The organism is Pseudomonas sp. RA_5y_Pfl1_P24 (assembly GCF_963970945.1).
Classification (GTDB): domain Bacteria; phylum Pseudomonadota; class Gammaproteobacteria; order Pseudomonadales; family Pseudomonadaceae; genus Aquipseudomonas; species Aquipseudomonas tritici.
Genome location: NZ_CAXAOJ010000009.1, coordinates 54149 through 110928, shown reverse-complemented (window position 1 = coordinate 110928; position 56780 = coordinate 54149). Strand labels below are relative to the sequence as shown.

49 protein-coding genes and 2 pseudogenes (2 of these 51 running past the window's edge) are annotated in these 56780 nt (G+C 62.5%); 35 read left to right on the top strand and 16 right to left on the bottom strand.

What is annotated here, in order from left to right; translation table 11 throughout:
* The 5 genes from AACY30_RS17020 to araH all read left to right on the top strand — a co-directional run.
* On the top strand, nt 1-471 hold the 3' portion of the coding sequence (locus tag AACY30_RS17020; protein ID WP_339540781.1) for an aldehyde dehydrogenase (NADP(+)). It extends 1110 nt beyond the left edge of the window; 471 of the gene's 1581 nt are visible here — the last part of the coding sequence; the start codon falls outside the window, past its left edge; the stop codon is at nt 469-471.
* A 25-nt stretch (nt 472-496) separates the two neighbouring features.
* Nucleotides 497-1360: an SMP-30/gluconolactonase/LRE family protein gene (locus tag AACY30_RS17015; RefSeq protein WP_339468763.1), complete on the top strand. Its 864-nt coding sequence runs from the start codon at nt 497-499 to the stop codon at nt 1358-1360.
* 37 nt (nt 1361-1397) lie between these two features.
* On the top strand, nt 1398-2402 hold the full coding sequence (locus tag AACY30_RS17010; RefSeq protein WP_339419328.1) for a substrate-binding domain-containing protein: 1005 nt from the start codon (nt 1398-1400) through the stop codon (nt 2400-2402).
* Nucleotides 2403-2465: 63 nt separating this feature from the next.
* Nucleotides 2466-3998, top strand: coding sequence for an L-arabinose ABC transporter ATP-binding protein AraG (araG, locus tag AACY30_RS17005; protein ID WP_339468762.1), 1533 nt, complete (start codon nt 2466-2468; stop codon nt 3996-3998).
* Nucleotides 3999-4007: 9 nt separating this feature from the next.
* Entirely contained in the window at nt 4008-4976 is a 969-nt protein-coding gene (gene araH, locus AACY30_RS17000) for an L-arabinose ABC transporter permease AraH (protein ID WP_339419704.1), read from the top strand.
* Between the two features lie 55 nt (nt 4977-5031).
* Here the strand turns inward: araH and AACY30_RS16995 are convergent, their stop codons facing one another.
* A complete protein-coding gene (locus tag AACY30_RS16995; protein WP_339468760.1) occupies nt 5032-6180 on the bottom strand; it encodes an aldose epimerase family protein in 1149 nt (382 codons plus the stop codon).
* A gap of 136 nt (nt 6181-6316) precedes the next feature.
* Between AACY30_RS16995 and AACY30_RS16990 the strand changes: the two genes are divergently transcribed.
* Nucleotides 6317-7084 (top strand): SDR family NAD(P)-dependent oxidoreductase, encoded by a 768-nt coding sequence (locus AACY30_RS16990; RefSeq protein ID WP_339468759.1) that lies wholly within the window; start codon nt 6317-6319, stop codon nt 7082-7084.
* Between the two features lie 64 nt (nt 7085-7148).
* On the opposite strand, the gene AACY30_RS16985 is transcribed toward AACY30_RS16990, so the two are convergent.
* Nucleotides 7149-7745, bottom strand: a complete 597-nt coding sequence (locus tag AACY30_RS16985; RefSeq protein ID WP_339540780.1) for a glutathione S-transferase family protein — start codon at nt 7743-7745, stop codon at nt 7149-7151.
* An 80-nt stretch (nt 7746-7825) separates the two neighbouring features.
* On the bottom strand, nt 7826-8824 hold the full coding sequence (locus AACY30_RS16980) for an AraC family transcriptional regulator (protein WP_339540859.1): 999 nt from the start codon (nt 8822-8824) through the stop codon (nt 7826-7828).
* 65 nt (nt 8825-8889) lie between these two features.
* On the opposite strand from AACY30_RS16980, the gene AACY30_RS16975 reads away from it, so the two are divergent.
* Entirely contained in the window at nt 8890-10113 is a 1224-nt protein-coding gene (locus AACY30_RS16975) for an MFS transporter (RefSeq protein ID WP_339540779.1), read from the top strand.
* A gap of 103 nt (nt 10114-10216) precedes the next feature.
* The gene (gene yghU, locus AACY30_RS16970; RefSeq protein ID WP_339468755.1) at nt 10217-11050 is read left to right on the top strand and encodes a glutathione-dependent disulfide-bond oxidoreductase; all 834 of its coding nucleotides are present in this window, start codon (nt 10217-10219) and stop codon (nt 11048-11050) included.
* Nucleotides 11051-11311: 261 nt separating this feature from the next.
* Here the strand turns inward: yghU and rtcR are convergent, their stop codons facing one another.
* The gene (rtcR, locus tag AACY30_RS16965; RefSeq protein ID WP_339540778.1) at nt 11312-12892 is read right to left on the bottom strand and encodes an RNA repair transcriptional activator RtcR; all 1581 of its coding nucleotides are present in this window, start codon (nt 12890-12892) and stop codon (nt 11312-11314) included.
* Nucleotides 12893-13104: 212 nt separating this feature from the next.
* Here rtcR and AACY30_RS16960 point away from each other — a divergent pair, with 212 nt between their 5' ends.
* Genes AACY30_RS16960 through rtcA form a run of 3 tightly spaced genes read left to right on the top strand, consistent with a single transcriptional unit; the run spans nt 13105 to nt 16167 of the window.
* Nucleotides 13105-14331, top strand: a complete 1227-nt coding sequence (locus tag AACY30_RS16960) for an RtcB family protein (protein WP_339468753.1) — start codon at nt 13105-13107, stop codon at nt 14329-14331.
* A 13-nt stretch (nt 14332-14344) separates the two neighbouring features.
* Nucleotides 14345-15133, top strand: coding sequence for a nucleotidyltransferase domain-containing protein (locus AACY30_RS16955; protein ID WP_339540777.1), 789 nt, complete (start codon nt 14345-14347; stop codon nt 15131-15133).
* 8 nt (nt 15134-15141) lie between these two features.
* Nucleotides 15142-16167 carry an RNA 3'-terminal phosphate cyclase gene (gene rtcA, locus AACY30_RS16950; RefSeq protein WP_339540776.1) on the top strand — a complete coding sequence of 342 codons (1026 nt, stop codon included), beginning with the start codon at nt 15142-15144 and terminating at the stop codon, nt 16165-16167.
* Here the strand turns inward: rtcA and AACY30_RS16945 are convergent.
* A complete protein-coding gene (locus AACY30_RS16945) occupies nt 16164-17207 on the bottom strand; it encodes a LacI family DNA-binding transcriptional regulator (RefSeq protein ID WP_339540775.1) in 1044 nt (347 codons plus the stop codon). The genes rtcA and AACY30_RS16945 overlap by 4 nt on opposite strands.
* A gap of 162 nt (nt 17208-17369) precedes the next feature.
* Here AACY30_RS16945 and AACY30_RS16940 point away from each other — a divergent pair, with 162 nt between their 5' ends.
* Genes AACY30_RS16940 through AACY30_RS16925 form a run of 4 tightly spaced genes read left to right on the top strand, consistent with a single transcriptional unit; the run spans nt 17370 to nt 20841 of the window.
* The gene (locus AACY30_RS16940; protein ID WP_339468747.1) at nt 17370-18464 is read left to right on the top strand and encodes a fatty acid desaturase family protein; all 1095 of its coding nucleotides are present in this window, start codon (nt 17370-17372) and stop codon (nt 18462-18464) included.
* 28 nt (nt 18465-18492) lie between these two features.
* On the top strand, nt 18493-18813 hold the full coding sequence (locus AACY30_RS16935) for a MocE family 2Fe-2S type ferredoxin (RefSeq protein WP_339540774.1): 321 nt from the start codon (nt 18493-18495) through the stop codon (nt 18811-18813).
* A gap of 2 nt (nt 18814-18815) precedes the next feature.
* Complete coding sequence (locus tag AACY30_RS16930; protein ID WP_339468746.1) at nt 18816-20015, top strand: NAD(P)/FAD-dependent oxidoreductase; 1200 nt, start codon at nt 18816-18818, stop codon at nt 20013-20015.
* 1 nt (nt 20016) lies between these two features.
* Complete coding sequence (locus AACY30_RS16925) at nt 20017-20841, top strand: sugar phosphate isomerase/epimerase family protein (protein ID WP_339540773.1); 825 nt, start codon at nt 20017-20019, stop codon at nt 20839-20841.
* Between the two features lie 102 nt (nt 20842-20943).
* On the opposite strand, the gene AACY30_RS16920 is transcribed toward AACY30_RS16925, so the two are convergent.
* On the bottom strand, nt 20944-21816 hold the full coding sequence (locus tag AACY30_RS16920) for an undecaprenyl-diphosphate phosphatase (RefSeq protein ID WP_339468744.1): 873 nt from the start codon (nt 21814-21816) through the stop codon (nt 20944-20946).
* A gap of 179 nt (nt 21817-21995) precedes the next feature.
* Here AACY30_RS16920 and AACY30_RS16915 point away from each other — a divergent pair, with 179 nt between their 5' ends.
* Nucleotides 21996-22502 (top strand): GNAT family N-acetyltransferase, encoded by a 507-nt coding sequence (locus AACY30_RS16915; protein WP_339468742.1) that lies wholly within the window; start codon nt 21996-21998, stop codon nt 22500-22502.
* 203 nt (nt 22503-22705) lie between these two features.
* Here the strand turns inward: AACY30_RS16915 and AACY30_RS16910 are convergent, their stop codons facing one another.
* Complete coding sequence (locus AACY30_RS16910) at nt 22706-23641, bottom strand: GlxA family transcriptional regulator (protein WP_339419730.1); 936 nt, start codon at nt 23639-23641, stop codon at nt 22706-22708.
* A 172-nt stretch (nt 23642-23813) separates the two neighbouring features.
* Between AACY30_RS16910 and AACY30_RS16905 the strand changes: the two genes are divergently transcribed.
* From AACY30_RS16905 to AACY30_RS16895, 3 genes are all read left to right on the top strand, one after another.
* Nucleotides 23814-24443, top strand: coding sequence for a TetR/AcrR family transcriptional regulator (locus tag AACY30_RS16905; RefSeq protein ID WP_339540772.1), 630 nt, complete (start codon nt 23814-23816; stop codon nt 24441-24443).
* On the top strand, nt 24440-25117 hold the full coding sequence (locus AACY30_RS16900; RefSeq protein ID WP_339540771.1) for a type 1 glutamine amidotransferase domain-containing protein: 678 nt from the start codon (nt 24440-24442) through the stop codon (nt 25115-25117). Before AACY30_RS16905 ends, AACY30_RS16900 begins: the two co-directional genes overlap by 4 nt.
* An 80-nt stretch (nt 25118-25197) precedes the next feature.
* A complete protein-coding gene (locus AACY30_RS16895; RefSeq protein WP_339540770.1) occupies nt 25198-26322 on the top strand; it encodes an alkene reductase in 1125 nt (374 codons plus the stop codon).
* 148 nt (nt 26323-26470) lie between these two features.
* Here AACY30_RS16895 and AACY30_RS16890 read toward each other — a convergent pair whose 3' ends face one another.
* Together AACY30_RS16890 and AACY30_RS16885 are read right to left on the bottom strand one after the other, a co-directional pair.
* Complete coding sequence (locus AACY30_RS16890; RefSeq protein WP_339540769.1) at nt 26471-27469, bottom strand: NAD(P)H-quinone oxidoreductase; 999 nt, start codon at nt 27467-27469, stop codon at nt 26471-26473.
* Nucleotides 27466-28146: pseudogene (locus AACY30_RS16885) on the bottom strand (YbfB/YjiJ family MFS transporter); the annotation flags it as partial. The gene AACY30_RS16890 and the pseudogene AACY30_RS16885, both read right to left, overlap by 4 nt.
* Between AACY30_RS16885 and AACY30_RS16880 the strand changes: the two are divergent.
* Together AACY30_RS16880 and AACY30_RS16875 are read left to right on the top strand one after the other, a co-directional pair.
* Nucleotides 28145-28378, top strand: a pseudogene (locus AACY30_RS16880) (LysR substrate-binding domain-containing protein); the annotation flags it as partial. The pseudogenes AACY30_RS16885 and AACY30_RS16880 sit on opposite strands and share 2 nt — an antisense overlap.
* A 77-nt stretch (nt 28379-28455) precedes the next feature.
* Nucleotides 28456-28842, top strand: a complete 387-nt coding sequence (locus tag AACY30_RS16875) for a DoxX family protein (protein WP_339419739.1) — start codon at nt 28456-28458, stop codon at nt 28840-28842.
* Between the two features lie 55 nt (nt 28843-28897).
* Here the strand turns inward: AACY30_RS16875 and AACY30_RS16870 are convergent, their stop codons facing one another.
* From AACY30_RS16870 to AACY30_RS16860, 3 genes are all read right to left on the bottom strand, one after another.
* Nucleotides 28898-29716: an alpha/beta fold hydrolase gene (locus AACY30_RS16870; protein ID WP_339419741.1), complete on the bottom strand. Its 819-nt coding sequence runs from the start codon at nt 29714-29716 to the stop codon at nt 28898-28900.
* Between the two features lie 90 nt (nt 29717-29806).
* Nucleotides 29807-31198 (bottom strand): alginate export family protein, encoded by a 1392-nt coding sequence (locus tag AACY30_RS16865; RefSeq protein ID WP_339540768.1) that lies wholly within the window; start codon nt 31196-31198, stop codon nt 29807-29809.
* The gene (locus tag AACY30_RS16860) at nt 31195-32091 is read right to left on the bottom strand and encodes a VOC family protein (protein WP_339540767.1); all 897 of its coding nucleotides are present in this window, start codon (nt 32089-32091) and stop codon (nt 31195-31197) included. The genes AACY30_RS16865 and AACY30_RS16860 overlap by 4 nt, the downstream gene beginning before the upstream one ends.
* A gap of 140 nt (nt 32092-32231) precedes the next feature.
* On the opposite strand from AACY30_RS16860, the gene AACY30_RS16855 reads away from it, so the two are divergent.
* Entirely contained in the window at nt 32232-33299 is a 1068-nt protein-coding gene (locus AACY30_RS16855) for an NAD(P)-dependent alcohol dehydrogenase (protein ID WP_339540766.1), read from the top strand.
* Nucleotides 33300-33761: 462 nt separating this feature from the next.
* Here AACY30_RS16855 and AACY30_RS16850 read toward each other — a convergent pair whose 3' ends face one another.
* On the bottom strand, nt 33762-34061 hold the full coding sequence (locus AACY30_RS16850; RefSeq protein ID WP_339419748.1) for a hypothetical protein: 300 nt from the start codon (nt 34059-34061) through the stop codon (nt 33762-33764).
* 202 nt (nt 34062-34263) lie between these two features.
* Here AACY30_RS16850 and AACY30_RS16845 point away from each other — a divergent pair, with 202 nt between their 5' ends.
* The 3 genes from AACY30_RS16845 to AACY30_RS16835 are packed head-to-tail and all read left to right on the top strand — an operon-like array spanning nt 34264 to nt 36426.
* Entirely contained in the window at nt 34264-34920 is a 657-nt protein-coding gene (locus AACY30_RS16845) for a TonB family protein (RefSeq protein ID WP_339540765.1), read from the top strand.
* Nucleotides 34917-35462, top strand: a complete 546-nt coding sequence (locus AACY30_RS16840) for an RNA polymerase sigma factor (protein WP_339540764.1) — start codon at nt 34917-34919, stop codon at nt 35460-35462. The genes AACY30_RS16845 and AACY30_RS16840 overlap by 4 nt, the downstream gene beginning before the upstream one ends.
* A gap of 37 nt (nt 35463-35499) precedes the next feature.
* Nucleotides 35500-36426 carry a FecR family protein gene (locus AACY30_RS16835; protein ID WP_339540763.1) on the top strand — a complete coding sequence of 309 codons (927 nt, stop codon included), beginning with the start codon at nt 35500-35502 and terminating at the stop codon, nt 36424-36426.
* Here the strand turns inward: AACY30_RS16835 and AACY30_RS16830 are convergent.
* Together AACY30_RS16830 and gspH are read right to left on the bottom strand one after the other, a co-directional pair.
* Nucleotides 36423-37043 (bottom strand): type II secretion system protein GspJ, encoded by a 621-nt coding sequence (locus tag AACY30_RS16830; RefSeq protein ID WP_339540762.1) that lies wholly within the window; start codon nt 37041-37043, stop codon nt 36423-36425. The genes AACY30_RS16835 and AACY30_RS16830 overlap by 4 nt on opposite strands.
* A complete protein-coding gene (gene gspH, locus AACY30_RS16825; protein WP_339468727.1) occupies nt 37040-37492 on the bottom strand; it encodes a type II secretion system minor pseudopilin GspH in 453 nt (150 codons plus the stop codon). The genes AACY30_RS16830 and gspH overlap by 4 nt, the downstream gene beginning before the upstream one ends.
* 93 nt (nt 37493-37585) lie before the next feature.
* Between gspH and AACY30_RS16820 the strand changes: the two genes are divergently transcribed.
* Nucleotides 37586-38017: a type II secretion system protein N gene (locus AACY30_RS16820; RefSeq protein ID WP_065889397.1), complete on the top strand. Its 432-nt coding sequence runs from the start codon at nt 37586-37588 to the stop codon at nt 38015-38017.
* Here the strand turns inward: AACY30_RS16820 and gspI are convergent.
* Nucleotides 38004-38369, bottom strand: a complete 366-nt coding sequence (gspI, locus tag AACY30_RS16815) for a type II secretion system minor pseudopilin GspI (protein ID WP_049708806.1) — start codon at nt 38367-38369, stop codon at nt 38004-38006. The genes AACY30_RS16820 and gspI overlap by 14 nt on opposite strands.
* Before the next feature lie 148 nt (nt 38370-38517).
* Between gspI and gspG the strand changes: the two genes are divergently transcribed.
* From gspG to AACY30_RS16770, 9 genes are all read left to right on the top strand, one after another.
* Nucleotides 38518-38967, top strand: a complete 450-nt coding sequence (gspG, locus tag AACY30_RS16810) for a type II secretion system major pseudopilin GspG (protein WP_339419759.1) — start codon at nt 38518-38520, stop codon at nt 38965-38967.
* Between the two features lie 8 nt (nt 38968-38975).
* Nucleotides 38976-39845 carry a type II secretion system minor pseudopilin GspK gene (gene gspK, locus AACY30_RS16805; RefSeq protein WP_339540761.1) on the top strand — a complete coding sequence of 290 codons (870 nt, stop codon included), beginning with the start codon at nt 38976-38978 and terminating at the stop codon, nt 39843-39845.
* Nucleotides 39842-40900 (top strand): type II secretion system protein GspL, encoded by a 1059-nt coding sequence (gene gspL / locus AACY30_RS16800; protein WP_339540760.1) that lies wholly within the window; start codon nt 39842-39844, stop codon nt 40898-40900. Before gspK ends, gspL begins: the two co-directional genes overlap by 4 nt.
* The gene (gene gspM, locus AACY30_RS16795) at nt 40893-41405 is read left to right on the top strand and encodes a type II secretion system protein GspM (protein ID WP_339468724.1); all 513 of its coding nucleotides are present in this window, start codon (nt 40893-40895) and stop codon (nt 41403-41405) included. Before gspL ends, gspM begins: the two co-directional genes overlap by 8 nt.
* Entirely contained in the window at nt 41402-43708 is a 2307-nt protein-coding gene (gspD, locus tag AACY30_RS16790; RefSeq protein ID WP_339540759.1) for a type II secretion system secretin GspD, read from the top strand. Before gspM ends, gspD begins: the two co-directional genes overlap by 4 nt.
* Nucleotides 43709-44078: 370 nt before the next feature.
* Nucleotides 44079-45497: a type II secretion system ATPase GspE gene (gene gspE / locus AACY30_RS16785; RefSeq protein WP_339540758.1), complete on the top strand. Its 1419-nt coding sequence runs from the start codon at nt 44079-44081 to the stop codon at nt 45495-45497.
* A complete protein-coding gene (gene gspF, locus AACY30_RS16780; protein ID WP_339468722.1) occupies nt 45497-46708 on the top strand; it encodes a type II secretion system inner membrane protein GspF in 1212 nt (403 codons plus the stop codon). The genes gspE and gspF overlap by 1 nt, the downstream gene beginning before the upstream one ends.
* Before the next feature lie 383 nt (nt 46709-47091).
* Nucleotides 47092-48273: a substrate-binding domain-containing protein gene (locus AACY30_RS16775; RefSeq protein ID WP_339419770.1), complete on the top strand. Its 1182-nt coding sequence runs from the start codon at nt 47092-47094 to the stop codon at nt 48271-48273.
* A gap of 184 nt (nt 48274-48457) precedes the next feature.
* Nucleotides 48458-56780, top strand: partial view of a filamentous hemagglutinin family protein gene (locus AACY30_RS16770; protein WP_339540757.1) — the 5' portion only. 4250 nt of this gene lie beyond the right edge of the window; 8323 of the gene's 12573 nt are visible here — the first part of the coding sequence; its start codon is at nt 48458-48460; its stop codon lies off the right edge, out of view.

Genomic DNA, 56780 nt, shown 5'->3' with positions numbered 1-56780 from the left:
CCGCAATTGTTCAAGGCCGATGTGCGCCTGTTGATCGACGGCGATGAAGTGCTGCAGGAAGAAGTGTTCGGCCCCACCACGGTATTTGTCGAAGTCGCCGACCAGGCCCAACTCAGCGCCGCCTTACATGGCCTGCACGGTCAATTGACGGCGACGATCATTGGCGAGCCGGCCGACCTGCAACAGTTCGCCGAACTCACGCCACTGCTCGAACAGAAAGTCGGGCGCATCCTGCTCAACGGCTACCCGACCGGTGTGGAAGTCTGCGATTCGATGGTGCACGGCGGGCCGTACCCCGCGACGTCCGATGCGCGTGGCACCTCGGTCGGTACCCTGGCCATCGACCGTTTCCTGCGCCCGGTGTGCTTCCAGAATTACCCTGATAGCCTGCTGCCCGACGCGTTGAAAAACGCTAACCCGTTGCGTATCCAGCGGCTCGTGGATGGCACGCCTTCACGCGACGCGCTGTAAAAACAACAATGAAGCAGGAGGTTTCATGTCGCTGAGCGCCGTCACCGCGCACCGTGCGCAATTGGGGGAGGGCCCGTTCTGGGACGTGCCCACCCAGGCCCTGTACTGGGTCAACATTGCCGGCAAACAGGCATTGCGCCTGATGGACGGGCAGTTACAGGTCTGGCAATTGCCCGAGCATGTCTCGGCGTTTATCCCGTGTGAAAGCGGCGATGCTGTGGTGACCTTGAGCAGCGGCGTGTACCGCCTGGACCTGGTCACCGAAGCCTTGACCCTGATGTGTGTGGCCGACCCGCAACCGGGCAATCGTGGCAATGAAGCGCGCTGCGATGCCCAGGGCCGTCTGTGGCTGGGCACTATGCAGAACAACATTGGCGAGCAGGGCGAAGACCTGCCCATCACCCGACGCTCCGGCGGCCTGTTTTGCATTGATGCCGATGCGCAGGTTACGCCGTTGCTGAGTGGCCTGGGCATTCCCAACACCTTGCTGTGGAGCGATGACGGCCGCCACGTGCATTTTGGCGACAGCATGGAGGGCACGCTGTACCGGCATGGGATTCTGCCGAACGGGCAACTCGAACCCGCGCACGTCTGGTTCGGCCCCCATGAACGTGGCGGGCCGGACGGCTCGGCCATGGACGTCGAAGGCTATATCTGGAACGCGCGCTGGGACGGCAGTTGCCTGCTGCGCCTCACGCCTGGTGGTGAGGTGGACCGCATCATCGAGCTGCCCGTGAGCCGCCCCACCAGTTGCGTATTTGGCGGCCCGAACCTCACCACCCTCTATATCACCAGTGCCGCCAGCCCGTTGGATCACCCTTTGGACGGCGCCGTGCTGGCCATTGAGGTTGACGTGCCAGGCAAGCCCTGTCACCGCTTTGCCGGCTAAATCCCGATTTTAAAAACAACAACAAGGAGTCACCTGTATGAATCGTCGTCGAGGTTTGCGTTCCCTGTGCTGCGCCGCTGTGGCGGTTTCGGCCATGAGCCTGAGCGGGCTGCTGCTGGCCGCTGAGGAAGTGAAGATCGGTTTTCTGGTCAAGCAGGCTGAAGAACCGTGGTTCCAGACCGAATGGGCCTTTGCCGAAAAAGCCGGCAAGGAGCATGGCTTCACCGTGATCAAGATCGCCGTGCCCGACGGCGAAAAAACCCTGTCGGCTATCGACAGCCTGGCGGCCAACGGCGCCAAAGGCTTTGTGATTTGCCCGCCGGACGTGTCCCTGGGCCCGGCCATTGTCGCCAAGGCCAAGGCCAACGGCTTGAAAGTGATTGCTGTGGATGACCGCTTCGTCGACGCCAAAGGCGCCTTCATGGAAGACGTGCCGTACCTGGGTATGGCTGCGTTTGAAGTCGGCCAGAAGCAGGGGGCGGCCATGGCCGCCGAAGCTAAAAAACGCGGCTGGGACTGGAAGGACACCTATGCGGTGATCAACACCTTCAACGAGCTCGACACCGGTAAAAAACGCACCGACGGATCGATACAGTCCCTGAAAGAGGCCGGCATTCCTGACGACCATATTCTCACCGCTGCGCTTAAAACCCTCGACGTACCAGGCAGCATGGACGCCACCAACTCGGCGCTGGTCAAGCTGCCCAGCGGCGCGAAAAACCTGATCATCGGTGGCATGAACGACAACACCGTACTCGGCGGCGTACGCGCGACCGAAAGCGCCGGCTTCAAAGCCGCCAATGTGATCGGCATCGGCATCAATGGCACCGACGCTATCGGTGAACTGAAGAAAGCCAACAGCGGCTTCTTCGGTTCGATGCTGCCTAGCCCGCACATCGAGGGCTACAACACCGCGCTGATGATGTACGAGTGGGTCACCAAAGGCACCGAGCCGCCGAAGTACACCGCCATGGACGAAGTGACCCTGATCACCCGCGAAAACTTCAAGCAGGAGCTGGAAAAGATCGGCCTGTGGAAATAAGGCAGTTCGCTTTCCTCGGCAGCCCCGGCAACAGGGCTGCCTGATCGGTGTGATGAGGTGGTTATGCACGCGCAAGTCAATGAACAACAACACACTGCCGGCGCCAGTCTGCGTTTTGACGGCATCGGTAAAACCTTTCCCGCGGTCAAGGCGCTGGATGGCATCAGCTTCACCGCCCACCCTGGGCAGGTGCATGCCTTGATGGGCGAGAACGGCGCGGGCAAGTCGACGCTGCTGAAGATCCTCGGCGGCGCCTACATCCCCAACAGCGGCACGCTGCAAATCGGCGAGCAGACCATGGCGTTCAAGAACGCGGCGGACAGCATCGCCAGCGGCGTGGCGGTGATCCACCAGGAGCTGCATCTGGTGCCGGAAATGACCGTGGCCGAGAACCTGTTCCTCGGGCATTTGCCGTCGCGTTTTGGGGTGGTCAATCGGGCGCTGCTGCGCAAGCAGGCCTTGGCTTGCCTCAAGGGCCTGGCGGATGAAATCGACCCGGATGAAAAGCTCGGCCGCCTGTCCCTGGGCCAACGCCAACTGGTGGAAATCGCCAAGGCGTTGTCCCGTGGTGCGCATGTGATCGCGTTTGATGAACCCACCAGCAGCCTGTCGGCGCGGGAGATCGACCGCTTGATGGCGATCATCACGCGCCTGCGCGATGAGGGCAAAGTGGTGCTCTACGTGTCGCACCGCATGGAAGAAGTGTTCCGCATCTGCAACGCGGTCACGGTGTTCAAGGATGGCCGCTACGTGCGCACCTTCGAGGACATGAGCGCGCTGACCCATGACCAGTTGGTGACCTGCATGGTCGGGCGCGATATCCAGGACATTTACGACTACCGCCCACGTGAGCACGGCGAGGTCGCGCTCAAGGTCGATGGCCTGCTCGGCCCCGGCCTGCGTGAGCCGATCAGTTTCAACGTGCGCAAGGGCGAGATTCTCGGCTTGTTCGGGTTGGTGGGGGCTGGGCGTACCGAGTTGTTCCGCCTGCTCAGCGGCTTGGAGCGTGCGGGCGCCGGTCAACTGGAGCTCTGCGGTCAAGCACTGCAACTGCGCTCACCGCGCGATGCCATCGCCGCGGGCGTGCTGCTGTGCCCGGAAGACCGCAAGAAGGAAGGCATCATTCCGCTGTCCAGCGTCGCCGAGAACATCAATATCAGCGCACGCGGCACTCACTCCCGGTTCGGCTGGCTGTTGCGCGAGGGGTGGGAGAAGGGCAACGCCGACCAGCAAATCAAGGCGATGAAGGTCAAAACGCCCAACGCGGCGCAGAAAATCATGTACCTGTCCGGCGGCAATCAGCAGAAGGCCATTCTTGGCCGCTGGCTGTCGATGCCGATGAAAGTCCTGCTGCTGGACGAGCCTACCCGTGGCATCGATATCGGCGCCAAGGCCGAGATCTACCAGATCATCCATAACCTCGCCGCCCAAGGCATTGCAGTCATTGTGGTGTCCAGCGACCTGATGGAAGTGATGGGCATCTCCGACCGCATCCTGGTGCTGTGCGAAGGCGCACTGCGGGGTGAGCAAACCCGCGAGCACGCGACTGAATCCAACCTGCTGCAACTGGCTTTGCCGCGCAGCCTGGCGAACTGAGAGACGACTATGACAACCCAAGACAACGCGTTGCCCTCGGCGCGCAAACCCCTGGACATGCGCGCACTGCTCGACAACTGGGCGATGCTGCTGGCCGCGGTGGGCATCTTCCTGCTGTGCGCCTTGCTCATCGACAACTTCCTCTCGCCGCTGAACATGCGCGGTCTGGGCCTGGCGATTTCCACGGTGGGCATCGCCGCCTGCACCATGCTGTTTTGCCTGGCGTCGGGGCACTTCGACTTGTCGGTGGGCTCGGTAATTGCCTGCGCCGGGGTGGTGGCGGCGATTGTGATGCGCGACACCGACAGCGTCATGCTCGGTATCGGCGCCGCCTTGCTGATGGGCCTGGTTGTGGGGCTGATCAATGGCATCGTGATTGCCAAGCTGCGGGTCAATGCGCTGATTACCACGCTGGCGACCATGCAGATCGTGCGCGGGCTGGCGTACATCTTCGCCAACGGCAAGGCGGTGGGGGTGTCCGAGGAGCAGTTCTTTATCTTCGGTAACGGCCAACTGCTGGGCGTGCCGGTGCCGATCCTGATTACCATCCTGTGCTTCGTGTTTTTCGGCTGGCTGCTCAATTACACCACCTATGGGCGCAACACCTTGGCCATCGGCGGCAACCCGGAAGCGGCGTTGCTGGCGGGTGTAAACGTTGATCGCACCAAGATCCTGATATTTGCCGTGCACGGTGTGATCGGCGCCCTGGCCGGGGTGATCCTGGCCTCGCGCATGACCTCCGGCCAGCCGATGATCGGCCAGGGTTTTGAGCTGACGGTGATCTCGGCATGTGTGTTGGGCGGGGTGTCGTTGAGTGGTGGGGTTGGCATGATTCGCCATGTGATTGCCGGCGTGTTGATTTTGGCGATCATTGAGAACGCGATGAACCTGAAGAACATCGACACGTTTTATCAGTACGTGATTCGCGGCTCGATCCTGCTGCTGGCGGTGGTCATCGACCGCATGAAACAACGCTGAACCCTTGCCATGTGAAGCTCCAAATGTGGGAGCTGGCAAGCCAGCTCCCACAGTTTTAATCGGCGGAGAACTTGAAGATAGTGTTTTGGGTGTAAGTCTGCCCTGGATTCAAACGGGTAGACGCAAACTTCGGCTGATTAGGCGCATCCGGAAAATGCTGGGTCTCCAACGTGAAACCGCTCCAGTGCAGATACGTCTTCCCCGCTTTGCCCTTCACCGAACCATCGAGGAAGTTGCTGGTATAGAACTGCACACCGGGCTCTGTGGTGTAGAGCTGCAACCGCCGCCCCGACTCAGGATCATGCACTTGGGCAGCCAACTGTTTCACGTCACCCTTGGTATCGAGTGCCCAGTTGAAGTCAAACCCGCCCTGTTTCGGCTCGGCGAACTTGAGCTGCGGGTGATCGTCCTTGATGTGCTGGCCGATCGGCGTCGGTTTCAGGAAGTCCATCGGCGTGCCTTTCACCGGCGCGATTTCGCCGGTTGGAATCAAGGTGGCGTTCACCGGCGTGTAATGGCTGGCATGCAGGGTCGCGACCTGCTTGAGAATGTCACCATTCCCCGCACCGGCGAGGTTGAAGTAGCTGTGGTTGGTAAGGTTGAGCACCGTGGGTTTGTCGGTGGTGGCCTTGTAGTCGATGTGCAGTTCGTTTTTCTCGTTGAGGCTGTAGGTGACCTCGGTCTTCAGGTTGCCGGGAAAGCCCATTTCACCGTCCTTGGACAGGTAGGTGAGGGTCACGCCGACCGAGTCCTTGCCCTTGACCTGTGCGGCCTTCCACACCTGTTTGTCGAAGCCCTGGGCGCCGCCATGCAGTGAGTTGGGACCATCGTTGAGCGGCACCTGGAAGCGCTTGCCGTCGAGCTCAAAGGCACCGCCGGCCAAGCGGTTGCCGAAGCGCCCGATGGTCGCGCCGAAAAACGCCGTGCCGGCTTGGTAGCCTTGCACGTCGTCAAAGCCCAGCACCACGTCGTCGACCTTGCCGTTTTTGTCCGGCACTTTCAGCGACTGCAACACGCCGCCGTAGGTGATCACCGTGGCTTGCATGCCATGGCTGTTGCGCAAGATGTACTGCTCGACGGCGGTGCCGTCGTTGGTTTTACCGAAAGGCTTGTGTTCACTGGAGAGGCCTGCGGCGTGAGCCCCGCCACTGGCGATTAATACGGACATGGCGAGACCTGACAGCAGATAACGAGGGTGCTTCATGGTCGAACTTCCTTTTGTTGTTTTGAGTGGAATAGTTCTACTAATAGCGATATTTTGTCGTTATGACAGCGAATTTATAGCCTTAAAAGCCGTTTTTGCAAAATAAAATAAGACTAATTGAGCGAGGCAAGATGTTATGAGTACTCAACACGCCGTGTATCCCGACCTTGAAGGCAAAACCGTCCTGATCTCCGGAGGTGCCTCAGGGATCGGCGAATTCATGGTGCGGGCCTTCGCCGCCCAGGGCGCCAAGGTGGGCTTTGTCGACCGCGCGCAAAGCCAGGGCGAACGCCTCGCGGCGCTGCTCAGCTCCCGCGGGCACACGGTGGAGTTCGTGAACTGCGACATCACCGACGAGATTGCCTATAAAGCCGCCATCGCTCGTTTCGAACACTCTCTGGGGCCGATCACCGTGCTGGTGAACAACGCCGCCAATGACGTGCGTCACACCCTGGAAGAAGTCGACTCGGAAATGTTCGACAGGCTGATCTCCGTCAACCTCAAACACGCTTTCTTCGCCGCCAAGGCCGTGGTGCCCATGATGAAAAGCGCGGGCGGCGGGGCGATCATCAACCTCGGCTCGGTCGGCTGGATGATGGCTTCCGCCGGCTACCCGGTGTACGCCGCCAGCAAGGCCGCCGCCCACGGCATGACCCGCGCGCTGGCTCGCGAACTGGGGCCGAGTCGCATCCGCGTGAACACGCTGGTGCCGGGTTGGGTGATGACAGAGAAACAACTGGCGATGTGGGTCGACGATGCCGCCAGGGAACTGATCAGCCGCAGCCAGTGTTTGCCGGGCAGTGTGCTGCCGGAACACATCGCCAATATGGCGTTGTTTCTTGCTTCCGATGCGTCGGCGATGTGTTCGGCGCAGAATTTTATTGTGGATGGCGGCTGGGTTTAGGCAGGGCTAGCTAACTTCATAACGACGCAGGCCAAAGGTGGCAGCGGGCTTGAGACGATGGTGTTTATTCGATCGGGTACTGCTTGAAAGCCGGGTGCTGCTCCAGGCGCTCGGCGTGGCGCTTCACGTTGGGAAACGCATCCGCTTTGACCACCGACGCCACGGTTAACTGGCTGAACGACCAGGCCACCGCCGCTGTAATCGAAGCCTGAGTCAGCGCCTCACTCTCAGGCAGTTGTTTTTCCAGCAGCGAATAAGCCGCCAGCAATTGCCCGGTGACACGCTCCAGCCACGGCGCATGCAGTTTCTCGGCCGGGCGCAGGTTGTGCTCATAGACGATCTGCACGCTCTTCTCACAGGCCGCCAGCGCCAGCCCAAGCACATGCAAGTCATGGGCGCGCGCGGCGGGCTGCGGGGGCAGCAGCTTTTTGTCATCCGGGGCGAGGGTTTCCAGGTAGTCCAGGATCAGGCTGGAATCCATCAGCACAGTGCCATCGTCCAGCACCAGGGTCGGGGCCTTGACCACCGGGTTGATCTGCGCGAATTCGTTGAAGGTGCGAAACACCGACAGCGGTTCATGCACGAAATCCACGCCGTACAGCTCCAGGGAAATCGCCACGCGGCGTACGTAAGGCGAGTCCAGCATGCCGATCAGTTTCATGAAACCTCCATTGCTTGCTAGGGGGTGAGCTCAAGAGAGTAAGGGCGCGGGATCAGCCTGCGCAATGGCTTGGCGCTGTTTCATGCCGGGCTCCTGGAGCCCTGGCGGCTGGCTCCAGGTGGCTGGCCGGTGATGCGCTTGAATGCGCGACTGAACGCCGCCTGGGAGGTATAGCCCAGGCGCAGCGCCACTTCTTCGATGGGCATGCGCTCCAGCGTCAACCATTGGCTGGCCAGGCGCATGCGCAATTGTGTCACGTAGCGCAGCGGCGGAAGACCCAGGGTGGCTTGGAAGCGTTCGGCGAACACCGAACGGGAGGTATGACTCTGCGCGGCCAACTCGGCCACGCTCCAATCGCGGCCCGGTTGCTGATGCAGGGCAAGCAGGGCTCCGGCCAGCCGTGCGTCGCGCAACGCTGCCACCAGCCCCGATGCATTGCCGCAGGCGCATTCCACCCAGCCCCGCACGATCATGGCGGCCACCACATCGGCCAGGCGCGCGAGGATGCCCGAGTAGCCGACGCGAGCACTCGCGACTTCGCGCTCCATCACCGCCAGGATCGGCATCAGGCCCGGGTAGCGCTGGCCCTTGGTATCGATCAGCATCAAGGCCGGCATCAGGCTGCCGAGCCCCTGAATACTGCCGATTTCGAACTCCATGCAGGCGCTGAACAGCAACGTATTGGGGGGCGTGTCGGGCGATGCATCCACGGCGCAGACGGTATCGCCCAGCGGAGTGGCGTCAAATCGGCTGATGTCCTGCACAGCGACATCCGCCGTGGACAACAGCGCATGTGCGCCGCCGTGGGAGATGAACACGGCATTGCCTGCCGACAATTCAAACAAGTTGCCGTCGTCGGTGCGCAGGGTGACCACACCTGCGGCGAGGAAGTGGAAGTAGGCGTGCCCGGGTTTGGCGTCGAAGCCCATGCCGAAGCTGGGTCCCGCCTGAATGCGCTGGTACTGCACCCCGCGCAGGCGCATGCCGCGCAGCAGTTCATCGATAAGGTCGGAGGACAGATTGAACGGGGCCGGTGCAGTCATGTTCGGGGTTTTGGTCAAAAACTCAAGGGTTTGCATCATAGATCATCCGGGTTGGCGAACCTAGACTGGCGGTCGCGCTAATTTCCTGAGGATGTCGTGTGATGAATGATTGTGTAGCTCAAGCCTCTATCCGTTCCAAGGCGGAGCCCGCTACCCCGGCCTGGATGGCGGTGTTTTCCCTGGCCATGGGAGTATTCGGGTTGTTGACGGCAGAATACCTGCCGGCCAGCCTGCTGACGCCGATGGCGATGGACCTTGGGGTGTCGGAGGCCCTGGCTGGTCAGGCTGTAACCGTGACGGCAGTGGTGGCGTTGTTCGCTGGCTTGCTGGTTCCCGGCCTGACGCGCGGGATCGACCGGCGCGTGGTGCTGCTGGGGTTTTCCATGCTGATGATTGCGTCCAACGTGTTGGTGGCGCTGTCTTCGAGCCTGGCGGTGCTGCTGTTGATGCGCATCCTGCTGGGCGTCGCCCTGGGTGGTTTCTGGAGTATGGCGGCAGCAGTGGCGATGCGCCTGGTGCCGGCGGCGTTGCTGCCCCGTGCGCTGTCGATCATATTCAGTGGCATTGCGGTGGGCACGGTGGTTGCCGTGCCGCTGGGCAGCTACCTCGGCGATGTGTATGGCTGGCGCAGTGCGTTTGTGGCTGCGGCCGCCGTTGGCGTGGTGACGTTGGCGTTCCAGCTGCTCACGCTGCCACGCCTGGCTCCCACTGGCAGTGCACGGCTGCGCACGGTATTGGATGTGCTGCTGCGCCCTGGCATCGCCATCGGCATGTTTGCCTGCGTATTGGTACACACCGCGCACTTCGCGCTGTTCACCTACATTCGGCCATTCCTGGAAAGCACCACGGGCGTGCAGACTCAAGGGCTGGCCTTGATGCTGCTGGGGTTCGGCGCCGCAAACTTCGTCGGCACGCTGCTGGCCGGTTGGCTGCTGGTGCGCTATCCGCGCGGCACATTGGTGTTAATGCCGGTATTGGTCGGCGTTGCGGCGCTCGCCCTGGTGCTGTTGCCTGCCTCTCTGCCCGGCCAGGCGCTGCTGCTGGCGCTGTGGGGCATGGCCTTTGGCGGGGTGCCCGTGGCGTGGTCGAACTGGGTGGCTCGCGCCGTGCCTGATCAAGCCGAAAGTGCCGGTGGCATGGTAGTGGCGTCGGTGCAGTCAGCCATCGCGGCGGGGGCGGCCGGTGGGGGCGCGATGTTCAGTGTCAGTGGCATTGGCGGTGTGTTTCTCGGCGCCGGGGTACTGATGTTGTTGGCAGCCTTGTTGATTGCGCTACGGGTACACGTGCCGCGCAGTGGCGCCGCTGGCGTACCGCTGCATCTTTGAACCGGCCTTGCGGCTGGGCCGGCATTCACTGTGTGACGCTCCAGCAACGTTTGGTTTAGTCTGGAGCACTACGTCGATCGAAAACGCCTCTGGAGCAGTCAGCATGACCGAGTACGTACCCCCGAAAGTGTGGACCTGGGACACCGAAAGCGGCGGCACTTTCGCCAGCATCAACCGACCGATTGCCGGGGCAACCCACGACAAGGCGCTGCCGGTGGGAGAGCACCCGCTGCAGCTGTATTCCCTGGCTACGCCCAATGGGCAGAAGGTCACCCTCTTGCTGGAAGAGCTGCTGGCCCTGGGGCACAGCGGGGCGGAATACGATGCCTGGCTGATCAAGATCGGCGACGGCGACCAGTTCGGCAGCGGCTTTGTCGGGGTCAATCCCAATTCCAAGATCCCGGCATTGCTGGACCGCAGTGGCGCCACGCCGATTCGTGTGTTTGAGTCGGGCGCGATTTTGCAGTACCTGGCGGAAAAGTTCGGCGCATTCTTCCCGACTGAGCCTGCGGCGCGCGCGGAATGCCTGTCGTGGTTGTTCTGGCAGATGGGCAGCGCACCTTACCTGGGCGGTGGTTTCGGGCATTTCTATGCGTATGCGCCGAGCAAGATGGAGTATGCGATCAATCGGTTTGCCATGGAGACCAAGCGTCAGCTGGATGTATTGGATCGGCGCCTGGCGGTGAGTGAGTACATTGCCGGGGATGAGTACACCATCGCCGATATCGCGATCTGGCCTTGGTATGGCGGGTTGGTAAAAGGGCGTTTGTATGGCGCGGCGGAGTTTTTGGCCGTGCATGAGTACACGCATGTGTTGCGCTGGGCGGATGCGATTGAAGCGCGGCCGGCGGTGCAGCGGGGGCGTAGGGTGAACCGGGTATCCGGGGAGCCTGCGGAGCAGTTGGCCGAGCGCCATTCTGCAAGCGACCTGGATTAAAAGCCTGACACGGTAAGAAATGTGGGAGCTGCTACGCCAGGGGATGGCTAAAAATGTGTAGATACGGGGGGCGGCTGTACGCAGGTTAGTCGACCGGCCGGCCAAGGAACCCGGCGCGCCGGAGGGCGCCCTGCGCACAGCCGCCATAAAACGTCATCGGACCATGCGCCTGTCTGAATCCGGGCGACTAAACCCGATCACTGAATGGGCAGTTAATCGCCTGATCCGTCTGGTCGACCGGCAACTGAGCGGGTCGCAGGGCTAGGGCTTCAACTGCTTCCAGTCAATCGCAAAGCGCGCCAGGTATTTACGCAGTCGATCCGCATCATTGGGCTGGGCCTTGGCCTGGCGCGATACACCGAACAAGCGGCGGCCGGCGTCGGACAGGCTGTCGGATTGCAGGCACACCTCGATTACGGCCTTGAGTTGCAACTGGTCGAACAGGTCCAGGTCGGCGGGCAGCAGGGTGTGCGGCTCGGACAGCCCCCAGGCGTAGCGCAGGCGTTGGATTTCTTCTTCGGCCTGGGCCTCATCGATACGCCCGCTGTCGGCCAAGGTCGCCATGCGGGTGATCGACGCAGACAGCTCGCGAAAGTTACCCAGCCACGCCGCTTCGCTGGAACAGGCGAACGCCAGGTAGCGGCGGCGCGCTTCGAGGTTGAAGCGCACGCGGCGGCCTTGCTCGCGGGCGTGGCGCTCCAGCTCGAAATCGATATTGGGCTCGATGTCTTCGCGCCTGCCCGCCAAGCCCGGCAGATCGAAGGTCCACAGGTTGATGCGCGCGTACAGGTCTTCGCGGAACAGCCCTTCGGCCACGCGCCCGCGCAGGTCGCGATGGGTGCCGGCGATGATCAGGAAGTCGCTGGCCACTTCGTGGTCGGCGCCCATGGGGTAGAAGCGCTTTTCTTCGATGGCTTTAAGCAGCATCGCCTGTTCATCAGGGCCCAGTTCGCCGATTTCATCAAGGAACAACATGCCGCCATCCGCCGCGCGCAGCAGACCGTCGCGCGCGTTTTGTGCGCCGGTGAAGGCGCCCTTGGTATGGCCGAACAACGCCGACATAGCACCATCGCCGCGCAGGGTGGCGCAGTTGACTTCCACGAAGCGCCCTTGCACTTGATGGCGGCTGCGCTTGAGTTCGTAGATGCGGCGGGCGAGAAACGACTTACCCGCGCCCGTGGGGCCGATCAGCAGCATCGGCGCCGTGGAGCGCACGGCCACGCGTTCGATCTGCTCGATGGAGGCGTTGAACGCGCTGTTGCGCGTGGCGATCCCCGACTTGAGAAACGCCAGGCCTTCCAGGCGCTGGTGGGCGAAGCGTGAGGCGATGCGGTCGTAGCGCGACAGGTCGAGATCGATCAGGGTGTGGGTGCCGGTGGCGGGCGCGGTGTCGTCAAGGCGGCGCATGGGCGCGGTCTGGATCAGCCGCGCGGGCAGGTTGCGCGCCTCGGTCAGCAGGAACCAGCAAATCTGCGCCACGTGCGTACCGGTCGTGATGTGGACCAGGTAGTCCTCGTGTTCGGTGTCGAAGCGGTAGTCGGTGGTGAAGTCGTGCAGCGCGCCGTAGACCTCTTCGAAATCCCAGGGGTTGTTCAGCGGCATGGGGTGCAGGCGCACCTCGGTGTGGGGCGAGATCTGCTGGACATCGGCGCGCACCCGCTCGGCGAGGCTGACGTCACGGGCGTCGATGTCGTGGATCAGCTCCAGGCGATCAATCTGCAGGTTGTCCTGCTGGCACAGGCCGACGCTGGGACGCCAGTGATTCCAGCGGTTGGCGCCCTTGCCGACACGATCCAGCTTGGAGCCGATAAACCCGATGGCGACGGTGCGCTTGTGTTTCATGGCTAGACCAAAATATAAGTAACGATATGTGAGGATATGAAGTTGACGATCAGCTTGTCATGGGTTTTTTAGGTGTGAGTGATCAATTATTAAAAATAACGATATAAAACAAATAGATAAGTATTTTTAGAGCGACTTTTAAAAAACTGGCACGCCCGCTGCTATGTCGCTATCAACGCCGCAGAGCCGGCTTTCAAAAAAGAATTGAGATCATGCAAGAGAAAACCTACCAACTGCTGGAAGTCGCCGACGGCAAGCCGATCAAACTCTGGACCCAGGGCGTGCCCGTCGAGCCCGAGGCCCGCCAGCAACTGATGAATACCGCCAAGATGCCGTTTATCTTCAAGCACCTTGCGGTGATGCCGGATGTGCACTTGGGCAAGGGTTCGACCATCGGCAGCGTAATCCCCACCGTGGGCGCAATCATCCCGGCAGCGGTGGGCGTGGATATTGGCTGCGGCATGATCGCCGCGCGTACCACGCTGACCGCCAGCGACTTACCCGACAACCTCCACGGCCTGCGTTGCGCCATCGAGGCAGCCGTACCCCATGGCCGCACTCGCAGCCGTAAAGGCCGTGACAAAGGTGCATGGGAAGATGTGCCGGCCCAGGCTGATCAGGCATGGACGGCGTTGCACCCACGTTTCAAGGCGATTACCGACAAGTACCCGCAACTGGAACGCAGCAACCACCGCCAGCACCTCGGCACCCTGGGTGGCGGCAACCACTTTGTCGAGGTGTGCCTGGATGAAGCCAACCGTGTCTGGTTCATGTTGCACAGCGGTTCGCGTGGCGTGGGTAACGCCATCGGCAACTTGTTTATCCAGTTGGCCCAGGCGGATATGCAGCAACACCTGGCGAATTTGCCGGACCGCGACCTGGCGTATTTCGAAGAGGGCAGCCAGCACTTCGATGACTACGTGGAAGCGGTGGGCTGGGCTCAGGATTTCGCCCGGCAGAACCGCGAGTTGATGATGCGCGCGGTGGTCCAGGCCACACGCCAGGTGATCAGCAAGCCGTTTGAGGTGGCGCTGGAAGCGGTGAACTGTCATCACAACTACGTGCAGAAAGAGCGGCACTTTGGCGAAGACATCCTGGTGACGCGCAAGGGCGCGGTGTCGGCGAAGAAGGGCGAGCTGGGGATTATTCCGGGCTCCATGGGCGCCAAAAGCTTCATCGTGCGTGGACTGGGCAACGAAGAGTCGTTCTGCTCGTGCAGCCACGGCGCCGGCCGCACCATGAGCCGTACCAAGGCGAAGAACACCTTCACCCTGGCCGACCAGATCCGCGCGACGGCCCATGTTGAGTGCCGCAAGGACGCCGATGTGATCGATGAAATTCCGATGGCCTACAAGGACATCGACCACGTCATGCACGCCCAGCGCGAGCTGGTGGAAGTGCTGCACACCTTGCGTCAAGTGGTGTGCGTAAAAGGATAAGAGGGAAATAGAGATGGAAAGGGAAGAACGCCACCCATTGAGCGACGCCATGCGCGCGCGGGTGCTGGAGGAGTTGGAGCGCATAGAGCGCGAGCGCAATGTGACGGTGCTGTATGCCTGCGAATCCGGCAGCCGGGCCTGGGGTTTTGCCTCCACCGACAGCGACTACGATGTGCGTTTTGTCTATGTGGAAAAACCTGACTGGTTCATGCAGGTGGATACGCCGCGCGACGTGATCGAACGCCCGTTGGATGACGAGTTGGATGTGAGCGGCTGGGAGTTGCGCAAGACCTTGGGCCTGTTGCGCAAATCCAACCCCACGCTGCTGGAATGGCTTGATTCGCCGCTGGTGTATCGCCAGGAGGCCGAGGCCACGGCGCAATTGCGTGTGCTGGCCGAGGCGTTCTACAGCCCGCCGGCGGCGCGCAATCATTATCTGTCGATGGCCAAGAAGAACTTTCGCGGCTATCTGCAAGGCGACACGGTGCGGTTCAAGAAGTACTTCTACGTGCTGCGGCCGTTGCTGGCAGTGCGTTGGATCGACCTGGGGCTGGGGCGGCCGCCGATGACCTTCGCCGATTTGTTGGGCACAGTGGATGACGCACAACTGCTCGATGAGGTCGCAACCCTGCTGGTGTTGAAACGCAATGCCGGGGAAGCGGCCTACGGGCCACGGCGCCCGGCGTTACACGCCTACATACAGCGTGAACTGGAACGCGAAGTGCCGGTATTGCCACGCACCCATGAAGACTCCCAACAACTGGACCACTACCTGCGGGGCACGGTCACACGCTTTGCTTAAGGATAAATATGAAACAGGACCTGATTGAACTCGACGGCGCCATCGGCGGTGGCCAGGTACTGCGCAGCGGGCTCAGCCTGTCGATGGTGACCGGGTTGACCCTGCGCATCAAAAACATCCGCGCCAAGCGCAGTCGGCCAGGCTTGATGCGTCAACACCTGACTGCCGTGCTGGCGGCGGCGCAGGTCTGTGGTGCCAAGGTGCAAGGGGCTGAACTGGGCTCGCAAACACTGGTGTTCGAACCCGGGCCGATTCAAGGGGGCGAATACCGGTTTTCAATTGGCACGGCCGGCAGTTGCACCCTGGTGCTGCAGACCTTGTTGCCGGCATTGCTGCGCGCACCCACGGCCAGCCGCGTGACGATCTGCGGCGGCACCCATAACCCGCTGGCACCGCCGGTGGACTTCCTGCAGCGCGCCTGGCTTCCATTGTTGCAGCGTATGGGCGCGCGCATCGAATTGAGCCTGAACCGCTACGGGTTTGTACCGGCTGGCGGGGGTGAGTTAGAGGCGTTTATCCAACCCAGCGAGCTGATGCCGCTGCAGTTGATGCAGCGTGGAAAACTGCTCGAAGCCCGCGCGGTAACCCTTAACGCAGGGTTGCCCGCCCAAGTGACCGAGCGCCAGTTCAAGCGCGTGCGCCAGCGTCTATCGTTTGCTGACACGCAACTGTTCCCGGTCGAGATTGACCCGGAACAGGGCCCAGGTAATGTGCTGATGCTGGAGTACGTCCACGAGCACGTCACCGAAATATTCAGTGCCTTTGGCATGGCCAAGGTGCGCGCCGAAACTGTGGCCGACCAGGCTATCGACCAGGCCAGTGAGTGGCGAGGCACCGACACGGCAGTAGGCGAACACCTGGCCGATCAGTTGCTGTTGCCAATGGCACTGGCGGGTGGCGGCCGTTTCACCACGCCGCACATGAGCGAGCATTTGCACAGCAACATGCTGGTGATCCAGCGCTTCCTGCCCGTGGTGATCGAGAGTCACGTGCTGGAGGCGGGCGGCTTGAAGGTCGAGTGCCGAGCGCGCTAGAGATTCTCCGACGTCACAATCTGCGGCGGTATATACACCCGATGCCGCACCGGATCGAACCCCTCGGCGCTCTGCAACGCCACCATCAACGCCACCAATGCCACGGCCGTCCGCCCTGGCTGCGAGTCCATCACCACGTCAATCAAACCCTGGCTCAACGCCTGGCGCGACAGCTCGGTCGACTCCTGCAAAATGCAACACAGCGCTGGTCGTTTGGGCAGTTGTGCCAGGGCACTGATGATGCCGTCACCGCCGCCGCCCACCACGCACAGCCCGCGCAGGTCGCTGTGACGGCTGATCAAGTCGAGGGTGGCTTCTTCGGTGATGTCGCAGTTATCCAGGTTGATCAGCGGCTCCAACGGCTTGAGCCCCGGCGCGTGCTCGGCGAGGTAGCTGTGCAGGCCTTCGACCCGTGCCTGGTGGCCGAGAAAGCGGTGGCCGCCGAGCAAGATCCCCACGCTGCCTTTGCGTGCGCCGCACGTGCGGGCGAGCAACCAGCCCATGGTGCGGCCAACCACGTGGTTGTCCTGGCCCACATAGGGCTCATCGGCGTGTTCGTGGATATCCGAAAGCAGGGCGACCACCGGCACGCCGGCTGCGCGGATCTGCGCCAGGCAGGCGTTGATCAGCGGGTGGGCAAAACTGACCACCGCGAGGCTATCGCACTGCACGGCCAACTGTTCGATTTGCGCGACGATGGCGCTGGGCGTGCGATCGATGATGTATTCGAACTGGCACGTAAGGTTGGCACCGGCATGCTGCTCGGCTGCATCGCCGATGGCATGGGCTAGGTTGGCGTAGAACGCCTGGGCGGTGCCCAGCAACAGGATGCCTAGGCGGTAGGTCGGGCGACGTTCGCGAATGCGCTGGCCAATCAGCCGCGCGGCAAAGTAACCCACGGCTTCGGCGGCCTGGAACACCTGTTCGGCGGTGTCGGGATTGACCGGCGCACGGGCATTCAATACGCGGTCGACGGTGGCCACACTCAGCCCGGCCTGGGCGGCAACGGTGGCAATGGTTGGGCGTTTATTGTTGTTCATGACAAGCCCCTTGAGCGTCTTGATAGAAAACTATCAAGCCCCGCTGGGCCTGGATGATAGCTTGATAGGGAATGGATTCAAGGCCTTGAGGGTGATTTAGGCGTTCTCTATCGTGGGTTTCACAAAGCACCTGAAACCACCCGCTTGCGGAGAACAATAACAATGCCTGAACACACCGCTCATCCCGCCCGGCGCGACTACAGCCTCACCGGCCCCGAAGCCGCCCGCGCCTTTGATAAAGGCCTGGTCTCGGCCAGTTGGTATCAGTCGCCGGTTTCCCGAAAACGCATGAAAGCACTGATGCAGCGTCGCGACGGCCCGGCCTTGCTCGACACTGCCATTTGGGTGACCGCGCTGTTCGCCACTGGTTTTGGCGGCTACTGGTTCTGGGGCACCTGGGCCTGCGTGCCGTTCTTCCTGGCCTATGGCGTGCTGTACGGCACCGCGTCCAACCCGCGCTGGCACGAAACCGGCCACGGCACGGCGTTCAAAACCCGTTGGATGAATGACGTGCTGTACCAGGTTGCAAGCTTTATGTGCATCTTCGAGCCCCATGTGTGGCGTTGGAGCCATGCCCGTCATCACACCGACACCATCGTCGTCGGTCGCGACCCTGAGATTGTCGAGCCGCGCCCACCGCGCTTCTCGATGATGTTCTTGAGCCTGTTCAATGTGCCCTTGGCCTGGAAGACGTTCAGCGGCGTGGCGCGCCATGCCGTCGGCAAGATGAGTGCCCAGGAGGCAGACTTTATCCCCGAGTCCGAATGGCCCAAGGTGTTTCGCGCGGCGCGTATCTGGGTCGGTATCTACGCGGTGGTCATCGGCGCCGCCTTGTACCTGCACAGCTGGCTGCCGCTGATGCTGATTGGCCTGCCGAGTATCTACGGTGCCTGGCTGGGCTATATTTTCGGCCTCACTCAACACGTGGGCCTGGCCGAGGATGTGCTCGACCACCGCAGCAACTGCCGCACCATTTATATGAACCGTGTGCTGCGCTTTATCTACATGGACATGAACTACCACCTCGAACACCACATGTACCCGATGGTGCCGTATCACGCCCTGGCGCAATTGCACGAAGAAATACGCGGCGACTGCCCGGCGCCCTACGCCGATCTGTTCGAGGCGTACAAGGAAATCCTGCCGACCATCTGGAAGCAGCGCAGCGACCCCAACCATTTCGTTCAGCGCCCGATACGCCCGCGTGCCGAACCGGCCGCCAATGCCCCCGTGCATGCAGAAGCCACTGCCGGCTGAATGCCTTCCAAGAACAAGAGAAAACGCTATGAACGATCAATGGATCGACGTCTGCGCCGTGGGCGAAATAGACGAAGAAGACGTGCTGCGCTTCGACCACGGGGCGCACACCTACGCGGTGTATCGCTCGGCCGACAATGAATTTTTTGCCACCGCGGGGCTGTGCACCCATGAGAAAATTCACTTGGCCGACGGCCTCGTGATGGACCACATCATCGAGTGCCCCAAGCACAACGGGCGCTTCGATTACCGCACCGGCAAGGCCCTGGGCGCGCCAGTGTGCGTCAACCTCAAGACCTACCCGGTGCGGGTCGAAGCGGGGCGGGTATTGCTCGCCGTCACGGCGTGATGATGAACGAGGCTCTGATTATCGTCGGTGCCGGCCATGCCGGTGGCCGTGCGGCGCTGACCTTGCGCGAAGAAGGTTATACCGGGCGGCTGATCCTGATCGGCGATGAGCCGCACGTGCCCTACGAGCGGCCGCCGCTGTCCAAAGGCCTGTTGCAGGGCACAGCGGATTTGGCCGGGTGCAGCCTGTGCGACAGCGCGCGGCTGGCCGAGCTGGATATTGAGCATATCGCCGGTAATCCGGTGGCTCGCTTGACGCCGCAACACCATCGCCTGCAACTTGCCGACGGCCAGTGGCTGCCGTATGCCGGTCTGCTGTTGGCCACTGGCGGCAGGGCACGACGATTGCCTCAGGCGCAGGCCAATGTGCTTTACCTGCGCACCCACGATGAGGCGCTGGCCTTGCGCAGTGCCCTGAACCCCGGCACGCGGCTGGTGGTGGTGGGTGGCGGGTTTATCGGGCTGGAAGTGGCGGCGACAGCACGCGGCCTGGGCTGTGAGGTGACGGTACTGGAAGCCGGACCGCGCCTGGCGGGCCGGGTGTTGCCGGCGGTTATCTCCCAAGCGCTGCTGGATTTGCATCGTCGCCAAGGGGTGGATGTGCGTTTGAACGTGGCGCTGGAATCCATCCAGGCCGACGCCGTGCTGTTGGTGGACGGGCAGCGGTTGCCCTGCGACTGGGTGGTGGTCGGCATTGGCATGCAGCCCAACATCGAACTGGCCACGGCGGCGGGGCTGGACGTGGGGCAGGGCATTCGCGTCGATACGTACCTGCGCGCCAGCGCACCGGACATCTATGCCGCTGGCGATGTGTGCGAATTCCGCCTGGACGGCCTGTACCAACGCCAGGAAACCTGGCGCAATGCCGAAGCCCAGGGGCGGCATGCGGCGCTGAATATGTTGGGGCGCAATGTGCCGTTCGAGGCGCTCCCCGGTTTCTGGTCCGACCAGTACGATTGGGGGGTGCAAACCGTGGGTGTGATCACGCCGCTTACGGTCAGTCGGCCATTGCCGGGCGGCGGCTTGCTGCTGTTCTACCTGGATGCCGATCACCATCTGCAAGGTGCTTGCGGATGGGCGCCAGGCAACAGCGTGGCCAAGGACATCAAGCTGTGCGAACGCCTGATCTGCGCATGCACCCCGCTCAACGCGACCAGCCTGGCCGACCCCGAGCTGCCCCTCAAACACATCCTGCGAGGCTGATATGCGCCAATTCCTGGTGTTCCAATCCCTGTGGGCCATGCAAACCGAGCCCGGCCCCCTCGAAGCGCAACTCGAGCGCATCAAAGCCGCCGGTTTCGACGGCATCACCGACCATTACTTCAAGCCTGCCGACGTCTCGCGCCTGCACGCCGCCGCCACGGCCAGGGGCTTGCAGATCGAAGGCCAGCTGTTCCCGCAGTCGGTGGATGATCTGGCGGCCGCACTGGACGTAATCAGCCGCTACGGCTGCCACCACCTCACCCTGCAAGCCGATGTGCGCCCGCGCACTCAAACCGAGGCCGCACGGTTGGTCGAAGGCTGGCAGCGCCTGGCCGAGCAGGTGGACTTTCCGGTGCTGCTGGAAACCCATCGTTATCGGCTCACCAACGACCTGCTGTTCACCCTCGACCTGCTGGCACAGATGCCCGATTTGAAGCTGCTGGCCGACCTGTCCCACTACGTGGTCGGGCGTGAGTTGCCCGAGCCCGTTACTGCTGAAGATGACGAGCAGATCCGCACGATCCTGCGTCACAGCTGGGGCTTTCACGGCCGCGTGGCCAGCAGTGAACAGGTGCAGGTGTCGCTGGACTTTCCCCAGCATCAAGCCTGGGTACAGCGTTTTACCGAGTGGTGGCGCTACGGGATCGAAGACTGGCTGGCCCGTTCCGATACGCCGCAAAGCCTGAGCTTCACCTGCGAACTGGGCCCGCCGCCCTATGCGATCACCGGCGCGGATGGGCGTGAGATCAGTGATCGCTGGGCGCAAGCGCTGAAGCTGCAGGTGTTGATTCGGCAGGTGTGGCAGAGCTGTCAGCGGTTGCCTTGAACCCGCTGAGCCGCGGAATGCGGTCTTCAACACAAAGCAATTCAACGCTGGGAGCGGGCAAGCCCGCGCATTAGGTTAGGGTTGGTTTTAAATAGCGTCAGTTCAACTCAGCAACCCGGTACTCACCGCCACAATCAGGAACACCCCCAGCAGCGCGCGATAAATCACGAACGGCCAGGTGGAGAATCGCTCCAAAAACTTCATCAGGCCCCAGATCGCAAAAAACGCCGAGATGCTCGCCACCACCAAACCAAAGATCAAATGCGGCCAGGCATGGGCCGGCATATCGGCATGCAGCAGCACCCACAGTTCTTTCAAACCGGCGAGGGCGATGGCGGGCAGGCCCAGCAGGAAAGAAAAGCGCGCCGCTTCCTCACGTTTGAAGTTGAGAAACAGTGCCGCCGTCAGGGTGGAGCCGGAACGCGACACCCCTGGAATCAACGCGCCAATCTGCGCCACTCCCACGATCAACGCATCCCGCAGGCGCATTTCACTCACCTCCCGGGTGTGGCGTGCACGGACTTCCGCCACTGCCATCAGCACCGCCATGACCACGCAGGAAATCCCGATCACCATCAGCCCACGCAACGGCGAGTTGCAGGCATTCAAGGTCGAAGACAACGCCAGGCCGGCGATGCCGATAGGAATGGTCGCCAGCACAATCGCCACCGCCAGCTTGAACCACCGGTCGTTGTAGTCACCCCGGCGCACCGCGCTGATGCTGCCGGTGGTCACTTGGCGTACATCGCGCCAGAAATAACTGACCACCGCGGCCAGTGCCGCCAACTGCATGGCTGCGGAAAACGCCGAGCCGGGGTCTTGCCAGCCGAGCAGGGCGGGTACTACGCGCATATGGGCGGTGGACGACACCGGCAGCAGTTCGGTAATGCCCTGGATCACGCCCAGGATGAAGATCTGCAGGTAGTCCAGGGAGGCAAAACCTACATCCAGGCCGGCGGTACAGACGTTTGTCAAAATACATGTCCTTGAAAAAGAGCGGCAATTTCGCGGAGTTTATTCGAAATGTTTCAAGGTTTCGGAAGGGGCAACGCCTTTTTGCATTCGGTTCAGCAAGTAGAAAGGTTGGCCACGCTATTGGACTGTGCTCAGGTTTTGTGAACAATGGCGCCCTGCGTTTTTTCACTGAGGGTCCCATGCCTGAAACCACCGTCGAATTGATCCAGACCGGCCCTGAAGAAGCCGAGCTGATCCGCAATCTCTACCAGTATTACGCCTATGAATCCTCGGACTGGGAACAGGAAGATGTCGAGGCGGACGGCCGTTTCTACATTCACGACGAACACCTGGCCCGCTATTGGCAAGACCCGCAATGGAGCGCCAACCTGCTGCTGGTCGATGGCTACATCGCCGGTTTCCTGCTGATCGAAGGCAGCGAACTGCCGGGTATCGACGCTCTGGAACTGGCTGACCTGTTCATCCTCAAGCGCTATCGGCGCAAAGGCATCGGCCGTGCCATCGCCAGCCAGGTGCTGTGTAGCGGCGAGGCGGATTGGCTGGTGCGCTTTTACGACCAGGATGAAGTGTCCCAGGCGTTCTGGCGCAGGGTGCTGGACAACCTGCCGCGCCCGGTACAGGCGATCGAGTTGGCGGATGATCCGCAGTTGGTGAGTTACCTGGTGACACGCGCGGTGTTGCACTAAGCGCGAGGTTGAACTTAAAGCAGGGGGGGGGGCGCCTCAGAGGCTTGTCGGTCAAAATGGTGTTCACCCCCCCGTGGCAGCGGCATCTACTCCGTGCGTAACGCGTTCTGCCTGAACTACCCCAAGGGCACGGTGACCATCCGTGACCTGAACACCGGGGAAGCACTCAGCAGCGAAAGCCCTTACCACTGCCGCTAGACGCTCTAGCTTCTGAACAACGCCTGCTGCATCGCCTGCGGCGGCTGCCCGAACGCCCTGAGAAACGCCTGGCGCATGCGTTCGCGGTCACCAAACCCGGTCTCACGGGCCACCACTTCCACGGGATGACGACTGGTTTCCATCATCGCCCGCGCGGCCTCTACCCGCAGGGACTCGATGGCCTTGGCCGGCGTTTGCCCGGTTTCTTCGCGAAACACCCGGCTGAACTGGCGTGGACTGAGCCGGGCAACATCGGCCAGGGCTTCCACCGAGAGATCATGGGTCAGGTTCTCACGGGCATAGGCCAGGGCCAGTTGTACGCGGTCTGACTTGGGGTCCAGTTCCAACAGCGCCGACAACTGCGATTGTTCACTGCCCCGACGTTGGGCGATCACCAGCTTGCGTGCAATGCGCCGCGCGAGGTCGCTGCCCAGGTCGTTCTCCACCATCGCCAACGCCAAGTCCACCCCGGCGCTCATGCCGGCGCCGGTCCACACCTGGCCGTCGACGATGAACAGCTTGTCTTCTTCCAGGCGGATATCCGGATAGCGCTTGCGAAAGGCCGGCGCGTGAATCCAATGGGTGGTGGTGCGCTTGCCCTCCAGCAAGCCGGCTTCTGCCAGCACGAAGATGCCCATGCACAACGAGGCGACGCGTCGCGATTGGGCCGAGGCGGCCTTGACCAGTTCCAGCAGGTTCGCTTCCGGCAGGCGAAACTCCAGGTAGCCGCTGACGATCAGCGTGTCGTATCCCTGCGGCCGGATCGGTAGGGTATTCACCGAGAACCCCTGGGAGGTCATCACCGCGCCGCCACTTTCCGACACCAGGTGAAACTCATAGGCCGGCTCGCCGCGCAGCAGGTTTGCGCACTCGAACACCGAGCCCAGGCTGAGGCTCAGGGATTGGAAGTTCGGGTAAACCATCAGCGCTACGCTGTGCATCGCATGTCTCCAGAAGCGTGGTAGGGGGGATTGTCGGTGGCTGCCGGGAAAACGGCAACCGACTTTGCCGCATGTCCGGAATCCTTGCGGATCTGACATTGTGCGCGTTTTACCCGGCCCCTAACATTCACCCAACGAACGAGACGACTGGTCTAATCGGACGGGATGAAAAATGAGCCGCGAAACTAAGAGTGCAAGGCAGACGATTCTGGAAAGTGCGCAGCCGATTGTGGGCGCCAAAGGGTTTTCTGCGGTGGGATTGAACGAAATACTTCAAGCCGCCGATGTGCCTAAAGGCTCGTTCTATCACTACTTCAACTCTAAAGATGCGTTCGGGGTGGTATTGCTCGATACCTATTTCGACAACTACTTGAACGGTATGGAACAGCTGTTCAATCAGCCGGACTTAACCCAGCACGCCAAGTTGATGCGCTATTGGCACAGCTGGATCGACAACCAGACCGGCGGCACCGACGCAGGCAAATGCCTTGCCGTCAAACTGGGTGCAGAGGTGTCAGACCTTTCAGAGCCGATGCGCCTGGCCCTGCAGCGCGGCACCGCACGCACTATTGAGTTGCTCGCAATTGCCTTGCAACGCGGCATCGAAGACGGCTCGCTGAAGGTTGCGCAACACCCTGAAAGCCTGGCCCAGCGCCTGTATGCGTTGTGGCTGGGGACCAGCGTCATGAGCAAGATCACACGTACTTGCGCGCCGTTCGACGAGGCGCTGTGGCTGACCCGACACCTGTTGGGCTGCCCTGAACACACTGACACTCACACCTATCGAGGCACTGGAAAATGAAAGTATTAATGGTACTGACCTCTCACGACCAGCTTGGCGATACCGGGCGCAAGACCGGCTTCTGGCTCGAAGAATTTGCTGCACCCTATTACGCGTTCAAGGACGCTGGCGCCGAAGTGGTACTGGCATCCCCGGCCGGCGGTCAACCGCCGCTGGACCCGGTGAGCGACCAGCCGGACTCCCAGACTGAACAGACCCATCGCTTCGCCGCCGACCCGGCTGCACAGCAGGCCCTGGCCAACACACTGAAACTGGAAACCGTCAACGCCGACGCCTTCGACACCGTGTTCTACCCAGGCGGCCACGGCCCGCTGTGGGACCTGGCGGAGTCACCCGTCTCGATTGCCTTGATCGAATCCTTCGAACGCGCTGGCAAACCGATCGGTTTTGTCTGCCACGCACCGGGCGCGCTGCGTCACGTCAAGGCGGTCAATGGCGACCCGTTGATCAAGGGCCGTCGCGTCACCGGGTTCTCCAACTCGGAAGAAGCGGCGGTGGAGTTGACCGACGTGGTGCCGTTCCTGATTGAAGATGAGTTCAAGAAACTCGGTGGCCATTACGAGAAGGGCGCCGATTGGCAATCCTTTGTTATCACAGATGGCCTTTTGGTCACCGGGCAAAACCCTGGCAGTTCCAGTGATGTGGCCAAAGCCCTGCTGACACTCACCGCTTAATTTAAAAAAACCGCTGTATTCATTGGCGACTTTTATAAGTCGCCAATGCTTTAGCACGTCCGCAATTTGGAAAACTTTACATGACTGACAATGTTCTGAGTACGCCGGTGAAACTGGGCCACCACACGTTAAACAACCGTATCGTCCTGCCGCCGTTGACGCGCCAGCGCAGCGCTCAGCCTGGCGACATCGCGACGGACTTGATGGCCGAGTATTACCGCCAGCGTGCCACGGCTGGTTTCATGGTCAGCGAAGGCACGCAGATCGAGCCGCGTGGCCAGGGTTATGCGTGGACGCCGGGCATTTACACCCCGGCGCAGATCGACGGCTGGCGCAAAGTCACCGACGCGGTGCACGCCGAAGGCGGGGTGATCTTTGCCCAGTTGTGGCACGTTGGCCGGGTCTCGCATAACGCGTTGCAGCCAGACGGCGCCGCACCCGTCGCGCCGTCGGCAATCCAGGCGCAGCAGGCCAAGGCCTTTATCGAAACCGGTCCTGGGGTGGGTGAGCTGAAGCAGCCGCCGGTACCGCGTGCTTTGAGCGCTCTTGAGATCGAAGAGTTGGTCGGGCACTACGCCCAGGCCGCACGCAATGCACTGGATGCCGGGTTTGACGGGGTGGAAATCCATTCGGCGAATGGGTACCTGGTCAACCAGTTCATCTCGGCCCACGCCAATCAGCGTGACGATGAATACGGCGGCTCACTGCACAATCGCCTGCGCTTTCTGCGTGAGATCGTTGAGGCCGTGAGCGCCGTGGTTGGGCCGGAGCGCCTGGGTGTGCGCTTCTCGCCCTTGTTCAGTGGAACTGATCAGGATCGCGTGTACATCGGCCTGGTGGAAGAAGACCCGCATCACACCTATATCGAAGCGATCAAGGTGTTGGAAGAGTCAGGCATCGCCTATGTGTCCATCGCTGAAGCCGACTGGGACAACGCCCCAGTGTTGCCAGACACTTTCCGTGAAGCGGTGCGCAGCACCTTCAGTGGTCGCATCATCTACGCTGGCCGCTACACCGTTGAACGCGGCGCTGCTCTGGTAGAAGCGGGGTTGGCGGACTTGATCGCATTCGGGCGGCCATTCATTGCCAACCCGGACCTGCCGCAACGGATTTTCAATGGGTGGCCGCTGAACCCGCTGAAGGCTGAGGGGCTTTACGGTGGGACGCAAGCCGGATACATCGACTACCCGGTGTACGCCGAGTAGCCCTGCGAAGGTGATCCATGTGGGCGCTGGCTTGCCTGCGATAGCATCGACTCGGTTCAACTGAATGACCAAGGTGTCTGCATCGCAGGCAAGTCGAATCGTCGCACCGAAGCTCCCACACTGGATCTTTACAGGGTCAGGATCAGCGTCACTCCACCCGCAACACAATCTTCCCGATATGGTCCCCACCCTCCATCCGCGCATGCGCCTGGGCGGCGTCGGTGTAGGCGTACACCTTGTCGATGATCGGCAGGCACCGCCCGGCGGCCAGTACCGGCCAGATGTATTCGCGCAGTTGTTCGGCGATGGCAGCTTTCTCTTCTTTACTGCGTGCCCGGAGGAGTGAGCCGGTAATCACCGCGCGTTTGCCGAGAATGCTCAGCAGGTCGACGTCATTGGCCTTGGCGCCGCCGAGGAAGCCCAGCATCACCAAGTGACCGTCCATGGCCAAGGCCTTGAGGTTGTTGTTGAGGTAGGAGGCTCCCATGATGTCGAGGATCACATCGACGCCCTGGTTGTCGGTCTGCTGCGCGATGACTTCGGCAAAGTCCTGCTCGCGATAATTGATAGGTTCAGCGCCCAGCTTGGCAATCGCGGCACATTTGTCGGCGCTGCCAGCGGTGGCAAACGCCTGGATGCCAAACTCGCGGCACAGCATCAAAGCGGTGGTGCCGATGCCGCTGGTGCCGCCGTGAATCAGCGCGCGCTGACCGGTGTGCGCATCGCCAAGGCCGAACAGGTTGGCCCACACGGTGAAGAACGTTTCCGGTACGGCGGCGGCTTGAATCCAGTCCATACCCTCAGGGATCGGCAAGGCCTGGCCGGCCGGCACGCTGCAAAATTGCGCGTAACCACCGCCGTTGGTCAGGGCACAAACCTTGTCGCCCACCTGGTATTCGCTTACGCCTTCACCCAGCGCCACCACTTCACCGGCCACTTCCAACCCTGGGATCGGGCTGAAGCCGGGTTTCATCGGGTATTTGCCGGCGCGTTGCAGGGCGTCGGGACGGTTGACACCGGCGGCGTGAACACGGATCAGGATCTCGCCGGGGCCGGCGACAGGCACATCGGCCTGGCGCGGTTGCAGCACTTCAGGCCCGCCAGGGGTGGTGATTTCGATCAGGGTCATTTCTTGAGGAAGCGTCATTTCAGATTACCTGCAGCGATGAGCGTATGGGTTGGGACCGTACCGAGCGGTCGACGGTTCAGCAGGATCATGCCCGGTTCCAGTGCCAATGCGACCACAATGGCCCCGGCGGCGATCATGAACAACAGCGCATGCTGCCCGCCACTGCTGTTGAACAGTGCCGAATAGGCAAAGCCGGAGAGCGCCTGGAACGTCGCGAAGGACACCGTGGCGCGGCTCCATGCCACTTGTTGCTGGTGATGGTTGGGCAGCAACTCATGCACCCGCGCCAGTGCCAGCGGCACGATGCCCGGCGGGAAGGAACCGAGGATCACCGCGAGGGCGGTAAACGAGCCGGCAAACGGCAGCAAGCCGACCGCAATCGCCTGCACCACCAGCGCCCCGCGAATACTCAAGCGGGCCCCGAGTTTATCGACGAGGAACCCGTAAGTCACCGGCCCCGCAATCGCGCCCAGGCCGTACCTTACCCAGATCATCGCGCCGATGTGCGCGCCGTCTCCCAGGCCACGGGCCACGTAATCCACCAGGAACACCATCGCCGGCACCAAGCCCGCCGCCATAAAAGCGTATTGGGCGAACAACAGGTACACGCCAGAAGGTGTCGCTGCGCAAGTGTCTGCTCGTGCCGGTGCCTCATGCAGCTTACCGCTGGGCCATGCGAACCAGCTCGCAACCGCGGCCCTCAGTTCAAGCCTGCTGGTGTGCCGCTCTATTGCCGCGGGCATCGGCATCGGCGAAATCCCGGTGTACACCGGCGAACGTGACGGGCTGGTACGCCTGCGGCCCGACCGCACGCGGCCCTTGCCGTATGACGTGTGGCTGGTGACCCACGCCGATCTGCGCCACACCGCGCGAGTGCGGGTGGTGATCGATGAAATCGTCGCGGCATTTGCCGGTACGGGGGAGTGAGGTCAGCACAGGCTTGCAAGCAGGCGGATGGCACCGTTGACACAATCGACGTTTGTCTCGACCAACAGAGAGCACGTATGAACGAATCAAAACAACAGGACCTGGGGTTGTTGTTTCTACGGGGCAGCGGGGCGCTGTTCCTGCTGTGGGTGCACGGTTTGCCGAAACTGTTGAACTACAGCGAGCAGTTGAAGCTGATCGAGGACCCATTTCATTTGGGCGCTCACATCACGCTGCTGCTGGCGATATTTGCCGAGGTGCTGTGCCCGCTGCTGATCATTGCAGGGGTGCTGGTGCGCCTGGCGTGCCTGCCGATCCTGGCGGTGCTGTTGATTGCCATGCGGGTGGTGCACCCGGAGTGGACGTTGCTGGAAGGGCAATTCGGCTGGCTGCTGTTGATCATTTTCAGCAGCGTGTTGATCGCAGGGCCTGGGCGTCTGGTCGTGAGCCAACGTTTCTCCTGAGCAAAAAAAGGCCGGGCAAGCCCGGCCGAAATAAGGAGAGGGTGGTTCAGGTGTTTCAGCGGGTCAGGAACGCCAGCAGGTCTTCATTCAAGGCCTGGGCATGGGTCACGGCGAACCCGTGTGGTGCGTCCTTGTAGACCTTCAGCTCGGCGCCTTTGATCGAAGCCGCGGCGGCTTTGCCGGTGGTTTCGAACGGTACGATCTGGTCGCCGTCACCGTGGATGACCAGGGTCGGCACGTCAATCTTGGCCATGTCCGGGCGGAAGTCGGTTTCGGAGAAGGCGGTCACGCAATCCACGGTCGATTTCAGCGACGCCAGCATTGCCACCTGCAGGGTCTGGGTCAGCACCCCTTCGGAGACTGTCTGGCCCTTGTTGATACCAAAAAACGGCGTGTTGAAATCGCTGATAAATTGCGCGCGATCCTTCAACAGCCCAGCCTTGATGCCATCGAACACTTCAGTCGGCACGCCCTGCGGGAAATCCGGTTTCTGGCCGAACAGCGGTGTCACCGCCCCCAGCAGCACCAGGCCGCCGACGCGGGCGCTGCCGTGGCGAGCGATATAGCGCGCCACGTCGCCGCCGCCCATGGAAAAGCCCACCAGGGTCACGTCCTTGAGGTCCAGGTGTTCGATCAACTGCGCGATATCGTCGGCGAAGGTGTTGTAGTCGTTACCGGTCCATGGCTGGTCCGAGCGCCCGAAGCCACGACGGTCAAACGCGATGGTGCGAAAACCACGGCTGCTCAGGTATTCCATCTGGTATTCCCACATGTCGGCATCCAGCGGCCAGCCGTGGCTGAACAGCACGGGCTTACCGCTGCCCCAATCCTTGAAGTAGATCTGGGTACCGTCTTTGGCAACGAATGTGCTCATGGAAAACTCCTTGGTGTATAGGCTGGAAAACTCAGGATCACTATTGCCCTTAAGTGTTTCGAGGGCTTGTACGGGTGTGCTTGCTTGGGATTACCAACTGAACTTGAGCTCGACCCCCAGGTAATTGCTGTCATCACCGCCTGCATCGCGCAGGGTCTGGCCGACGTCGTAGTGCACGGCTTCGACGGCGCCGGTGAGGTTGGGGCTGAACACATAGTCAGTGCGCAGTTGCGCGTAGGCGCCGGTCCAGCGATCACCGCTGCCAGCGGTGCCGGCCACCGGCAGGTTGGGCTGGGTGTACACCGCATCGCTGGTGGTTTGCCGCCAGAGCAGGCCGATGGCGGTTTGCACGCTGAGCTTGTCGAACGGTTTGACGGTGATCGACGGCTTGACGTGAATCAGGTTGCTGTAACCGGTGTAGCCCGCCAGGGAAAAGTAGTAGCCGTTGGGAAACAGCGGGTTGAATGTGCCAACAGTGCCATCCCCGGTTTTACGGTCGCCCGAGGCGATGTCCAGTTGCAGGCCGAGGCGCGGCGTCCAGGCCAGGCTGTCAAAGGTGTAGCCGGTGCGACTGCCAGCGGCCCAGGCGCGGATATCCTTGTTGCCCACCGAGCCACTTTGCAGCATCGCTTCGACGTCCCAGTCAAAGCCCATGGCCGCGCCGCCCAGGCGGGCGTCGAACAGGTGGCGGGTTTCGTCGCCGTCCGCGTCCAGGTAGTGCGCCGCGCTGCGTTCATACACGCCGTAGTAGGCTGACAGCTCGTTTTTACCGCCCACCAGCCGCTCGACCCGCACCATGTGGAAGCGTGCGTCACTATTGGATTTGTCGTCGAAGTGCCGCCCGTCCTGATACTGCACCGGCTGGCTGGCAATCCCGATAAAGCGCCAGTTGCTCGTCTCCCAGTCGGCCCACAGGGCATCGAAGGATTGCCGCACATTCGGGCCTTCCCGCGATGAGATGAAGCGCTGCAAGTCGAAAGCGAAATCCTGGCGCCCGACACGTGCTTTCAGCGTGCCGCTGCTGAAGGCATTGACGTATTCGGCAAAGGCCAGGCGCAGGTCGACGTGGTTCTGGTCGGCGCCGCCGATCGTCGTCTTGTCATACGCGTGTACGTCTTCAAGCTGGGTGAACACCCGCCAGTTTTCGTTCAGGTGCAGGTCGGCATGCACCTGGAAGCGTTGGATCAAGTAGCGATCACGCTTCACATCGCGCACGCCAAAACCACTGGCATCGTTCATCTCGAAGCGCTCGCGTAACGTGGCGCCCAGGGACAAATAGGTGAACGGGTTGGCACCTGACAATGGGATGTACTTCCAATTGTCCAGCGGCTGCGTGCGCAGCGCCGGGTTTTGCAGGACCGACCAGTCTTCCTGCCAACGGTTGGCCTTGAGGGTCGGGCGTGTCGCTTGCTCATCGGCGTGGACGCCGCCGGCGAGCAGCGGCCACAGCACGGCCAGGCCCCAGCCTGTGCGACGCTTCATTTTGCCGCGTTGAGCTGGTGAATCTCCGCGACATAGCCGCCCGGGAACTCGACCAATGCGCTGCGACGGCCTTTGCTGTCAAAGGCGGGCACCAGCACTGTGGCGCCGGAGCCGGTGGCCTTGCCCAGCGTCGCCTTCAGGTCAGTCACTTGATAGCCGGTGGTTTCATGACCAAAGGGGTAGGGCAGTTGGCCGTTGGTGACCAGCACCGCCATGCGCCCGAACGGCGACTCGATGTCGACACGACGGTAGCTGCCACTGGCTTGACCGATATCCACGCCAGGCGCGTGCTTGTCATCGGCCAGGACTTTGCCGTGGGAAAAGCCCAGGAACGACTTGATAAAGCGGTCGGCACGGTCGGCACTGAGGTACACGCGGTTTTCCGGCACGGTCTGGAACGCGGGGTAATACGGGGTCTTGGTGTGCCAATAGAGCTGCATATTCACGCCGCCCGGCCACTGCACCACGGCGTCACGCCCGATCGGGTCGGGGAAGTCGCTGACGATCACCGCCGCACCGTTTTCCCGGGCGGCCTTGAGCGCTACGTCCATGTCCTTGACCAGGTAACCGTTGCGCTCCTGGCCGAACGGGTGCGGGATCGGCGTGGTGAAGCCAAACAACGACACCGTGCCCGCCGGGGTCTGCAGCAATTGCGAGGTGGTGCTGCTCGGCACCGGCAACACATTCACCACCACCTGAGCTGTGCTTTTGCCGCCGAAAGTGGCCAGGAAGCTCTGGGCAAAACGGTCGACATCGGCCGGCGCCACATAGACGTGGCTGGTGTCATATTGCGGGGCCACCGCTACCGTGGGTGTTGCCGCAAAGGCACTGCCCATCATGGCCGCGGCCAGCAACGTGACAGCCAGCGATACCGTCCTCACTTTTTTACACATGCCCACTCTCCAGCGTCTTGAGAAAGTCAGGAGCTTAGGGGCCGCGCAGTGACGCGGATTGTATGGACGTGCTCGGTTGAACGATTCAGCGTCGATGCTGGTCATCTGACTTCCAGCATCCGATCACACAGGTGAACGAAATGGCCAAGACCTACAGCTACGCCGCTCAGAACGCCAAGGATTCCCTCAAGCCCTTTACCTTCGAGCGCCGCGCGCCGGGGGCGGATGATGTACAGATCGACATTCTCTATTGCGGGGTCTGCCACTCCGACCTGCACACCGCCCGCAACGAATGGAACAACACCCTGTACCCCTCCGTGCCTGGCCATGAAATCGTCGGCCGTGTTACGGCGGTAGGCGCCAATGTGCAGAAGTTCAAAGTCGGTGATTTGGCCGGTGTCGGCTGCATGGTCGACAGCTGCCAGCATTGTGCCTCCTGCGCCGAAGGCGAGGAGCAGTACTGCGAGAGCGGCTTTACCGGCACCTACAACGGCCCGGTATTCGGCGGCGAAAACACCTTCGGCGGCTACTCCGACAGCATCGTGGTCAAGGAGAAGTTCGTGCTGCACATCTCCCACGACGCTTCCAACCTGGCCGCCGTGGCGCCGTTGCTGTGCGCAGGCATCACCACCTATTCGCCGCTGCACCACTGGAAGGTTGGCCCCGGCAAAAAGGTCGGTGTGGTTGGCCTCGGTGGCCTTGGGCATATGGCGGTGAAGATCGCCCACGCCATGGGCGCGCACGTCACGCTGTTCACCACCTCACCCAACAAACGCGAAGACGGCCTGCGCCTGGGCGCCGACCAAGTGGTGGTGTCGAAGAACCCGGATGAAATGGCCAAGGTCGCCAACAGCCTGGATTTCATCCTCAACACCGTCGCCGCACCGCACAACCTCGACGCCTTCCTCAACCTGCTCAAGCGTGACGGCACCATGACCCTGGTCGGCGCCCCCGACAGCCCGCACCCGTCGCCAACCGTATTCAACCTGATCTTCAAGCGCCGCAGCCTGGCGGGGTCGCTGATCGGCGGCATCCAGGAGACCCAGGACATGCTGGACTTCTGCGCCAAGCACGGGATTGTGTCGGACGTGGAGATGATCGATATCCAGGGCATCAACGAGGCCTATGAGCGGATGCTCAAGGGTGATGTGAAGTATCGTTTTGTGATTGATATGGAGAGTTTGAAGAAAGAAAGCCACGCGGCCTGAGACACGCTGCAAGTCCAAACTGTGCGAGCGGCGGTTCGACGCTTCGACTTGCTCGCGAATGCGGTGGATCAGTCAAATCATCAGTGACTGACACTCTGCATTCGCGAGCAAGCCCGCACACATTTGGATCTCCATACATCAGGCAGATACCACTCGCTATTGATCTGCTCTTGATCTGGCTTGTGATCTTGATCTTAGGCGCCCCGTCAATCACGCTCCAAAGCCTTCGTTCGGGCACACCGAGCCTAGGCGAGGTGCCGAGTGGTGGGGCAAGAGCCCTTTGGTGACTTTGGGGCTCTTTTCCAAAGTGACCCGCCGTCAGGGCGAAACCAATACCAGCCATTACCGCAGGAATGGATATGTACTCATTCCAACCCAAGCACCTGGTCGGCCCAAAGGCCGCCTCGTAAACAAGCTCCCTCCCACATTTGTTACATGTGTACTCAGACAATTTCTAACGGCTCAAGGCCGCTGCGGTTTCACCGACGTACCGAAGGTGTTGCCCATTCGCACACTGGTCGCCGCTGGGGTGGCTAAACCGACCTTATTGGGCAGGCGCTTTTCGATGGAAATATTCTGCGCCTCGCGGTTTTTTTGCGTCGCCTTTGTTGCATTCGTGTCATTACCCATCTGGTGGCTAAGGCAGCCATAGTCGGGCGCCTTATAGCCATCCACCGTGACCTCTGCGCAATTATCGGCATGGGCAACCAAGGGCAGGACAGCGCACAGCAACAGGCTGGCGAGGGTTGGTAGCACGTTCATCAGGGCCTCCTGGCGGGCCCGAGGGACTGGGCCGGTAAGGCTGCAAAGTGTAGTGCAGCCGGCTTCTCGTCACCGTGATGTTTTTTTTGCTATCACCGTAACATCAGATTCATAAACTGGCCTCAGGATGACGGTTTTCTAGGGCGCGTCGGCCGTGCAGCGATGCAGAGCAGGGGGTGAACAGGGAGTCCGGAGGCGCGTCATGTGCGTCCTGGTCTTGCTGTTGCTGCTGGCCGCTGGTCGTACGGCACTGGCAGAGTCACCCCTGCTGTCGTTGGACCTGCCTGCGCAGGACCTGGAGCACGCACTGCAAGCCTACAGCCGCGCCACCGGGATGGCGGTGCTGGTGGACCGCGAGTTGACGCGGGGCCGGCGCTCCATTGGGGTGCGCGGGCGCTTTACGGCGCAAGAGGCGCTGGCGATGTTGCTGACAGGGAGTGGCCTGATGGCACGTTATGCACGCAGCGATGCGTTTACCTTGCAGACACCGCAGGTCAGCCAGCCGCCCACCCAGGGTGCGGCGGCACGCAGCGCCGCGCGGATCAACAACAGCTACGCGACGGCGTTGCAACAAGCCATCGAAACCAGCCTGTGCCGTTCGCCGCTGACCCGGCCCGGTAGTTTTCGCGCGCTGGTGCAGGTATGGGTCAACCCCGACGGGGTGATTGAACACAGTCGGCTGGTCAGTTCCACCGGCGATGAACAACGCGATGAAGCACTGGTGCGCCGCCTGAGTGCGGCCCGGGTCGAACGCCCGGCGCCGAGCTCACTGCGCCAACCGGTGACTTTACTTTTGATGCCCGACACAACAGGAACGCGCATGGAATGCACAGTAGCGAAAGGAGCCTCGGGCGGATGAAAAATACCGGGCACAGTCCGATGGTCAGCTTGTTCCTGGCCTCCTACGAAGACTTCAAGGTGCGTTTGCGCAAGCGCCTGGGTTCGGAGGACCTGGCCAACGACGTGCTGCACGAAACCTACCTGCGGGTCGACCGCATGGACGTGCCGCCGAACCTGCAACAACCCAACGCCTACCTGTACCGCATGGCCTTGAACATCGCCGCCGACCGCCGCCAGGCCGACGCGCGTCTGCTCACCGGCAGCGAGGTGGAGGAACTGTTGCAAAGCACCGACGAAGCCCAGGACCCGTCGCGGGTGGTGGGCGGCCAGAAAGAAATCCAATCCCTGGTCAAGGCCCTCTACGAACTGCCGGCACGCCGCCGCAAGATCCTCATCGCCGCGCGCTTGGAAGAAGCCCCGCACCTGGAAATTTCCCAGCGTTTCGGTATCTCCACGCGCATGGTCGAGAAGGAAATCAAGGCTGCCCTGGGCCACTGTGCCAAGCGCCTTGAAAGAAAAGTGATTCAGCGGTTCGGTCCCGGGGCCGGAAAACCGTCTTAGTGTCGAGTCCCTGATAAATCCGTGAGTACGTGCGCGCTTGAATATTTTTAGCCTCTCCACCGCCCGGCAACCCGCCGCCAGCCCCCTGCACGATGAAGCCCGCGACTGGCTGCTCCTGCTAACCTCGGGCCGCGCCACCGTGGCCGACGCCAAGGCCCTGCAGGCCTGGTGCGCGCAGAGCGCGGAACATGCCCAGGCGTTCGAACAGGCCAAGGCGTTATGGCGCGACTTGGTCCCCGCCCTTGAACAGGTGTCGCAACCGCGCAGCTTTGGCCGTCGTGGCTTCCTGGGCGGTGCGATTGCTGCCTCGGCGGCCGTGGTGATGGTCCGTGTCGGCGTACCGGGCGGCTTCGCCGGGCTCACGGCGGACTACCGCACCGAAGTCGGCGAGCAGCGCCAGGTGATGTTGAGCGAAGGGATAAGCCTGGAGCTCAATACCCAGACGCGCATCAGCCGAGTGGGGCAGGGTATTGAATTGCTTGAGGGTGAAGTCGAGGTGCTCGCCCACAGTGCGCAGCCGCTCAAGGTCCAGGCCGGCGAAGGCTGGGTCAGTGCGGCGCAGGCCCGCTTCAATGTGCGCAACACCGACCACAACGTGTGCGTGACCTGTATCGAGGGCTCGCTCTTGGTGGACACCGCCGGGCGCAGCGTGCGCCTGGACGGTGGCCGGCAACTGACCTATGGCAGCGCCGGGGCCAGTGAAGTGACCACGGTAGACACCCAGGCAGTGGTTGCTTGGCGCAAACAGGTACTGGTGTTCAACAATGCCACGCTGGCGACGGTGGTGGATGAGATCAACCGCTATCGACCGGGGATGCTGGTGTTGCTGAACAGAGAACTTGGCCAACGCCGGGTGCAGGCGCGGTTCAGCTTGCAGCAGTTGGCGGGGGTGGCGTTGTTGATTCGCGATGCATATGGGGCCAAATGTACGGAATTGCCGGGTGGGGTGGTGTTGTTGAGTTAGTTCAACGACCTCAACGGCCCCACCACCTGGCGATATTTTTCCACGCCTTGTGGCGTCTGCCGCACTAAGCTGATTTCCAGCCCCTGCGGATCCTCGCGGCGATTACCACTCAACTGCCGCCATCCCTTATCCGTCTCCCACACCCGCACCTGCAAATCACTCACGCCGGTCAACACCACCACGCCATCCTTGGCTGCCGGCAGCGGATAGCGGTCTCGTGCTGGCGTTGCTGCCCGGTATAGCGAATCCCCCTTGAGCCACCACCGAACCCGTTGCAGGCCATCGCCAGCCACTGGGGCGCTGCGGATCACGTCCAGGCGAAAGCCCTTGCTGTCGGAACTGCGAACCGTCACCGCAGCCAGCCCCTCTGTTTTAGCCGCTCCGTCTTCCGCCGCGCTGGGGACCGTGAGTTCAACACTGGCCCGCAAGCTGATATCCCGCTGCATCTGATTCAACGCTCTCAGCAGCACCTCCGTTTGCTCGGTGCTCGCCTGCAAATGCTGATCAGCGCGGGTCACGCTGTCGAGGCCGCGCCAGGCGATCACACTGACCAACGCCATCAGCATGATCGCCACCATCACTTCGATCAGGGTGAAACCTTGCTGGGCGTTGTTCATGGCTGGTTCACCACGCGCATCAAACCGGCGGCGTCGCGTTGCAGGCTGAGGCTGTGTTGCCCGTCGGACAGCACCACGCGCAGCGGTGGGTTGATCCATTCGGCATTCAGCACCAGGGTTTGCCGGGGTTCGATGTTGATTTGCATTGGCGTGCTTTCCCATAACCGTGGGCGAAGTGGGTCGTCGTTTTTAAACGTCTCGATACCTGTCCCGTCATCCCTTTGACGATTGAAACGAAAGCCCTTGGCATCGGCGCGCCAGGTGATGGGGCGGCCGTCGACGTGGGCTTCGGCCTGGGCGACTTGCAGCAGTTGGCTCAGGCGCTCGGCGTCTTTGCGCAGCAGGTGCAGTGGGTCGGGTTTGATCGTGAGGCTGATGGCAGCGCTGGCGATGCCGATGATCACCAGCACCACCATCAGTTCGATCAGGGTGAAGCCTTGCTGTTTCATCGCGCGCTTCCTGGAAAACTGGGGAGTGTGTGAAATAAAAGCGTGCGAATTGACCTGTAGGCTGGTGCGACGGACAAACAGGAGGTCCAGCCCATGACATTTGCCCATCGTTTCACCCTGGCCCATGGCGTGCAGGCGCTAGGTGTGTTGGCCGCACTGGCTGGCCTGGCGGTCTGGACGCCGCTGCTGCTCACCAGCGCCGAATCCCATACGCCCCAAGCCACGCCCCAAGCATTGGCGGCGCGCAGCGATAACCCGGCGCTGCAATGGTTTTCCAATGCGCCGACGGCGCTGCAGGTGAAGGTTACCGGCGTGCTGGCGGGCGCCCGTGGTGCGGTGGCGATCCTCAGTCTGAATGATGGCCCGCCGCGCAGTTTTCTGTTGGGTGAGCGCCTCAGCCCCGGCGTGCGGCTGACGGCCATCGAAGGCGATGGTGTGGAGATAGAACGCGGTGGCGAGAAGCTGCGCGTCAACCTCGACAAGCTGCCGCAGGGGCCTGCGTTGCCCATGCTCACTCGGCCATGACCTGGGTGTCCAGGCGGGCCAGTGGCGGCGCTTCGCGGCTGGCGTCGAGCACCTGCAGGTTGACCTGAAACAGGCGCCCATCGGCGTTGATGGTCTGCTCGCAACGCAGTTTCAAGCGGCCCTGGTCGCACTCGAAGGTTTTCTTGCCGCTGCGCAGGTGCCCCTCCAGGCGCAACTCCGCCAGGCGACTCTGCGCCGCCAGCAACGCGATCGACTTGTCGCGCAACAGGCCGTTGCTCTGGGCCATCAGCCCGGCCACGCGCACGGCGGCGGCCATGGCCACGGCGATGATCGCCAGCGCTACCAGCACCTCGATCAGGGTGAAACCTTGCTCCTTGCGTCGGCCGTACATGGCGCTCTCAAAGCCGGGAAACAGGCCCGCAGACTAGCGCCGGCAGTTGACCGATTGGCGACCGAAACTCCCGAGGATTTTCAATACGACTGACATGTGTTCTTGCAACACTGCGCCACGAATTGCACTCAAGCCAAGGAATGTCGAGATGGATATCGCGCGCCTAACGTCCCCATTGCCAGGCCCTCGCGGGCAGCGTGGCTTCACGTTGATCGAGATCATGGTGGTGGTGGTCATCCTCGGGATCCTGGCCGCGATGGTGGTGCCCAAGGTCCTTGATCGGCCGGACCAGGCACGGGCCACCGCAGCGAAGCAGGACATCGGCGGGTTGATGCAGGCGTTGAAACTCTATCGCCTGGACCACGGCACTTATCCGAGCATGAACCAGGGGTTGAAAGTACTGGTGGAACGCCCGGCGGATGCGAAGAACAACACCTGGCGCGCCTACCTGGAGCGTCTGCCCAACGACCCTTGGGGCCACCCTTATCACTACCTCAACCCGGGCGCCAATGGCGAGGTAGATGTGTTCTCCCTCGGCGCCGACGGCCAGCCGGATGGCGACGGCGTGAATGCCGATATTGGCTCCTGGCAGTTGTAAGGCGCGCCATGAAACGGTATTCGCCCCCAGCGGCGAAGCAGCGCGGCATGGCGATTATCAGCGCATTGCTGATCGCTGCGGTGGTGGCTGTACTGGCTGGCGCCATGCTCACGCGCCAGACCGTGTTCACCCGTCGCCTGGAAGCCGAGCAGTTGCGCATCCAGGGCCAGTGGCTGTTGCAGGGTGGCCTTGAGCGCAGCCGGCAGATGCTCTGGGACGCGCGCCAAAAAGACGTGCTGACCCGCCTCGATCAACTCTGGGCCCGTGCCCAAAGTGGCGTGTTTGAGGGGCGGATCGTGGACGAGCAGGGCAAGTTCAACCTGCGCAACCTGGTCAATCGCCAGCAGGTGGACACCGAGCAGTTGCAGAGCTTCGAGCGGCTGTGTCGCCTGATCGGCGTCGACCCGGCGGTGAGCCGGCGCATCAGCCAGCGGGTGATCGCCTCTTATGTACCCCCCACCCAATACCCGATGCTGCGCAGCCTGGATGACTTGAGCGCGATCGAAGGTCTCGACCCTAACGTGTTGCAGCGCATGCAGGCGTACATCAGCGTGTTGCCGGGCCCTACCTGGGTCAACGGCAATACCGCCAGCGCCGAAGTGCTCAGCGCGGTGGTGCCACAGCTTAGCCTGTCCCAGGCCCATGGGCTGGTGGCCGAGCGTGACAGCGGGCAGTGGTTTATCAACCGCGGGGATTTCGTCAACCGCCTGCGCTTGCCCCAAATCGAGGTGGATTCGGTGCAGGTGGGCATTACCAGTGAGTGGTTCCGCTTGCAGGGCCAGGCGCGCCGTGAGCAGCGGCGGGTGACGATTGATGCGTTGTTGCATCGGCCCGAAGACCGCGAGCCCCGCGTGATCTGGTCGCGGGTGGGTGTATGAAACGCTTGCGCATTGGCTTGCCGCCGCTGGATAAGCTGACCCTTGAGAGCCAGGTGAAATTTGCCTGGCTGGACCGTGGCGTGGTCGTTGAAGAGGGCTACGCAAGCTTGGCGCAGTTGGGCAAGGCCCGCCAGGCAGTGGAGTGTTTCCTGCACCCGCGCGACAGCTTGCTCACCAGCCTGGAGCTGCCACCGCTGCCGGCCGCGAAAACGGCGGACGCCGTAGCCTGCGCCGCGCAGGCATTGATCCTGGGCCCGGTGGAACAGATGCAGGTGGCCCACGGCCCGCGTGAAAGCGATGGGCGCGTGCAGATGGCTTGGGTGTCCAAGGCCGCGCTGGAGCGGCTGGCGCAGGTGCAACTCAAGCTGCGCGGCGTGTACCCGGCGCCCTATGCCTTGCCGGTGGGCACTGCGGCGTTGGACGAAGGCTATCTGTTGACGCGTGACAGCCTGCAACAAGGCGCAGTGCACCCATTGGGTTTGCAGACGCTGGACGTGCGGCTGGTGGATGCGCAGCAACGTTGGAGTGGGCCAGTGCCCACATGGGGGTTGCACGGTCGCCTGCGCCAACCCTCGACGGCCGGATGGGGCAGGGCGCTGGCATGTGTGGCGCTGGCGACGGCCATCTGGACCGTCGGGCTCAACCTGTACGCCGCGCGCCAAGTGCATGAAGGTCAGCGACTCAAGGCCTTGATGAGCCAGCAGGTGCGCCAGGCATTTCCCGAATTGCCGGTGGTGCTCAACCCTTTGCAGCAGGCCCGTCAGCAATTGGCGGCGCGCCAGACCGGCGCGGCCGCAGACCCAGAGCAACGCTTCACCAGCCTCCTGCAATTGGCGGGCAGCAGCTTGCCGTTCATGGTCGGCAGCGTCGACAACCTGACCTTTGAACAAGGCCGCTTGCACGTGGAATTGCTCGCCGACAGTCGTAACCCGACGGCTGAGGGTGAATGGCAGGCGGCGTTGGCCCAGGCCGGCTTCATAGCCACCCGCGATGACCATGCCTGGACCATTGGCCCGGCGCCGGCAGCGGAAAAGCCAGGTGCCGGCGATGAATAAAGTGCAGCGACTGCGCAGCCAGGCCCAGGTGTTCTGGCGCGGCCTGGCCCTGCGCGAAAAACGCATGCTCGGCGGCGCCGGCCTGGTCCTGGCGAGCCTGCTGACCTGGCTCGTGCTGGTGCAGCCCGCGTTGAAGAAGATCGACTACTGGCAGGCCGAAACGCCTAAGTTACGTGCTCAGGCCGCGGCCTTGCAGGTGTTGTTGCAGGACGTCGCTGCGCCTCGCCAGGGCGATGAAACCGCGTTGCGCCAAGCCCTCGATAGCGCCGGCCTGCAAGGCCATTACCAGTTGCAGGCGCTGGCCCCCGGCGGCTGGCGCCTTACCTTCGACAACGCCCCGGCCGATGCGGTGGTGGGCTGGCTGCTGGGCAATGCCCGTTCGTTTTCTCTGGAGGTGTCCGAGGCGCGTTTGCAGCGCGCCCTCGACCCCGTCGATAACTCGGCCGGCACTGTGTCCGGGACCGTTCGCATGGATCAGGCGCTTGGCGCTAAGGAAGCTTCATGAAGTGGTCAGTCCCCCCTTTTCGCATGGTCGCGCCGCTGCTGGTGCTGGCCCTGAGTGCGTGCAGCAGTCAGTCAACCACGCCGTTGCTGGTGGACAGTGAACTTGGCCAACCCTTGGCCGACACCCGCCGCAGCGGTGAGACGGTGTTGGATCGCCAACGTGAACCCGCCCCCCAACCGCCCGTCCAGCACCGGGTTACCAACAGCGCCCGCAGCCACGCCCCGGCGGTGGTCAAGGCACGCAACCCACTGGGCGACCAGCCGGTGCAGCTCAATTTTGTCGACGCCGATATCCAGGCGGTAGTGCGCGCGCTGTCCCGCGCCACCGGCCAGCAATTTCTGGTGGACCCGCGCGTGAAAGGCAACCTCACCCTGGTCAGCGAAGGCCAGGTGCCGGCGCATCAGGCCTACGACATGCTATTGGCGGCGCTGCGCATGCAGGGCTTCAGCGTGGTCGATGTGGGCGGCGTCGCCCAGGTGGTGCCCGAGGCCGATGCCAAGTTGCTCGGCGGGCCGATCTACACGGCCGGCAGCAGCGGCATGCAAACCCGCACCTTTCGCCTGCAATATGAAAACGCGGTGAACCTGATCCCGGTGCTGCGCCCCATCGTGTCGCCGAACAACCCGATCAATGCCTACCCAGGCAACAACAGCATCGTCATCACCGACTACGCGGAAAACCTCGCGCGTGTCGCGCAGATCATCAACGGCATCGACACCCCCAGCGCCATCGACACCGACGTGGTGAGGGTGCAGAACGGCATCGCTGTGGACATCGCCGCGATGGTCGCCGAGCTGCTGGAAACCCAGGGCGCCGACCAGACCCAGAAGATCAACGTGATCGGCGACCCGCGTTCCAACTCGATCATCATCCGTTCCGGCAGCCCGGAGCGCACGGAGCTGGCGCGCAACCTTATCTACAAACTCGACAACGCCCAGAGCAACCCGAGCAACATGCACGTGGTGTATTTACGCAACGCCCAGGCGGGCAAGCTGGCGCAGTCGCTGCGCGGGTTGCTGACCGGTGAAAGCGATTCCGGCGTCAGCGACGATGCCCGTGGCAAGCTCAGCGCCATGGGCGGCAATGGCAAAAACAGCCAAGGCACGAGCAATGCGCAAAACAGCAGTGGCACGCCTACGGGCAGCGGTGTGCAGTCGGGTTATGGCCAGTCCACCGGTTCGACCAGCAGCACTGGCACCAGCGGCACCCCCAATGATCAGGACACCGCGTTCAGCGCTGGCGGCGTGACCATTCAGGCAGACGCCACCACCAACACCTTGTTGATTTCCGCGCCGGACCCGCTGTACCGCAACCTGCGCGAAGTGATCGACATGCTCGACCAGCGCCGCGCCCAGGTGGTGATCGAAAGCCTGATCGTGGAAGTCGGCGAGGACGATGCGACTGAGTTTGGCGTGCAGTGGCAGGCCGGCAACCTCGGTGGCAAGGGTGGGTTTGGCGGGGTCAACCTGGGCGGCAGTGGTGTGAACAGTACGCCTACCAGCAAGACCAGCATCGACGTATTGCCCAAGGGGCTGAACGTGGGGTTGGTCAACGGCACCGTGGATATTCCCGGCATTGGCAAGGTGCTCGACCTCAAGGTGTTGGCCCGTGCATTGAAGAGCAAGGGCGGCACCAACGTGCTGTCCACGCCGAACCTGCTGACCCTGGACAACGAGGCGGCGAGCATTTTTGTGGGGCAGACGATTCCGTTTGTCACCGGCAGTTATGTGACCGGGGGCGGGGGCACCAGCAACAACCCGTTCCAGACCGTGCAGCGTGAAGAGGTGGGGCTCAAGTTGAATGTACGGCCGCAGATTTCCGAGGGCGGCACGGTGAAACTGGATATTTACCAGGAAGTCAGCACCGTGGATGAGCGGGCTTCCGTGACGGCGGGGACGGTGACCAATAAACGCGCGATCGATACCAGTATTTTGTTGGATGACGGGCAGATCATGGTGCTCGGTGGGTTGCTGCAGGATGGGTATAGCCAGAGTAATGATGCGGTGCCGTGGTTGTCGGATATTCCGGGGTTGGGGGCGTTGTTTCGCAATGAGAAACGCAGTGTGAACAAGACCAACCTGATGGTGTTTTTACGACCTTACATTATTCGGGACAGTGGGGCGGGGCGCAGTATTACGTTGAACCGGTATGAGTTTATGCGCCGGGCGCAGGGGGGGGTACAGCCGGAGCGTAGCTGGGCGATGCCGGATGTGCAGGCGCCGCAGTTGCCTTCGGTGGAGAAGGCGATTCCTGGGATGCAGCAGCAGGGGCCTAGGGCGGTGATCAGGGCGGTGCCTAAGTGAGTGTACATATCCGTTGCTGCGGTCACGGCCGCTTAGGGTTCCGCTCTTACAGCGGGTCACTTTTGGCAAACGCCCCAAAAGTAACCAAAAGGTCTTCGCCCCACCACTCGGTGCCTCGCCTAGGCTCGGCATGCCCTCACTCCGGCTTTGGAGCGTGGGCCGCCGCGATGGGCCATCCTTGGCCCAGCGCGGCTAACCCGGCGTCCTGTCGGATTACGGGCACACCGAGCCTAGGCGAGGTGCCGAGTGTTGGGGTAAGAGCCCTTTGCTTACTTTGGGGCTTTTCCAAAGTGAGCCGCCGTAAGGGCGGAACCCTAATCAGCCGTTACCCAAATAATGGATATGTACACGCAAAAAAGGGGCTACCCCAATGAGCCTGCTCCCTTACGCCTGGGCCAAATCCCAACGCATCCTACTGCGCCCCGGCGAGCAAGGCATGCTACTGACGGTGTGCCCCTCAACCCCCGGCTGGTCCATCAGCGAAGTCCACCGCCAGTTCGGCCAGGCCCATCTCCAACAGGTGCGCGACGACGAACTCTACGGCCTGCTCACCAGTGCCTATGCCGACACCGGCAGCGCCGCCGCCGTGGTGGGTGCCGCCGAAAACGAGGTCGACCTCGACCGCCTGATGCAAGACATGCCCGAAATCACCGACCTGCTCGACACCCAGGACGGCGCCCCAGTTATCCGCATGATCAACGCCTTGCTCACCCAGGCCGCGCGCGACGAGGCCAGCGATATTCATATCGAACCCTATGAGACCCATTCCGTGGTGCGCTACCGCGTCGACGGCACCCTGCGTGATGTGGTGTCGCCACGCAAGGCGTTGCATGGCGCGCTGGTATCGCGGATCAAGATCATGGCTCAGCTCGATATCGCCGAGAAACGCCTGCCCCAGGATGGCCGCATCGCGCTGCGTGTAGCGGGGCGGCCGATTGATATTCGGGTGTCGACGGTGCCCACCGGGCATGGCGAGCGCGTGGTGATGCGGCTGTTGGACAAACAGGCCGGGCGTTTGCAGTTGGAAACCCTGGGCATGGAGCCACAATTGCTCGCCCGCCTGGACACGTTGATCCGTCAGCCCCACGGCATCGTGCTGGTCACCGGGCCCACCGGCAGCGGCAAGACCACCAGCCTGTACGCTGCGCTGGCGCGGCTGGATGCGAGTACGAGCAATATCCTGACCGTGGAGGATCCGGTGGAATATGACTTGCCGGGCATCAGCCAGATCCAGGTTAACGCCAAGATCGACATGACCTTTGGCCTGGCCTTGCGCGCGATTCTGCGTCAGGACCCGGACATCATCATGATCGGCGAAATCCGTGACTTGGAGACTGCGCAAATCGCCGTGCAGGCTTCGCTCACCGGCCACTTGGTGCTCGCCACCTTGCACACCAACGACGCGGTGTCGGCGGTCAATCGCTTAATCGACATGGGCGTGGAGCCGTTCTTGTTGGCGTCGTCCTTGTTGGGCGTTTTGGCCCAGCGACTGGTGCGCCGTCTGTGCCCGCATTGCAAGCAGGAAGACCCGGCTGCGCCCGGCACGTGGCGTCCGGTGGGCTGCGCACAGTGCAACCAGATCGGCTACAGCGGCCGTACCGGTATCCATGAATTGTTTTGCGTCGATGACGATGTGCGCAGCCTGATCCACCAGGGCGCCAACGAACAGGACCTGCGCCTGGCCGCGCGCCGTGCCGGGATGTTCAGCATGCGTGAAGACGGCGAACGTTGGGTGCGCAGCGGCGCCACCGCGCCCGAAGAAATCCTGCGCGTGACACGGGACGCCTGATGAATCGCTATCGCTACGAGGCCGCCGATGCCAGCGGCAAAGTCGAGGCCGGGCATGTGGAGGCCGACAGCCAGAGTGCGGCCTTTGCCAATTTGCGCAGCCGCGGTTTGACCGCGTTGCGGGTGCAGATCGAAGGTGGTCAACCAGCAGCGGTGGGCAGCAGCCTGTTCACTGCCAAACTCTCAGACAATGATTTGGCCTGGGCCACGCGGCAACTGGCGAGCCTGCTGGGCGCCAGTCTACCGTTGGAGGCGGCGTTGAGCGCCACGGTGGAGCAGGCCGAGAAAAAACACATCGCCCAGACCCTCGCGGGTGTGCGCGCCGATGTGCGTGGCGGCATGCGCCTGGCGGAGGCGTTGGCGGCGCGGCCACGGGATTTTCCTTCGATTTACCGCGCGCTGATCGCGGCGGGGGAGGAGTCCGGCGACCTGGCCCAGGTGATGGAGCGCCTCGCCGACTACATCGAGGAGCGCAACAACCTGCGCGGCAAGATCCTCACTGCGTTCATCTACCCAGGCGTGGTGGGGTTGGTGTCGATTGGCATCGTGATTTTTTTGCTGAGCTACGTGGTGCCCCAGGTGGTCAGCGCGTTTTCCCAGGCGCGCCAGGACCTGCCGGGGCTGACCCTGGCGATGCTCAACGCCAGTGACTTTATCCGTGCCTGGGGTTGGCTGTGTTTCGCCGGGATCGTCGGCGGTTTCTGGAGTTGGCGCCTGTATTTACGCAACCCGGTGGCGCGTTTGAATTGGCATAGCCGCGTCTTGCGCCTGCCGCTGATCGGGCGCTTTGTGCTGGGCCTGAACACCGCGCGGTTTGCCTCGACCCTGGCCATTCTCGGCGGTGCCGGCGTGCCGTTGCTACGGGCCTTGGAGGCGGCGCGGCAGACCCTGTCCAATGACCGCTTGAGCCAGTGCGTCAACGACGCCACCGCCAAAGTGCGCGAAGGCGTCAACCTGGCCCCGGCGCTGGCGGTGGAAAAGGTGTTCCCGCCGGTGCTGATCCACCTGATCGCCAGCGGCGAAAAAACCGGCTCGCTGCCGCCGATGCTCGAGCGCGCGGCGCAGACCCTGTCGCGGGATATCGAACGCCGCGCCATGGGCATGACCGCGCTGCTGGAACCGCTGATGATCGTGGTGATGGGCGCCGTGGTGCTGGTGATCGTCATGGCGGTCCTGTTGCCGATCATCGAGATCAACCAGCTGGTCACCTGACTGACGAAACCCGAAGCAAATGAACTGCGCCCATTCAGTTGGTTTGCCGACATCCTGGCCGCCACGCCCAACCTCGGGTTCCTCATTCCGTCACATCCCACCCCCCTCGACACACGCCACACCGCCTCCAGCAACCCCGCACTGAAACCTCGCTGTCACCTGCCCCGAAACCGCTCGAAACCATGACCAAAACACCCGAGAATCTTTTTAAAATCAAGGCGTTCCTCCCGAGGTTTTTTCCCACAGCTGTCATCGGAAACTGCGACTTTCTCTCCATGGTTTTCACCCCCGGCCACCCCCGAAACATAGGTTGGGACCGAAGCCATGGCGTCATGCAAGAGCCATCTACCCCAACGTACAAACACGACGAAAGGAGCTTCTTCATGTTTAAGCGCAACGTTCTCGCGGTATCCATGACCCTCGCTGCACTGTGCTCTGCACAGGCTGCATTCGCTGACATCAACGGCGGCGGCGCAACTCTGCCACAGCCGCTGTATCAAACCGCTGGCGTACTCACCACTGGCTTCGCTCCGTACATCGGCGTGGGCAGCGGCAACGGCAAGTCGGCTTTCCTGAACAATGACTACACCAAGTTCGTGGCTGGCGTGACTAACAAGAACGTGCACTGGGCGGGTAGCGATTCGAAGCTGAGCGCGACTGAACTGTCGACCTATGCTTCCACCAAGCAACCTACCTGGGGCAAGCTGATCCAGGTGCCTTCGGTGGCCACTTCGGTTGCCATTCCGTTCAACAAGGCCGGCACCAACGCCGTCAACCTGAGCGTTAACCAACTGTGTGGCGTGTTCTCCGGTCGTTTGACCACCTGGAACGAGATCACCAACTCTGGCCGCACTGGCCCGATTGCCCTGGTGTATCGCAGCGAGTCCAGCGGCACCACTGAGCTGTTCACGCGCTTCCTGAATGCCAAATGCACCGAAGCCTTGCCTTTCGCAGTGACTACCACTTTCTCCTCCAGCTACGGCGGTGGTCTGCCATCGACGGCTGTGGCCGCCACTGGCAGCCAGGGCGTGATGGATGCACTGAACGCCGTAGAAGGCCGTATCACCTACATGAGCCCGGATTACGCGGCGACCACCCTGGCCGGTCTGGATGACGCTACCAAAGTGGCCAAGGTTGGCGGTGTTTCCCCTGCGCCTGCCAACGTGTCGACTGCGATTGGCCTGATTCCAGCGCCAACCGAAGCCCGCGCGGATGGCTCGTTCATCGACGCTACCAACCCGGACAACTGGGTACCGGTGTTTGCTGCCACTGCAAGCGGCCCAGCCACCTTCGCTTACCCATCCAGCGGCTACCCGATCCTGGGCTTCACTAACCTGATCTTCAGCCAGTGCTACGCCGACGCCACCCAGACCACCCAAGTGCGCGGCTTCTTCGCCCGTCACTACGGTGCTTTCGGTAACAACGACACCGCGATCAGCAACAACCGCTTCGTACCGCTGCCAGCCAACTGGAAAAAAGCCGTGCGTGACACCTTCGCCACCGCTTCCAACGCTCAAGGCATCGGCAACACCAGCGTCTGCAACGCCATCGGTCGTCCGCTGTAACCCACGCTTCAACGACCCGCAACACCGATCAGCAACGGCCTGTGCCGTTGCTGATTTATTTTCGTTAACAGCCCTGCGTGAACTTTCCATGACAGAAGTTCAGTCCCGCGCCTCGCCAACCGCCTAACCCTCATACGTGAGCCTGTCTTGGCCCCAGTGCGATAACAAAGAAGGAAGATTCCAGATGGTTCGCTGCAAATCACCGGTTAACGTCAAAGCCCCCGTGACAGTCCTGCGCCTCAAGCCTTTGGCCCAGGCCATTGCCTTGTTGATGGTGGCCGGTAATGCCCAGGCGGCCACGGCGTTCAGTTCCGGCTGGTTTGCCGACAAGGGCGCGTCTCAGGCAAGCACGGCAGCGCGCACCGGTGCCGGCCAAGTCCCGGGGATTCCTTCGCTGAACCAGCAGGCGCAGGTCAAGCAGCAGTTGGCGCGTTCCATCAGCACATTGAACACCAGTGTCGCGGCGATTGCGGCCCAGCAGGCGGCGCAAGCGGCGGGGCGCCAGGCGGCGTTCGGCCAGGTCTCGAATATCCCCGATGGCTTGGGCAAGGGCGGCCTGCAGGTCGATAACAGCCTGACCCAGGGCTGGACCAACGCCAAGGGGCCCACCCAGAGCCAATCCGGCGGCAAGACCACGGTGACCATCGAGCAGACCGCTGACAAGGCGATCCTCAACTGGGAAACCTTCAACGTCGGGCGCAATACCACTGTCGATTTTCAGCAGCAGTCCAACTGGGCCGTGCTCAACCGCGTCAATGACCCCAATGCGCGCCCCAGCGAAATTCAGGGCCAGATCAACGGCCCCGGCACCGTGATGATCATGAACCGTAACGGTGTGATCTTCAGCGGCACCAGCCAGGTCAATGTGCGTAACCTGGTGGCGGCCGCCGCGACCATCACGGATGACCAGTTCACCCAGCGCGGCCTGTATGTCGACACCAATGGCACCCAACCCACGTTCACCGATGCGGCGGGCAAGGTGGAAGTACAGCGCGGCGCGCTGATCCAGACGCACACTGCCGCGACCTCCACGGACTCAGGCGGCTATGCCTTGTTGCTGGGCAGCGAGGTGGAAAACGCCGGGACCATCATCACTGCCAAGGGCCAGACCACCCTGGCGGCTGGCGACAGCTTTTACATTCGCAAAGGCGTCGGCACGGCGGGCAACGACCGTTCCACCACCCGTGGCAATGAAGTGGCGACCAGCCTCAAGGCTGGCAGCACCTCTGGCAAAGTCACCCACAGCGGCCTGATCATGGCCTCCACTGGCGACATCACCCTGACCGGCCATCAGGTGCAGCAAAATGGCGTGGCCCTGGCCAGCACCTCGGTGGATACACGCGGCACGATTCACTTGCTCAACGCCGCCAGCGACACCAGCGGCAGCGTGACCCTGGGTGAGGGCAGCACCACCGCGATCCTGCTCGACGCCAGTGGCAGCACGGCCCTCAACAGCCAGAAAGACAATGGCCTGATCAAGCTCGACGGCACGCCCGCCAACCTGATCACCGGGCAGTTCAACAACCTCAGTGCGGTGGTTGACCGCACCGACCAGTCGCGTATCGAGATTGTCAGCGGCGGCACTGTGGACTTCCAAAAGGGCTCGATCACGTTGGCCACCGGCGGCCAGGTCGCGGTCAGCGCCGGGCAGCGCAGCCTGGTGCGCGATGGCGCGATGATCGATGTGTCGGGTGCCATCGGCGTCAAGGTGGCGATGGAAGCCAACAACATCAAGATCAACGTACAGGGCAACGAGCAGCGCGATGCGCCGGTCAACCGCGACGGCGGGCAACTGATCAACAATGACGTGTGGGTCGACCTGCGCGAGTTGGTGTTTGTACCGGCCGGCACCAACGGCTACGCCACCGACCGTTGGTACACCGCCGGCGGCTTGCTGGAAGTAGGCGGCTACCTGGGCACCCAGGGCCACACGGTGGGCGAGTGGATGGCCCAAGGCGGCACTGTGACCTTTACCGGCAAGGAGGTGGTGACCCAACAGGGCGCGCAGATCAACCTGTCGGGCGGTACCGTGGATGTGCAGGCCGGTTACATTCAGCAGACCTGGCTCAAGGGCCCGAATGGCCGCTTGTATGAATTGTCGAAAGCGCCGGGGGACATTCTCTATTCCGGGTTCTACAAGGGCTATGAAGACAACAGCGCGCGCTGGGGCCAGACCGAGTATTACTACAACCCGCTGATCGCTCCCCAGCGTCGCTACGAAGCCGGTTACACCGTGGGCCGCGATGCCGGCAAGCTGGTTATCGGCACCGCCAGCGCAGTGCTGGAAGGCCAGGTGATCAGTGACGTGTTCCAGGGGGATCGCCAGACCCAGGCACCGAACATCAACCTCGACGGTTACCAGCAATCCCAGAAAGCCAGGGCCCAGCGTGCGCAACTGATCATTGGCCAATACATTCCGATCTACAACAAAACCACCGGCACGCTGCGTTATGCCCTCAGTGGTACCTCCGACCAAGTGCTGATCGACAGCAACACCCAGGCAATCGCCGACGGCCTGGACCTCGGCAGCGTGCTGCCGCTTGATCGCCAGGGCAAGATCCTGCTAGACAGCGATCAGCTCAATGGCTACCAGTTGGGCGCGGTCAAGGTCGCTGCCAAGCAACAGGTGACCGTCAATGGCGCGCTCAGTGTGGCGGACGGTGGCGATATCACCGTGTTCGGGTCGGGTGTGCAGATTAATGCCAACCTCACGGCCCACGGCGGCAGTATCAACGCCGGCAACATTCTCAGCCAGGTCGATCGGCTCAAGGCCGGTGAGGTGGCGGATACGATCCTGGCCGGTGGTTCGAGTGTGAACGTCGCCGCCGGCGTCAAGCTGGACACCAGCGGCCGCTGGAACAACCTGGCGCTGGACCCGACTTCCAGCGCGGGTGTGGCGTACGTGAACGGTGGCAAGGTGTCGGTGCGCAGTTCCAGCAACGTGAACCTGGCCGCCGGCAGTGTCGTGGATACGTCTTCCGGGGCCACCCTTGGCGTGGATGGCAAGCTCACTGGCGGCAAGGGCGGGAACGTAACCCTGGGCGCGCTCGGTGCCCTGGCCCTGGAGGGTGATATTCGCGGCTATGGCGTCAACGGCGGCGGCACCCTGGCGTTGCAGGCGCATAAGGTGCAGATCGGTGAAAGTGCCAATGCGCTTGGCAGCGACACCCTGAAACTGGCGGGTGATTTCTTCAAAAAGGGCTTCTCGGCCTACGACATCACCGGCAATGAAGGGCTGATCGTCACGGACGGTACTCAGGTGGACGTCAGCCTGCCGGTTTACCGGTTAGGTGCCCAAGCCTCGGGTACGCCCACCGGTAGCGATCCTGCCAGCGTACTGGAGCGCTGGACGCCGCCGTTGTATCAGGAAGACGCTGCCAAAGGCGTGCTGACCCAACGCCGGGGCGCGGGCTTGAGCCTTACCGCCGGCCATGTCAATGCCACCGCCGCGCAACTGGCGACCACGGCGCTCACCGTGGGTCAGGGCGCAGTGATCAACGTGGATCCCGGCCAAGCGATCAACCTGCGCAGCGTCGGGCAATTGACGATGGACGGCACGCTCAATGCCTGGGGCGGCAGTGTGGGCCTGGGCGGCTTGACGACGGCTCCCTCGGAAGCGGTGAACGCCATCGGCCATGGCCGCTCAATCTGGGTTGGCGAGCAGGCGGTGATCGACGTCGCGGCACGCGCGGCGACGGCGGTGGACAACCGTGGGCGCACCTATGGCTTGGTGCGTGACGGCGGCAGCATCAATATTGGCGGCACCTTCGACTTGAACACTGGCCTGGCCAAGGCCAGTGACTTGTTCGTGGTGGTGCGTAACGGCGCGCGCCTGGAGGCCTCCGGCACCCAAGCCCTCATAAACGTGCCGGGGCAGGGCGCCGTGCAAGCGGCCAGCAATGGCGGCAGTATTACGCTGGCGTCGAATAATGGCCTGTACCTGGACGGTAGTTTTGTCGCCAGGGCCGGTGGTGCCGGTGCGGCAGGCGGCAGTCTCAACCTGGCGTTGGACACCCCGTATTACCAGAAAGCGTCCGTCACCGACCGCGTCCTCAAAGTACGTGAACTGGTGCTGGGGCAGACAAGTCAGCCGACGACGCTGGCCGGCACTGCTGAAGACGCTGCCGCCAGCCTGGAGTACGGGCATGCTCGGTTGGGCGTTGACCAAGTCAGTGCGGGCGGTTTCGATAACCTGGCGCTGTTTAGCAACGGCCTGTTGAGCTTTGATGGCGACGTAACCTTGAACATGGGCCAGAGCCTGCGCCTGTACAGCCGTGGCTACGGCCTCAGCGATAACGCAGCGGGGAACTCGCGCATCAACCTTGCGGCGCCGCACCTGCTGTTGGCGGGTTTCCTCGCGCCTGAAGAGACGGGCAAGGATTTGTATGTGCGACCGATACCGGTGCTGCCGGCCCCGTCCCAGCGGGCCACCGAGGCACAATTCAATGCATCCGGCAGCCTGATTGAGGTACGCGGCAATGTCATCTTTGGTAACCGTAGCCACCTGTTCAGGGCGGACAACAGCCAGGCCAGCCTTGAGCGTCGCGGGTTCGATCAGGTCAACCTGACCAGCCAGGGCGACCTGCGTTTTCTCGCCGGTGCGGCCGAGAACGACATCATTACCGGTGTCAGCACGCAGTTGCTGACCCAGGGCGATATGACCTTGCGCGCCGCGCAGCTGTACCCGACCACTGAAGTCAGTGCTCGCGTCATCGCCGGTTACCGTGGGCAGTCGACCACCACTTCCCTTGACCTGGATTTCGATCCGTTGCGTACGCTGACCATCGGCCGCGTGGGCAACGCCGATGCGCCTGTCCCGTATTCGGCGTTTGGCCGGCTGCAACTGGGCGCGGCGACGGTGCGCCAGGGTGGCGTGGTGCGCGCACCCCTGGGGTTGATCGATATCGGCAGCATGGGCAGCAGCGTGGTGCAACTGCTGCCTGGCAGCCTGACCTCGGTGAGTGGCAAGGGCCTGGTGCTGCCCTATGGCGGAACGCTGGACGGCCAGGTCTATAAGTACAACGGCAAGACTGTGAAATTTATCGGTCAGGGAGGTGTGGCCCCACGTGAAACTGACCTGAGTGTCGGGGTCATTCTGGGGGGCAAGTCGATCAGCGTGTTGCCGGACGCCACCCTGGACTTGTCCGGCGGAGGCGATTTGTTGGGTGCCGGCTTTGTGTCCGGGCGCGGTGGTTCCACGGATGCGCGCTACAGCCCGTTGGTGCAATTTGGCGCCACTGGCGGGTTCGTGCTGCCGGGACTGTCCACCAACCCGATCTATGCCATTGTGCCGGGGATACAGCCGGGCGCCGCGCCGGTCGCAGCAGAGGGCGGGGCCGTAACGCCGTTGGTCGGCCAGCAAGTCACCATCGGCGCCGGTGTGCCGGGGTTGCCGGCGGGTACCTACACGCTGATGCCGTCGACCTACGCGTTGATGCCAGGCGCGTTCCGCGTCGAGATCAATGGCCTGGCCGGATTGGGCAGCGGCACCGCAACCACCTTGATGCGCAACGGCTCGTGGGCCACTGCCGGGCAGCTGTCGATCGCCCATACCGGGATCAGCAACAGCGTAGCCAGCCAATTGATCCTGACCTCGGCCGATACCTTGCGGCGCTACTCCCAATACAACGAAACCAGTTACGCCCAGTTCGCCAGGGCCGATGCGGCGAGGTTGGGTGTGCCACGGCCGATGCTGGAGGCCGACGCGAAAACCTTGAAGCTGGCCCTGCGTCCGGGAGGCGGCGCCGAGGCCTTCTCGTTCCAAGGTATTGGGCGCTTTAGCGCCGCATCGGGAGGGTATGGCGGCACGGTGGCCGTGATCGACCGGAGTATGCAAGGGATCGAAGTGGTCGGCGCCGGGCAGGCAGCAACCGCCGGGTTCGCTGGCATCACCTTTAACGCCGATAGCCTGAATGCGTTGGGTGCTTCGCGGCTGATGGTGGGTGGGATGACGGCTGTGGCGTACGGCCAGTCCGGGAACTTCATTTCCCTGGCGGGCGGGGTCAATCGCGCCAATAGCAACGTGATCTTGCGCAATGGCGCAACCCTGGCTGCACCGGAAGTGTTCCTGGTGAGTGACACCGGCTCGATCGTCGTGGAGCAGGGTGCTTCCATCAATACCCTGGGGCGCGGTAATGCCAGCTACGATGCCCGCGACGGCTATATCTACCAGGTGGCCAACATGCTGGCGGTGTCCAATGGCCTGCTCAATGTGATCAGTGCGCCCAAGGTGGGCAGTGTGATCAGTCAGGGCATCAACATCGGTGCCTGCAGCAGTGGTGTGTGCAGTGGCCAGACCGGGCTGTACTCCAACGGTAGCATCGTGGCCCTGACCGACAGCACCTTTCAGCTCGGCGACCAGGTGCGTTACGGCACCCGTCATTTGAACCTGGGCGTGAACACGATCAACCTGGGCAGCGCGGACGCCCTGGCCGCAGCGGCGGCGGCCAATCGCTTGCCGGCTGGGCTGACGCTCAGCCAGGCGCTGCTTGATCAATTGCTGCGCGGCGATACGCAGTTCGGCGCACCGGCCTTGGAAACCCTGCAGCTCTCGGCCCGCGACGGGTTCAATTTCTACGGCAATGCGGTACTCGACACCTATGACCCGCTCACCGGCAAATCGCTGCTGAGCAACCTGATGCTGTCCACCCCGGCCCTGTACGGCGCCGGTGGCGCCAACGACGTGGCGACGATCCACACCGCCAACCTGATCTGGCTGGGCGCGATCACGGCGCCGGGCGCGGTGGTGGCGGGGGGAGCGGGCACCGGCAGCGGGCGCCTGGAGGTCAACGCCGAGCGGATCGAGTTCGGTTATGGCGCCTTTGGCCAGCCGAGCAACGTGAAAAGCTTCGACCGCCTGGCGCTGGGCTTTGCCAACGTCAGTCTGAACGCCAGCGAGCGCATCACGGCCAACCATAAGGGCAGCCTGTCGGTGTACCAGAGCCAGGGCGCCTATGACCCGATCAGCGGCTTTCAGTACAGCGGCGGCAACCTGACTATCCGCACGCCACTGATGACCGGTGAAGCCGGCTCGGTGAACGTGATCAAGGCGGGCGGTGCGATCGACATCGGCGCGTCCGCCGGCCCGCGTGGCACGGCCAGCGGCCAGGGTGCCGAACTGTCCCTGCAGGGCGACAGCATTCGGCTGGCCAGTGCGGTGGTGTTGCCCAGCGGCAAAGTCAGCCTCAGCGCCCGTGGTGATGTGGTGTTGACCGATGACGCGTTGATCGACGTGGCCGGTCGCGCCATTCCCTTCAACGACGTGACCCAATACGGTTGGGGCGGCGATGTGCTGTTGGACAGCCGCAGCGGCAATATCCTGCAGGCGGCGGGTTCGACCATCGACCTGTCCGCGAAGAACAACCAGGCCGGCAAACTGCGCGCCGTGGCAACAGACGCGGCCGGGGGCATCGTCGACCTGCAAGGCAAAATCCTCGGCAGCAGCAGCGGCCGCTACCTGGCCGGCGGCACTTCAATGCCGTACCAGGCCGGCACCGTGGAAATCCAGGCGCAACGCCTGGGCAGCAGCGGCGCCCTCGACCAACAGTTCGCCGACCTCAACCAGCGCCTCAACCAGGGCGAAGTGTTCGGCGCGCGCAGCTTCCAGCTCAAGCAGGGTGACCTGACCATCGGCAACGGGCTCAAGGCCGGCACCATCAGCGTGTCGGTGGACAATGGCAGCCTGCGCGTCAATGGCCTGGTGGACGCCAGCGGTGAGCGGGTCGGCAGCATCAACCTGGCCGGCAAAAATGGCCTGACCCTGGACAGCACGGCAGTGCTCGACGCCCATGGCAGCAAGCTGCGCGTGGACAGTTACGGCAAGATCATCGACGCGCCGAACCGCGCCATGGTGGTATTGGGTTCCGGCACCGGCCAACTGATCCTGGCCGATGGCGTGCGCATCGACCTGCGCCACGGCACCGACGGCACGGCCGGCAACGATGGGCGCAATCGCGGCACCCTGGAGCTGAACGCGCCACGGTTGTTCAACCCGGACGGCAGCAGCAATGACATCAATATCGATGCCAGCGGGCGCCTGACTATCCAGGGCGCGCGCTCGATTACCCTCAACGGCATGGCCACCTACGACGATGCCCCGGAGAAAACCGACCCGACCGCCAGCGGCAGACCGTATCAGGAGATCACCCAGGGCTACCTGGATGGCAAGCACGCCTTGAGCGAGGCTTTTATCAATGCCGCGCTGCTCAATAACGATCTGTTGCAAAACAAACTCGCCGGGTTGAACAACGCCACGTATGCCGATGCCTTCCACCTGCGCCCAGGCGTGGAAATCGTCAGCAAAACCCCGGACGGCGACCTGGTGGTGCAAGGCGATCTGGACCTGTCCGGCTACCGCTATGCCAGCCTCAACCCCAACAGCCAGAAGAACAACGCGGTGTATGGCAGCGGCGAGTCCGGCAGCCTGACCCTGCGTGCCGGCGGCGACCTGAATATCTACGGCAGCATCAACGACGGTTTCGCCAAGCCGCCAGTGTCCGAGGATGACA

What these genes read in the sequence shown, in the direction of transcription:
- AACY30_RS17015 (WP_339468763.1), top strand. Translation starts at nt 497, where the DNA reads ATGTCGCTGAGCGCCGTCACCGCGCACCGTGCGCAATTGGGGGAGGGC.
- AACY30_RS17010 (WP_339419328.1), top strand. Translation starts at nt 1,398, where the DNA reads ATGAATCGTCGTCGAGGTTTGCGTTCCCTGTGCTGCGCCGCTGTGGCG.
- araG (WP_339468762.1), top strand. Translation starts at nt 2,466, where the DNA reads ATGCACGCGCAAGTCAATGAACAACAACACACTGCCGGCGCCAGTCTG.
- araH (WP_339419704.1), top strand. Translation starts at nt 4,008, where the DNA reads ATGACAACCCAAGACAACGCGTTGCCCTCGGCGCGCAAACCCCTGGAC.
- AACY30_RS16995 (WP_339468760.1), bottom strand. Translation starts at nt 6,180, where the DNA reads ATGAAGCACCCTCGTTATCTGCTGTCAGGTCTCGCCATGTCCGTATTA.
- AACY30_RS16990 (WP_339468759.1), top strand. Translation starts at nt 6,317, where the DNA reads ATGAGTACTCAACACGCCGTGTATCCCGACCTTGAAGGCAAAACCGTC.
- AACY30_RS16985 (WP_339540780.1), bottom strand. Translation starts at nt 7,745, where the DNA reads ATGAAACTGATCGGCATGCTGGACTCGCCTTACGTACGCCGCGTGGCG.
- AACY30_RS16980 (WP_339540859.1), bottom strand. Translation starts at nt 8,824, where the DNA reads ATGCAAACCCTTGAGTTTTTGACCAAAACCCCGAACATGACTGCACCG.
- AACY30_RS16975 (WP_339540779.1), top strand. Translation starts at nt 8,890, where the DNA reads ATGAATGATTGTGTAGCTCAAGCCTCTATCCGTTCCAAGGCGGAGCCC.
- yghU (WP_339468755.1), top strand. Translation starts at nt 10,217, where the DNA reads ATGACCGAGTACGTACCCCCGAAAGTGTGGACCTGGGACACCGAAAGC.
- rtcR (WP_339540778.1), bottom strand. Translation starts at nt 12,892, where the DNA reads ATGAAACACAAGCGCACCGTCGCCATCGGGTTTATCGGCTCCAAGCTG.
- AACY30_RS16960 (WP_339468753.1), top strand. Translation starts at nt 13,105, where the DNA reads ATGCAAGAGAAAACCTACCAACTGCTGGAAGTCGCCGACGGCAAGCCG.
- AACY30_RS16955 (WP_339540777.1), top strand. Translation starts at nt 14,345, where the DNA reads ATGGAAAGGGAAGAACGCCACCCATTGAGCGACGCCATGCGCGCGCGG.
- rtcA (WP_339540776.1), top strand. Translation starts at nt 15,142, where the DNA reads ATGAAACAGGACCTGATTGAACTCGACGGCGCCATCGGCGGTGGCCAG.
- AACY30_RS16945 (WP_339540775.1), bottom strand. Translation starts at nt 17,207, where the DNA reads ATGAACAACAATAAACGCCCAACCATTGCCACCGTTGCCGCCCAGGCC.
- AACY30_RS16940 (WP_339468747.1), top strand. Translation starts at nt 17,370, where the DNA reads ATGCCTGAACACACCGCTCATCCCGCCCGGCGCGACTACAGCCTCACC.
- AACY30_RS16935 (WP_339540774.1), top strand. Translation starts at nt 18,493, where the DNA reads ATGAACGATCAATGGATCGACGTCTGCGCCGTGGGCGAAATAGACGAA.
- AACY30_RS16930 (WP_339468746.1), top strand. Translation starts at nt 18,816, where the DNA reads ATGAACGAGGCTCTGATTATCGTCGGTGCCGGCCATGCCGGTGGCCGT.
- AACY30_RS16925 (WP_339540773.1), top strand. Translation starts at nt 20,017, where the DNA reads ATGCGCCAATTCCTGGTGTTCCAATCCCTGTGGGCCATGCAAACCGAG.
- AACY30_RS16915 (WP_339468742.1), top strand. Translation starts at nt 21,996, where the DNA reads ATGCCTGAAACCACCGTCGAATTGATCCAGACCGGCCCTGAAGAAGCC.
- AACY30_RS16910 (WP_339419730.1), bottom strand. Translation starts at nt 23,641, where the DNA reads ATGCACAGCGTAGCGCTGATGGTTTACCCGAACTTCCAATCCCTGAGC.
- AACY30_RS16905 (WP_339540772.1), top strand. Translation starts at nt 23,814, where the DNA reads ATGAGCCGCGAAACTAAGAGTGCAAGGCAGACGATTCTGGAAAGTGCG.
- AACY30_RS16900 (WP_339540771.1), top strand. Translation starts at nt 24,440, where the DNA reads ATGAAAGTATTAATGGTACTGACCTCTCACGACCAGCTTGGCGATACC.
- AACY30_RS16895 (WP_339540770.1), top strand. Translation starts at nt 25,198, where the DNA reads ATGACTGACAATGTTCTGAGTACGCCGGTGAAACTGGGCCACCACACG.
- AACY30_RS16890 (WP_339540769.1), bottom strand. Translation starts at nt 27,469, where the DNA reads ATGACGCTTCCTCAAGAAATGACCCTGATCGAAATCACCACCCCTGGC.
- AACY30_RS16875 (WP_339419739.1), top strand. Translation starts at nt 28,456, where the DNA reads ATGAACGAATCAAAACAACAGGACCTGGGGTTGTTGTTTCTACGGGGC.
- AACY30_RS16870 (WP_339419741.1), bottom strand. Translation starts at nt 29,716, where the DNA reads ATGAGCACATTCGTTGCCAAAGACGGTACCCAGATCTACTTCAAGGAT.
- AACY30_RS16865 (WP_339540768.1), bottom strand. Translation starts at nt 31,198, where the DNA reads ATGAAGCGTCGCACAGGCTGGGGCCTGGCCGTGCTGTGGCCGCTGCTC.
- AACY30_RS16860 (WP_339540767.1), bottom strand. Translation starts at nt 32,091, where the DNA reads ATGTGTAAAAAAGTGAGGACGGTATCGCTGGCTGTCACGTTGCTGGCC.
- AACY30_RS16855 (WP_339540766.1), top strand. Translation starts at nt 32,232, where the DNA reads ATGGCCAAGACCTACAGCTACGCCGCTCAGAACGCCAAGGATTCCCTC.
- AACY30_RS16850 (WP_339419748.1), bottom strand. Translation starts at nt 34,061, where the DNA reads ATGAACGTGCTACCAACCCTCGCCAGCCTGTTGCTGTGCGCTGTCCTG.
- AACY30_RS16845 (WP_339540765.1), top strand. Translation starts at nt 34,264, where the DNA reads ATGTGCGTCCTGGTCTTGCTGTTGCTGCTGGCCGCTGGTCGTACGGCA.
- AACY30_RS16840 (WP_339540764.1), top strand. Translation starts at nt 34,917, where the DNA reads ATGAAAAATACCGGGCACAGTCCGATGGTCAGCTTGTTCCTGGCCTCC.
- AACY30_RS16830 (WP_339540762.1), bottom strand. Translation starts at nt 37,043, where the DNA reads ATGAACAACGCCCAGCAAGGTTTCACCCTGATCGAAGTGATGGTGGCG.
- gspH (WP_339468727.1), bottom strand. Translation starts at nt 37,492, where the DNA reads ATGAAACAGCAAGGCTTCACCCTGATCGAACTGATGGTGGTGCTGGTG.
- AACY30_RS16820 (WP_065889397.1), top strand. Translation starts at nt 37,586, where the DNA reads ATGACATTTGCCCATCGTTTCACCCTGGCCCATGGCGTGCAGGCGCTA.
- gspI (WP_049708806.1), bottom strand. Translation starts at nt 38,369, where the DNA reads ATGTACGGCCGACGCAAGGAGCAAGGTTTCACCCTGATCGAGGTGCTG.
- gspG (WP_339419759.1), top strand. Translation starts at nt 38,518, where the DNA reads ATGGATATCGCGCGCCTAACGTCCCCATTGCCAGGCCCTCGCGGGCAG.
- gspK (WP_339540761.1), top strand. Translation starts at nt 38,976, where the DNA reads ATGAAACGGTATTCGCCCCCAGCGGCGAAGCAGCGCGGCATGGCGATT.
- gspL (WP_339540760.1), top strand. Translation starts at nt 39,842, where the DNA reads ATGAAACGCTTGCGCATTGGCTTGCCGCCGCTGGATAAGCTGACCCTT.
- gspM (WP_339468724.1), top strand. Translation starts at nt 40,893, where the DNA reads ATGAATAAAGTGCAGCGACTGCGCAGCCAGGCCCAGGTGTTCTGGCGC.
- gspD (WP_339540759.1), top strand. Translation starts at nt 41,402, where the DNA reads ATGAAGTGGTCAGTCCCCCCTTTTCGCATGGTCGCGCCGCTGCTGGTG.
- gspE (WP_339540758.1), top strand. Translation starts at nt 44,079, where the DNA reads ATGAGCCTGCTCCCTTACGCCTGGGCCAAATCCCAACGCATCCTACTG.
- gspF (WP_339468722.1), top strand. Translation starts at nt 45,497, where the DNA reads ATGAATCGCTATCGCTACGAGGCCGCCGATGCCAGCGGCAAAGTCGAG.
- AACY30_RS16775 (WP_339419770.1), top strand. Translation starts at nt 47,092, where the DNA reads ATGTTTAAGCGCAACGTTCTCGCGGTATCCATGACCCTCGCTGCACTG.